Below are 57,671 nucleotides of genomic sequence, written 5' to 3'. Positions count from 1 at the left end.
CCCGCGATACCGGCGCCGGAGATCTGCTTGCCGCTGACCGACGGGCCGCGACCGGCCAGCGTCGACCACCACGGCTTCTTCGCGTCGGCGGACTCCGGACCGGAGGCGGCTGCGGTCGGTGCGGGGGCGGCAGCCGCGACGACCGGGATCTGCTCGGTCTCGGCACTGGTGGACGACGGACGGCCCGGCACGATGCGGGTGAGGGTGCTCACGGGCTGCGAGGTGGCCGGTTTCGCGGCGGCCATCGCTCCGCCCTTGGCGAGGACGAGTTCGGGCTCGTGCGGCACCACCAACGGCAGTCCGAGCCACGAGCGCAGCACCTCCTGCACGAGCGGGATGTGCGCGCCGCCGCCGAGCAGGACGACGGCCTCGGGGTTGCGACCGGCACGGGAGATCACCTGGTGCACGAACTGCGCCGACGACTCGACGCACTGCGCGATGAGCGGGTCGAAGGTCTCGCGTGACATGAGCACGACTCCTGCCGCGCCCGGCACGGCCACGGTCTCGCTCTGCGAGAGCTTCTCCTTGGCCTCGCGGCACTGGGCCGACAATTCGTCGTCGGTGGCGGGGTCGTCGGGGCGCCACACACCGTTGGTGTCGAGCTGGTGGTCGCGGATCACGTTGTCGAAGACGCGGCCGCCGATGCTGTCGGTGCGTTCGGCGAGCACCTCGCGGGAGACGAGGTCGACGACGGTGACGGTGAGCCCGGCGTCGCCGAGGTCGTAGAAGACCGCAGTGTTGCTACCGAGCTCGCCGGTGGCCTGCAGATAGGTGACGGCGGCCTCGGGTTCGGAGACGAGCTGGTAGCGGTCGATGTGTTCGACGGTCATCGCCGCGCGCAGGCGCTCGGCCTGGGCCTGGTCGCGGTAGACCAGCCCGACCCGCTCGATCGGATCGCCCGCGACACCGGTCTGGAAGAGCACCCCGAGGGTGCCTGCCGCCAGCCGCGCCGGATCGTCCTTGCCGGTTTCGACCACCTGGAACTGGAACCCCGCCGTCGGGGTCGTTCGATCCACCGGCCGCACCACCCGAACGGCGCTCTCCCCCACGGTTACACCGAGAATAGAACTCATCAGCCGCCTTCGACGTTGGATGCGCCAGCCGCTTCAGCTTCCCCCGGCGCCCGAAATCACCGACGATGGTACCGAACGTTACCGACGGGTCACGAGGGCCGTTCGGATGACGTACGGCGGGACCGAGCACCCCGCCGATGTCTCCTGAGCGCCTGGGAGGCGTCTCCCATAGGATCGCCGAATGCGGATTCTCTATGTGTGTACCGGAAACATCTGCCGATCACCCACCGCAGAGAGGCTGACCACCGCATACGCGGCCGAGGCCGGTCGCGACGACCTCTCGGCTCACAGCGCCGGCACCCGGGCGATGGTCGGCTACGGCATGGAACCCACCGCGGCACTCGTGTTGCAGCAGCTCGGAGGCGATCCGGACGGATTCGCCGCGCGCCGGATCACCCCGCAGATCGCGGAGGACTCCGACATGATCATCACGATGAGCGAGCGGCACCGCGCCAAGGTCATCCAGCTCGCACCGCGCAGGATGCGGGTGACGTTCACGCTGCGCGAGGCCGCCCGGCTGCAGAACGCCACCGGTGCGCGGACCGTCGCAGAACTGACGACGGCCCGGGCGCAGATGTCTGCACCCGGGCCGGAGGACATCGTCGACCCGATCGGCCGTGACGAGGAGACGTTCGTCACGGTCGGATCCGAGATCGCCGACCTGTTGCTACCTCTCCTCGCCGCTCTCCGAGCCTGAGTCGTTCACCGGGCGCCGCGGTGCGTGCACCACGGGTCGCGACAGCGGCTCGGCTGCGGAGTACGCCTGCGGCGCCTGGTAGGGCTCGCTGCCGTACCGCTCCGATGCGGGCTGCGGCGCCGGCGGGAACTGCTCCGCAGCGCGGTAGTGGTAGGCGTCGTTGCTCGGCGCCGGGTAGGCCTGCGTGGCCGGCGGCTCGACATGACGGTGACCGTTCTGCGGCCGCGCCGGTCCCTCGACGGGTGCCTGCGCCTGCGAAGCCTGTGCCTGCGGAGCCGGCTGAGCGGCCGGTGCAGTCGGGGCCGGTGCACCGACACGCTGCGTCGCCGGCGTGCTCGTCTGGGCGGCAGCCGGAGCGGCACCGTCCTTGTCGGAGCTGTAGTAGTACCGGTATTCGTAGGCACTGCCGCGACCCTTGGTCGGGGTCATGGACAGGATCGTGCCCAGCACGGGCGCGTTGACCGCACGCAGGTTGCCGATGGCCCGCGCGAACTGCTCGCGGGTGGTCTTGCCGTAGCGCGCGATGAGCAGCGCACCGTCGGCGATGTTCGTGAGGATCGCCGCATCGGTGACGGGCAGCAGCGGCGGCGCGTCGATGATGACGTAGTCGAAGCGCGACCGCAGGTCCTCGATGACCTCCCGCGCATGCGCGGAGCCGAGCAGCTCGGACGGGTTGGGCGGCAGACCGCCGGCCGCGAGCACCCACATGCCGTCGAAGCGGGTCGGCTGGAGCACGTCCTCAAGCGAGGCCGTGTGCGCGAGCACGTTCGACAGGCCGGCGTCGCCGAGCGAGCCGAGGTACTTCGTCACACGCGGACGGCGCAGGTCGGCTTCGACGAGCACGACGGAGTGGCCGGCCTCGGCGAGCACCAGAGCCAGGTTGACGGCCGTGGTGGTCTTGCCCTCACTGGGCAGCGAGCTGGTGACGACGATCGCGCGCGGCGGGTTGTCGACCTCGAGGAACTGCAGGTTGGTTCGCATCTCGCGGTAGGCCTCGGCGTCGCCGCTGTTGGCTTCCGCGAAGACGATCGCCGGCTCTTCGTGACGGGCCTTGTCGAGCGGGATCACGCCCACCACACCGGTGCCGGCGAGATCCTCGACGGCGTTGCGGTCCTTGATGGTGTTGTCGAGGCGGTCGCGCAGCACCGCGAGGGCGATACCGAGCAGCAGACCGACGGCCAGACCCAGCGCGACGTTCCGCGTGGTCTTCGGCGTCACCGGCGACGACGGCGTGGCCGCGTACTGCTCGACCACCACGCGGGCCGTGGGCGGGCCGCCGTCCTCGGGGGTCTCCAGTTCGCGTGCCATGACGACGAACTCGTCCGACAGCGCGTTGGCGAGGTCGCGGGCACGCTCGGGCGACTCGTCGGTGACGGCGGTGTCGATGAGCACCGTGTCGGGGGTCGACGAGGCGGTCACCTTGCCGGCGAGATCGACGGCCGACATCTCGCCGAGTCCGAGCTTGTCGAGGGTGCGCTGCGCGAGGGTGGTGCCCTCGAGCAGTTCGGTGTAGGAGGTGACTCGCTGCTGGGAGAACAGGTTGCCCTGGTAGATCTCCTGCACCGACGCGCCCGACGAGGTCGACACGAACAGGCGTGTCTTGGCTTCGTACTGGGGCGTGGTCAGCAGGGAGGCGCCGAGAGCGGCAAGAACCGCCACCACCGTCGTGACGGCGACGATCTTCCACCTCGCCTGCAGAATTCGCAGGTAATCATGTACTTCCATCAGGGCGTCTCCCTCGTTGCGGTAACACTGCGTGCGCACCCGGCGGGCGCGGTGTGGGGGTCGTCGTGGCGCTCGAGCACGCTGTCGAGCACCGGGCCGATCGCACGCACCGCGTCCGGATCGGCCAGTTCCGAGTGCGTGAACGGCACCGGATGTTCGACGACGAGACCGCGCACATACCGCTGCCAGGTAGCGGCGATATCTGGGTGCCGGTCGAGATCGGGTGCGGCGACCACCAGGTCGATGTCGCCGTCGTATTCGCCGAGGGTGTGCCGGCGCACCGCATCTTCGACGGCCTGCGCGGCGGCGTCGGTGCGGCGCCGGACCTCGGCGACGAGTTCTTCGGGCAGCCCGGCGATATCGGGTACGTTCTCTGCCGTCGGGTGGGGCTCGGCAGGCACAGTCTCGGGCGTGAGCGTGTCGAGCAGCACTACCGCACCGACCTGCTCTCCGTGCTCGCGTAGTTGCACGGCCATCTCGTGTGCGATGGTGCCGCCCACCGACCAGCCCAGCAGGTGGTAGGGACCATCGGCCCTCACCTTACGGATTTCGGCCACATACCGCGCGGCGAGTTCGCCGATGCTGTCCGGAATGTCGCCGAAGCCCGTTGCCTGGAGACCGTAGAGGGTGCGGCCGTCGAGATGCTGCGCGAAACCGGCGTACATCCACGCGAGTCCGCTGATGGGGTGCACGCAGAACAGCGGCGGCTTATCGTCACCGCGACCGGCAATCTCGACGATGCTGCCGAGCGGGTCGCGTTCGTCGTCGCTGCGCGGGTCGCGCTCGTCATTACTGCGGCCATGTTCGATGCGGTCGGCGAGCGACGCGAGATCCGGGCTGGTGAACAGCCATTCGACGGGAACGTCGGCGCCGAGGGCGTCGCGCAGTTCACCGGCGACGGTGACGGCTGCGATGGAACTGCCACCGAGATCGAAGAAGCTTCGGTCGGCGGAGATCTCGTCGACCGGCAACTCGAGGTGGCGGGCGAACACCGCGGCGACGGTCTGCGCGATGTGTCCCTGCGGCGCCACATACGGTTCGTCGACCGCGGCGTCGGGGGCGGGCAGCGCGGCGCGGTCGACCTTGCCGGACGCCATCAGCGGCAGTGCGTCGACGACGGTGATGCTCGCCGGTCGCAGGTGCCGCGGCAGGTCGGCGACGAGCGTGCGACGCAGCGCGGCCACGTCGGGTGCGGCACCGGTCTCGGGCTGGATGTAGGAGACGAGCACGGTGTCGCCGGTACGTCCCGGATGCGGGACGGTCACGGCCGCCGCGACTCCCGGGCGGCTCAGCAGAGCAGCGTCGACCTCGGCGGGTTCGACGCGGATGCCGTGGATCTTCACCTGGTCGTCGATGCGGGCCACGTAGTCCAGTACCCCGTTCGGCAGGATCCGAACCAGGTCGCCCGTGCGGTACAGCCGCGACCCGCCGTCGTCGAACGGATTCGCGACGAATCGGGTTGCGGTGAGTCCGGATTCGTAGCGGTAGCCGCGGGCGACGCTGTCGCCGGTCACGTAGAGCTCGCCGACGGTGCCGCGCGGCACGGGATGCAGGCGCGAATCGAGCACGTAGGCGGTGGCTCCCGCGACAGGCGTGCCGATGCTCGGTTTCTCGTCGCCGGTCAGCGGTGCGGAATACGAGACAGCAACGGTGAATTCGGTGGGTCCGTAGCCGTTGACGATCCGGTGCCGCGACCAGCGGCCCACCAGCGCACCGGGCAGGGTCTCACCGGCGGCGACGATCGTCGTCGGCTCGAGTGCCTCGGGGTCGAGGGTGCCGAGCACGGTGGGCGTGAGGTTGAGGTGCGTGACGCGCTCGTCGACGATCAGCTCCTGCAAGGGTTCCCCGGCGAAAGTGTGGTCGGGCGCGATCACGAGCGCACCGCCGTGCGCGTGGGCGGAGAGCAGTTCGAAGACCGCGGCGTCGAAGGTGTGCGAGGCGACCTGCAGCACGCGCGATTCCGGCCCGAGATCGAGCAGGCCGGTCTGCACGTCGAGCAGCGCCGCGAGTCCGCGGTGGGTGACGTCGACGCCCTTCGGGGTGCCCGTGGTGCCGGACGTGTAGATCGTGTAGGCGAGGTCGTCGGATGTCACTGCGGGACGTGGGGGTTCGACGGCGTCGAAGTCGATGCTGCGGTCGGCGGTGAGATCGAGCCACGTCACGTGTCCGAGTTCGCGGTAGCCGACGGTCAGGCCGATGCGGGCGCCGGAGTCGGCGAGGATCGCGGCGCTGCGTGCGTCGGGCTGGGTGAGGTCGACGGACACCCATGCCGCACCGAGTTTCGTGATCGCCCAGACGGCGAGCGGCCAGTACTCGCTGCGCGGCGCGGCGATCGCGACGAGGTCTCCGCGTCGCACGCCGTGGGAGGCGAGCACGGAGGCGATCTCGTCGGCGCGGGCGTCGAGTCCGCCGTACGTCCACGCGACGGTGCCGGAGCGCACCGCGATGCGTCCGCGATGCTGCTCGACGGAAGTCTCCAGGATCTCGAGCAGCGTGCGCGGCGCGGCGGCCGGAGCCGACAACGGTGCAGGCACCGGCACGGCGAGATCACCGACGGCGCGGTCGGGTTCGGCAAGCGCGGCGGCGAGCATCGCGACCAGATCGGTGAGCATCGCGTCGCCGGTGGTGTCGTCGAACAGATCCGTCGCGTAAACCAGGCGCAGGTCGAGTCCGGCCTCACGCTCGACGAGTTCGACGACCACGTCGAACTGCGCGGCCGGTTCCCCGGCGTCGGTCTCGGCGACCTGCACGTCCGGCAGCTGCGGCAGCACCTCGCCGGCCTCGACGCGGTGCGTGAGCAGCACCTGGAAGAGCGGGCTGTACGACGGGTCGCGCCGCGGTGCCAGGCGGGCGACGACCTCGTCGAACGGCACGTCGGCGTGCGCGAGCGCGCCGAGGTCGGTGGCCCGCACGTCGCGCAGCAGGTCGGTGAACGGCAGCGACGGGTCGACGGCGGTGCGCAGCACGACGGTGCCGACGAACATGCCGACGAGCCGGTCGAGGCGCGCATCGGTGCGACCCGCGATCGCGGTGCCGACGGCGATGTCGGAGCGTCCGCTGCGACGCGCGAGCATTGCGGCGAGCACCGCGTGGACGAGCATGAACACGGTGACGTCGTGGCTGCGCGCGACATCCCGGAGGCGTCGGTGGGTCTCGGCGTCGAGCTTGGAGACGATCTGCGCGCCACGGTGGGTCGGCTGCGCGGGGCGCGGCCGATCGGTGGGCAGCGGCAGTGGGCTGTCGGGCAGGTCCGCGAGTGTGGTTGCCCAGTAGTCGAGTTGGCGGGCGGCAAGCGAAGACGGGTCGGTGGCGTCGCCGAGCAGTTCGTGCTGCCAGCGCGCGTAGTCGCCGTAGGTGACGGGCAGCGACTCGAAGACCGGTGCCTCTCCCCCGCGACGCGCGGCGTAGGCGACGGCGAGATCGGTGAGCAGCGGACCGACGGACGCTCCGTCGAACGCGATGTGGTGCACGGCGGCGGCGAGCACCCAGCGGCCGGGTTCGACGTCGAACAACCGGATCCGCATCGGCGCCTGCGTCGTGATGTCGAAGGGCGTGGTGATCGTGGCGGTCACGGCCGCGGCGACGTCCTCCGGAGCGGAGTGTTCGAGCACCGGCGGGTCGACGGGCACCTGCACGTCGTCGGTGAAGGCGGTGCGCAGCACGCGATGGCGGTCGACGACATCGCTCACCGCGGCGGCGAGGGCGTCGACGTCGAGGTCGCCGCTCAGTGTCAGCACGACCGGCACGAGATAGCCGGCGGTGCCGGTCTCGGCGCGCGCGACGATGCCGAGGCGACGTTGCGCGGGGGCGATCGGTGCCGGGGTGTCGTCGTCGTAGTGCCGCAGCGCGACGCGCTGGTCGTCGCCGGATTCGATGCGGGCGGCGAGCGCGGCCAGGGTCGGGGCGGCGAGTACCTCGCGCACCGGCACGTCGGTGCCGAACGCCTCGCTCAGGCGCGCGGCGAAGACGACGGCCGACAGCGAGTCGCCGCCGGCGGTGAAGAACCCGCGGTGCGCGGCCGGGCGGGCGCCGAGCACGTCCTCGGCGACGGTGACGACGAGATCCTCGGCGTCGGTGAGCGGCCGGTCGAGGGCTGTGTCGTCGTCGAGTGCGGCGGCGTCGTGCAGTTCGAGTGCGGCGACGTCGAGCTTGCCATTGGGTGTGAGCGGCAGCTGGTCGAGCACGTGCACGCGGGTCGGCATGCGGTGCGGCGGCACGACCAGCGCGACTCGCGCGGTGATGTCGTCGGCCGACAGATCCGGTCCGGCCGCGAACGCGACGAGCGTGCCGCTCACCGCGACCACCGCGGCCTGCCGGATGCCGGGCTGGGCCAGCAGCGTCGCCTCGAGTTCGCCGGGTTCGATGCGCACGCCGCGCACCTTGAGCTGGCGGTCGGTGCGGCCGAGATAGCCGAGCGTGTCGTCGACGCGGCGGTGGACGCGATCGCCCGTGCGGTACATGCGGGCACCGCCGGGAGCGGCGACGAAGCGTTCGGCGGTGCGGGCCGGGTCGTCGAGATATCCGGCGGCGAGGCCCTCACCCGCGAGGTACAGCTCACCGACGGCTCCGGCGGGCACGGGACGCAGGCGCGCGTCGAGCACGTGGGCGACGGTGCCGGGCACGGGCTTGCCGATGCTCGGTCGGGTGCCGGGTTCGATGTCGACGAGGGTCGCGACGATCGTGGCCTCGGTCGGCCCGTAGGCGTCGAGCATCACGCGGCCGTCGGCCCAGCGCTCGGCGAGCGACGGCGACAGCGATTCGCCACCCGAGGCGACGACCTTCAGGTCGGGCAGTCCCTCGGGATCGAGGGTGCCGAGCACCGTGGGGGTGGACAGGTAATGGGTGATGCGCTGTTCGGCGAGGTAGCGGTGCAGGTCCTGCCCGGCGTAGACGTCCGGGGGTGCGACGACGAGCGTCGCGCCGGTGGTGTGCGCGAGCAGCAGTTCGAGCAGTGCCGCGTCGAACTCGGGTGAATATCCGTGCAGCACGCGGTCTCCGGGCTCGACCCGGTAACGCTCGGCCACTTCGGCGGCGAGCGGGGCGAGTCCGCGGTGCGTCACCGCGACCCGCTTCGGGGTGCCGGTGGACCCTGAGGTGGATACGACGTAGGCGGTTCCGGGCAGGCACGTCTCCCCCGCCTGCCGCGAATGCGTGAAGGCCGCACCGGTCTTGGTGATGGCCCACAGGGTGCGGATGTAGTCGACGCTGCGCGGTGCGTCGATGCGCACGATCTTCCCGTCCCGCGCGCCGTCGGCCCGTAGCTCCTCGGCGAGGGCGTCGGACTGCTCGTCGAGTTCGCGGTAGGTGAGCGATTCACCCTCGCCGCGCAGGGCTTCCCGGTCGGGATGGGCGGCGGCGGTGGCGCGCAACATCTCGGCGAGTGTGCGTGCCGGGGCCGGTTCGCCGCCGTCGAGGGCGGCGGCCGGGGTGTCGACGACCACTTCACCGATGGTCCTGTCGGGTGCGCTCGCCAGGCTGCCGAGCAACGCGACGAAGCGGCTGACGAGCAGTTCGGCGGTGCGGCCGGCGAAGCGGGAAGCATCGAACACGAGCGTGCCGGTGTAGCCGTCGGAGCGCGGGGCGAGCGTGAACTGCAGGTCGAACTTCGGTGTGTCGTCGAGGACTTCGCGCGCCTCGACGGTGAGCTCTCCCAGGCTGATCGGGTCGATGCCGAAGTCCTGCAACGCCAATGCGACCTGCGGTGCGCCGCTCTGTCGCTCCGACAGCAGCTGCTCGTAGGGCACGGCGACGTGATCGAAAGCGGCGACGTCGAAGTCGCGGACCTGACCGAGCAGTCCGGCGAACGACATGTCGGGGGCCACGCGGGCGCGTAGGACGAGGGTGTCGAGGAACGGGCCGACGAGGTCTTCGAGCTGCGCCCAGCGGCGTCCGCCCACCACGGCGGCGACGGCGATGTCGTCGCTGCCGCCGAGTCGCGCGAGCAGCACCGACAGCGCGGCGTGCAGCACCATGAACTCGGTGGCGCCGTGGGCGCGGGCGAGGTCGGCGAGCGCGTCGCGTACATCGGTGGGCACGGTGAAGTCGACGCTGCGCGCACCGGTGTCGGTTCCGGTGGCGTCGGCGGGCAGTTCGGTGACGGTGAGTCCGTCGAGAGCGCGTCGCCAGTGCTCGAGGTCGCGCTCGGGGATGCCTCGTTCGGCTTCCCACAGGGCGTAGTCGGCGTACTGCAGCGGCAGCGGTTCCCACTGCGGTGCCGCACCGTTCACTCGCGCGAGATAGGCAAGCGTGAGGTCGCGCAGCAACGGCCGCAGCGACGTGCCGTCGGCGATCGAATGGTCGACGTCGAGGTGCAGCACGTGCTGGCCGGGGCCGGTGCGTTCGAGTCGCACGCGCCACCGGTCGCTGCGCGGCGCTTCGTGAACCTGCTGGTACACGCCGTCGCCCTCGACGATGTAGTCGGTGCGCAGGATCTCGTGGCGCAGCGCGACGTCGCCGAGCGCGGCTTGCAGGGCACCGAGGTCGAGCGGTCCGCTCAGGTTGACCTCGCTGCGCAGCCGGTAGGCATCGGGCGCAAGGGAACTCAGCCCCCACAGGCGACGCTGGGCGCGACTGAGCGGGATCCGTTCCGGTCGCGGCGACACGGCGACGGGTCCGGCGTCGGTGTCGAAGCCACCGGCGTCGAGGGCGGCGGCGAGTGCGTCGACGGTGGGGTTCGCGAAGACGGTGCGCAGCGGTACGTCGGTGCCGGTCTCGTCGCGCAGGCGGCCGACGAGGACGGTGGCGAGCAGCGAGTTGCCGCCGACGGCGAAGAAGTCGTCGGTGCGTCCCACGGCGGTGCCGTCGCCGAGGACGTCGCCGATGATGCGGGCGACGAGCGCTTCGGTCTCCGTGCGCGGTTCGCTGCCTTCGCCGGCGGCGGGTTCGGGCAGGGCGGCGGCGTCGACCTTGCCGTGGGAGGTGAGCGGGATCGCAGCCAGCGGCACGATCGCGGAGGGCACGAGGTGCGCGGGCAGGACGGTGCGCAGCTGCGCTCGCAGGTCGGAACCGTCGAGGTTCTCGCCGGTGACATAGGAGATGAGGCGGCCGCTGCGCACGAGCGTCACGGCGCGGTCGACGCCGTCGAGTGCGGTGAGGGCGGTATCGATCTCGCCGGGCTCGATGCGCACACCGCGCAGCTTGATCTGGTTGTCGCTGCGGCCGACGAATTCGAGGGCACCGGCGCGGGTCCAGCGCACGAGGTCGCCGGTGCGGTAACGGCGTCCGTCAGGTCCGGCGACGAACCGCAAGGCGGTGCGCGCGGCGGCGCCGCGATAGCCCGACGCGAGTCGCGGACCCGAGACGTACAGTTCGCCGACCACGCCAGCGGGCACGGGACGCAGCCGCTCGTCGAGGACCTCGACGGTGACGCCGCGGACGGGGGTGCCGATGACGATGTCGTCGCCGGGTCGCAGCGGCTGCGAGTTGGTGACGAACATCGTGGCCTCGGCCGGGCCGTAGCTGTTGACGAGGGTGCGCCCGTCTCCCCAGCGATCGACGATCTCGCGGGTGAGCCGGTCGCCGCCGAGCACGAGCGTGCGCAGGGCCGGCAGGTCGCGCACCGGCACGGTCGCGAGCGTCGACGGCGTCATCACCGCGTGGGTGATCGCGGCGCTGTCGAGCAGGTCGCCGAGGGCAGCGCCGCCGTAGCTGTCGGCGTCGGCCACCACGAGCGTCGCGCCGGAGATGCCGGCGGTGAGCATCTCGAGCATCGCGGCGTCGAACGACGGTGCCGCGACGTGCAGGACGCGATCCCCCGGGAAGGCTGCGAGGTATTCGCCGATGTCCTCGGCGAACGCGCTCGCGGCGCGCTGGGTGACGGTGACGGCCTTGGGGTGTCCGGTGGTGCCGGAGGTGAAGACGAAGTAGGCGGGGGCGTCGGGTGCGGGATCGACGACGTCGGCGAGCGGCTCCTCGTCGTCGGAGGTCACCTCGAGCCACCGCACGGTCGCCGGAAGCGTCGGCGCTTCACCGACTCCCACGCGCACGTCGGCGAGCATCTCGGCCAGGCGCGCGGTGGGGGCGGTGGGGTCGACGAGCATGGGTGCGGCGCCGGCGCCGATGATGCCCCACACGGCGAGCACCGACTCGAGCGAGCGTGGGTAGGCACACGCGACCGGATCGCCCGGGCGCACCCCGGCGAGCTGGAGGCGCGCGGCGAGAGCGTCGGAATAGTAGAGCAGTTCGGGATACGACAGTTCGCGGTCGCCGTCGACGATCGCGAGTTCCTCACCACCGGCGGCCGCACCCTGCGCGAGCCACTGCCGCAGCGACCGGGGTGCACCCGGGGTAGCGCCGACGGCGGGCAGATCGGCGTCGGCATGCAGGTCGATCTCCCCGACCCGCACAGCCGGATCCGCAACGGCGGCGCTCAGGATCGTGCGCAGACGCTCGGCGTAGGCGGCGACGGTGTCGGCGTCGTACAGGTCTGTGCTGTAGAAGAATTCGAGGTCGATGCCGTCCTGCTGTTCGGTGACGGTGACCTGCACGTCGACGTTGACGTGTTCGGTGTCGACAGGCGCGGCGGTGACGTTCAGGCCGGGCAGCGCGAAGGTGGAGGCGACGGGTCGTGCCTGCGACAGCGCGACCTGGAACAGCGGGTGCCGCGCTTCGCTGCGGGCGGGCTGCAGCTTCTCGACGAGCGTCTCGAAGGGTGCGTCCGGGTTGCTGTAGGCGGCGAGGTCGCGCCGGTGCACCTGCGCGAGCAGGTCGGTGAAGGTGGCGTCGGGGTCGACGTCGGTGCGCAGCACGAGGGTGCCGGCGAACATGCCGACGACGTCGTCGAGCTGCGGGTCGCCGCGACCGGAGACGGCGGTGCCGATGGGGATGTCGCGACCGGCACCGTGCCGTGCGAGCAGGGCCGCGAGCGCGGCGTGCAGCACCATGAACACCGTCGCGCGACCCTCACGGGCCAGCGTGTGCAGTCCGCGGACGAGGTCGGCATCGAGCGAGACAGTGTGGGCGGCACCGTGTCCGGTGGGCTGCGCGGGGCGCGGCCGGTCGCCGGGCAGGGTCACCTCGTCGGGCAGGTCGGCGAGTTCGTTCAGCCAGTACGGGATCTGCTCGTCGGCGACGCTGCGCTGCCACCGCGCGTAGTCGGTGTACTGGACGGGCAGTTCCGGCAGCTCGGGGGTCGCGCCGGTGAGGCGGGCGTCGTAGGCGACGGCGATGTCGCGCAGCAGCGGCGTGAGCGACCAGCCGTCGGCGGCGATGTGGTGCAGGACGACGAGCAGCACGTGCCGGTCGGGTGCCGTCCGGTACAGCCGCATGCGGGCCGGGGGTTCGACGGTGAGGTCGAATCCGGTGGTGGCGTAGTCGCGGACGAACTCGTCGAGGGCGTCCTCCGGCACGGCCACCGGGTCGAGGTCGGGGCGCGCGGTGGGCAGCACGGTGTACTCGTCGGCGGCCGGGTAGACGGTGCGCAGTGTGCGGTGCCGTTCGAGCACGTCGGCCACGGCGGCGGCGAGGGCGTCGACGTCGAGGTTCCCGTCGAGCCGCACCGCGAAGGGCAGGTTGTAGCTCGGGGACGCCGGGTCGAAGCGGTTGATGAACCACAGGCGTTGCTGCGCCGCCGACAACGGAGCCGGTGCGTGGGGGTCGGCGACGAGAGACGCACGGCGCGAGCGATTCTCACCGTGCTCGTCGGCGAAGGCGGCGAGCGCTGCGACGGTGCGGTTCTCGAAGACGTCGCGCACGGTGACGTCGGTGTCGAGCACATCCGACAGGCGACCGGCGAGGCGCGTGGCGAGCAGCGAGTTGCCGCCGAGGTGGAAGAAGTCGTCGGCGGCGCCGAGGGTGCCGGGGGCGATGCCGAGCAGTTCGGCGCACACGTCTGCGACGAGTTCCTCGACCGGTCCGTGCGGTGCCGCTCCCCCACCGGCGGTGACGTCGGGGGTGGGCAGTGCGGCGCGGTCGAGTTTGCCGTTGGCGGTGAGCGGCAGCGTGTCGAGGACCACGGCGGCCGACGGCACGAGGTAGTCGGGCAGGCTGCGGCGCAGGTCGCGTAGGGCCGCGGTGGCGTCGCCACCGACGAGATAGGCGACGAGCCGGTCGTCGCGCAGCAGTACGACGGCCTGGCGCACGCCTTCGCTGCGCAGCAGGGCGGCTTCGATCTCGCCGGGTTCGATGCGGTAGCCGCGCAGTTCGATCTGCTGGTCGGCGCGACCGAGATAGTGCAGCGCACCGCCGGTGTCGCGGCGGCCGAGGTCGCCGGTGCGGTAGCGGCGGGTGCCACCGGGAGCGGCGACGAAGCGCGTCGCGGTCTGGCCGGGGCGTCCGCGGTAGCCGCGCGCGAGTTGGTCTCCGCGCACGTACAGTTCGCCGATCGCGCCGGGCAGTGCGGGTCGCAGCGACGAGTCGAGCACGTCCACGGCGAGACCGGGCAGCGGCGTTCCGATGCCGGTCGCGGTGGCGTCGCCGAAGGTCACGTGCACGGTGGTCTCGGTGATGCCGAACATGTTGACCGCCCGCACATGCGGATGACGTTCGGCCCACGGACGCACGCGTGCGGAGTCGAGGGCTTCGCCGCCGAAGATCAGCAGCCGCAGGTCCTCGAGCGGCGCGTGGTCGGTGGCGGCGAGCTGGTAGAAGGCCGTGGGGGTCTGATTGAGCACGGTCACCCGGTTGCTCGTGAGCACATCCACGAAGGCCGCCGGATCGCGCACGGTGAGATGGTCGACCACCACGACAGAAGCGCCGGTGGCCAACGGTGCCCACATCTCCCACACGGAGAAGTCGAAGGCCGGCGAGTGGAACAGTGTCCACACGTCGTCGGCGCGCAGCCCGAATTCGTCGACGGTCGCGGCGAGCAGCGACAGCACGTTGCGGTGCGTCACCTGCACGCCCTTGGGGGTTCCGGTGGAACCGGACGTGTAGACGATGTAGGCGCCGAGATCCGCGACGAGCGGGAAGTCGAACAGGGCACCGTCGTCGAGGCGGCCGGCCACCTCCGGGTCGTCGAGTCGCACCGTCGGCACGCGAACATCGGTGAAGTCGCTGTCGGTGACCACCAGCGTGGGTTGCGCGTCGTCGAACAGGGCCTGCAGGCGCGTCGCGGGATGCGTGACGTCGACGGGCAGGTAGATGCCACCGGCGCGGGAGACGGCGAGGATCGCGACGACGAGGTCGGGGGTGCGCGGCAGTGCGACGGCAACGACGTCCTCGGCGGTCACGCCGTGTTCGCGGAGGAGTTTGGCGAGCGCGCCCGAGCGCGACCACAGCGCGCCGTAGCTGAGGGAGTACCCGTCCCCCACCACGGCGACGGCCGCAGGATCGTCGGCCACGCGTTGCGCGACCAGCTCGGGCAGCGACTCTGCCGGAAGTTGTTGCGCGACGCCGACGGGGGTGAGGTCGGCGTCGCCCAACTCGATACCGCCGACCGACACTGCCGGGTCGGCGGTAACGGCATCGAGGATACGCACGAACCACGACTGCCACTGCACAATCGTGTGCGAATCCACAAGTTCGTCCGCGTACGTAAGGATCGTCTCCAAACCGGCGGGCACACCGGTCTCGGAACGGCGTTCGCGGACGGTCAGTTCGAGGTCGACGCGGGCCGTGCCCACCGGGATCTCGCGGATCGTCCTGGAGCTGCCGGGCAACGTGAACTCGTCGAGCGAGAACGACTCGTACGCCAGGATGACCTGGAACAACGGGTGGTGCGCGTCGGTGCCGGCACCCACCGCGTCGACGATGCGATCGAACGGCACGTCGGCGTGGGCGAAGGCGTCGAGATCGGCGCGGCGGGTGTCGGCGAGCAGATCGGCGAAGGTGCGGCGCGGATGCACCCGCAACCGCAGCGGCACGGTGCCGACGAACATGCCCACCACATCGTCGACCGCGGCGTCGCTGCGTCCGGAGACCGGCGTGCCGATCGTGACGTCGTCGGTGGCAGCGAGCGCCGACAGCAGCGTCGCGAAGGCCGCGTGCATCACCATGAACGGCGTGACGTCGTGGGCGCGGGCGAGCTTGTCGATCGCGGCGTGCAGTTCGGCGGGGATCGTGAAACTCGCGCGACCCGCGGTACCGGCGGTCGCCGCGGTGCGGGGACGGTCGGTGGGCAACGCGAGCAGCGGCGACGCGTCGTCGAGGGTCTGCTTCCAGAAGGCGAGCTGCCGGGCCGCGAGGCTGTCGGGATCGTTCTCGTCGCCGAGCACGGCCCGGTGCCAGCGCGCATAGTCGCGGTAGGTGACCGCCAGTGCCGGCAGGTCCAACGACTCCCCGTCGCGATGGGCACGGTAGGCGGCGACGGCGTCACGGCCGAGCGGCAGCAGCGACAGGCCGTCGGCAGCGATGTGGTCGATCACCACGGCGAGCACGTAGCCGGAGTCCGTCCGGTACAGCCGGGTGCGGGTCGGTGGGTCGACGGTGAGATCGAAACGCGCGCGAGCGAATTCGGTCAGCTCCGCATCGAGGTCGGTGCCGGCGTCGACGGGTTCGAGGTCGAGCGTCACCGACGGCAGCACGCGCTGGCGCGGGCCGGACGGGCTGTCGGGGAAAACCGTGCGCAGCGACTCGTGGCGGGCCAGCACGGTGGCGGCGGCCGTGCGCACGGCGTCGAGATCCGTGTCGGCGTCGAGGTCGAGCGCGAAGGCGATGTGGTCGCCGCCGTCGATGCCGTCGGCCACGTCGAACCGATTGAGCAGCCACATGCGCTGCTGCGCCGGTGCGAGCGGCGCGTCGCTGTCGTCATCGACGTGCACGAGCGGCAGATGCTCGCCGGTGGGTTCCTCGGCGAGCAGGTTCGCGAGTTCGGCGACGGTGGGGTGCTCGAAGATGTCGCGCACACCCACCCGGCGACCCGCGACTCCCCGCAGACGCGCGGCGAGCTGGGTCGCGAGCAGCGAGTTGCCGCCGACGGCGAAGAAGTCGTCGGATCCGGCGACGCTCGGCAGGTCGAGCAGGTCGGCGACGACACCGGCGACGAGTTCTTCGGTGGCGCTGCGATATCCGTCGGTGCGGGTCGCGGTGACCTCCGGTTCGGGCAGCGCGGCGCGGTCGATCTTGCCGGTGCTGGTGAGCGGGAACGCGTCGAGCACGGTGACGGTCGCGGGCACCATGTGCCGGGGCAGACGCTCGGCGGCCCATTCGCGGATCTCGTGCGGGTCGAGGCGGCCGTTGCGGCTGTGCACGTAGGTGGCGAGGGTGTCGCCGCGCACCACGGTCACGGCGGTGCCGATGCCCGGGTGGGCCTGCAGGGTCGCGTCGATCTCGCCGAGTTCGATGCGGAAGCCGCGGATCTTGACCTGATGGTCGCTGCGGCCGACGAATTCGAGAGCGCGGTCGTCGTCGTGTCCCGTCCAGCGGACGAGATCGCCTGTGCGGTAGAGGCGTCCGGTGTCGAACGGGTTGGCGACGAACCGGTCGGCGGTGAGCGCGGGTGCGTCGAGATATCCGCGGGCGACGCCCTGTCCCCCGAGATACAGCTCGCCGGTCACACCCTCGGGCACGGGCCGCAGGCGTTCGCTGAGCACCACCGCGGTGACGCCGACGAGGCCGGTGCCGATGGTGAGCCGGTCGCCGGGTGCGAAGGGTTCGCTCGACGTGGCAAGCACCGTCGTCTCGGTGGGTCCGTAGACGTTGAGCAGGGTGCGGCCGGGTGCCCAGCGTTCGGCGGTCTCGACGGGCCATGCCTCGCCGCCGATCGCGATGGTGCGCAGGGCGTCGAGTCCGGTGGGGTCGAGTTGGGTGGGCACCGAGGGCGTCGAGAACCAGTGGGTGATGCCTTCGGTGCGAAGCAGTTCTACGAGTTCGTCGCCACCGAACAGGTCGGCGGGTGCGACCACCAGCGTGCCGCCGGAGGTGAGCGCCAGGACGTATTCGAGCACCGCACCGTCGAAGGCGGGGGTTGCGAAGTGCAGCACCCGTGCGTCGGTTGCGGTGTCCGAGATGGTGGGCAGGTCGAAGCGTTCGACGAACGACTGTGCGAGCGGGCCGAGTCCGCGGTGCGAGACCACCACGCCCTTGGGCCGGCCGGTGGAGCCGGAGGTGTAGACGACGTAGGCGGTGTTGTCGACATGTAGCGGCCGCACGCGATCGGCGTCGGTGATCGGGCGGGTGTCGCCCTCGACGGTGAACGCGATCGGTTCGATCCCGTCGGGCAGCGCGACGTCGCCGTCGACGATCGCGTACCGCGCGCCGGATGCGCCGAGCAGCTGGGCGATGCGCGCGGCGGGCTGGTTGGGGTCGACGGGCACGAAGGCCGCGCCACTCAGCGCGACGGCTGCGGCTGCGAGCACCGAGCGCGTCGACCGCGGGAGCACGACGGCCACGCGGTCTTCCGTCCCGATGCCCCGCTCGATCAGCGTCCACGCGAGGGGCCGTGCCGCCGTGCGGATCTCGGCGGCTTGTCCACCGGGTTCGGTCACGCAGGTCGGCGAGCGGTCGATGATCTCGGCGAAGGTTGCCTCCGGGCCGGGTTCGGCCGGCTCGACGGAGAGGGTGCCGAGGTCGAGGTCGCCGACGGGCAGCGACGGATGCTGCGCGACCTGCTCGAGCACTCCGCTCAGGCGGGTCACCCATCGGGCGATGGTGCCGTCGTCGAACAGTTTCGTGTCGTAGACGAGGCGGCCGGTGAGCGATCCGTCGCGCAGTTCGCGCAGAGAGATCTCGAGGTCGAATCGTGCCTGCGACGAGGCGATCTCCTGCGGTCGCACGGTGAGGCCGGGCAGTTCGAGATCGGGCACGTCCACGTTGTCGTAGGCGAGCATCACGTGGAAGGGCGAGAAACCGAGGGCGTCGACGACGTAGTCGAACGGCACGGTGGCGTGCGCGAAGGCGTCGAGGTCGGTGTCGCGGGCCTGCGCGAGCAGCGACGTGAACGGCTGTGCCGGGTCGACATTCGTTCGCAGCGTGACGGTGCCGACGAACATGCCGACGAGTGCGTCGAGGTCGGGGTGGTCGCGACCGGCCGTTCCGGTGCCGATGGCGATGTCGTGCCCGGAGGTCCAGGCGGCGAGCCACACCGCGACGGCGGCGTGCACGGCCATGAAGGTGGTGGCGTCGTGCGCGGCGGTGACGGACCGCAGTGCCGCGACCTGCTCGGCCGGCACCGTGAAGTCCACGGCCGCAGCGGGACCGAAGCCACCGTTGCGGGGACGGTCGGTGGGCAGCGGTGCCGCGTCGGCGAGGCCGTCGAGTGTGCGTGTCCAGTAGTCGATCTCGCGACCCGCGCGGGTGTCGGGCGCCGCCGGATCGCCGAGGCGATCGAGGTGCCATTGCGCGTAGTGCCGGTAGTGCAGCGGCAGCGGCGCCCACGAGGGCACCTCCCCGGTCGTGCGGGCGAGGTAGGCGGTGGCGACGTCGGCGGTGAGCGGCACGAACGACGCACCGTCGAGCGCGATGTGGTGGGCGACGACGGCGAGCACGTGCTTGTCGTCGGCGAGTCGCAGCAGGCGGATGCGGAACGGGATCTGCGCGGTGAGATCGAACGGTTCGGCCGCCCACTCGGTGATGAGCGCTTCGACGTCGCCCTCGACCGTTTCGGGTTCGAGTGCGAGACCGGCGACGGCACGCTCGAGCGGCAGTACGTCCTGCACCGGGCCGTCGAGTTCGAGGCGGAACAGCGTGCGGAGGGTTTCGTGCCGGTCGAGGACGTCCACCACCGCGGCCTGCAGAGCCGGCAGGTCGAGGGCGCCGTCGAGGTGCAGCGCGAACGGCAGGTGGTAGGCGGCCGGGTCGCCGTGTGCGCGGGCGAGCAGGAACAGTCGGCGCTGCGCGGGAGCGAGCGGCGACGGTCCGGTGTCGGGGGTGGCGACGGGTCGCGATTCCGATTCGGGTCGTTTCGCCGCGGCGGCCGCCAGTCGGGCGACGGTCGGGTGGGCGAACACGTCGCGCAGCTGCACGTCGCGGCCCAGCGCGGCACCGAGACGGGCAGCGAGTTGCGCGGCACCGAGCGAGTGACCGCCGAGCGCGAAGAAGTCGTCGTCGGCTCCGATGTCGTCGATGCCGGTGAGTTCGGCGAACAACTCGGCGACGATTTTCTCGGTCGGGCCGTTGGGCGGCCGCGATCCGACGGCCACGGCACGCTCGGGTGCGGGCAGCGCGCGCCGATCGACCTTGCCACCCGGAGTGAGCGGCAACGCCTCGAGCACGGTGATCGACGACGGACGCAGATAGGTGGGCAGCTCGTCGGCGAGGCGGACGGTGAGATCGGCGGGGTCGACGTCGCCCACGACGTAGGCGGCGATGTGCTCGCCGTGGACGGTCACGGTCGCGGCCTGCACCTCGTCGAAGGAGACGAGCGCGGCTTCGATCTCGCCGAGTTCGATGCGGTAGCCGCGAATCTTCACCTGCTGGTCGGCGCGGCCGAGGAATTCGAGGTGACCGTCGGTGGTCCAGCGGGCGCGGTCGCCCGTGCGGTACATGCGCCCACCGAACGGTGAGGCGACGAAGCGTTCGGCGGTGAGAGCCGGTGCGCCGAGGTAGCCGCGCGCGACGCCCGGGCCCCCGAGATACAGCTCGCCGATCACGCCGGCGGGCACCGGATGCAGGCGGGCGTCGAGGACGACGGCGGTGGTGCCGTCGATCGGCCGGCCGATCGGAACGCCCGCGCCGGGCTGCAGCGGGTCGCTGAGCGTCGCGAGAATCGTGGTCTCGGTGGGTCCGTAGGCGTTGAGCATGGTGCGGCCGGTGGACCAGCGATCGGCCACGGCCTGCGGCAGTGCTTCGCCACCGGCGTCGAGAACCTGCAGGTCAGGCAGGCCGTCGTCGGGGGTGACGGCGAGGATCGCCGGTGCGGTGATCGCATGGGTGACGGCTTCGCTGCGCAGCAGGGTTGTCAGCGCCGGTCCGCCGACGGCGTCGGGCGGGCAGATCACCAGGGTGGCGCCGGCGTCGAAGGCGAGGAGCAGTTCCTGCAGCGATGCGTCGAATGACGGCGACGCGAGGTGCAGCACGCGCGACGTCTCGTCGGCGCGGTAGCGATCGCGCAGCGTCGACACGAGCGCCGACACACCGCGATGGCCCACCGCGACGGCCTTCGGGGTGCCGGTGGAACCGGACGTGTGGATGACCCACGCCGTGTTGTCGACGTGCAGCGGCCGCAGACGATGGTCGGCGGTGAAGGTCTCGCCGGAACCGTCGGTGAGCGGCGCGATGCGGGTGACGTGCTCGGGCAGCGCCGGGTGATCGTGGGCGACGGCGATCCGCACGTCGCGCAGCACCTGCTCGAGGCGACGGGCGGGAAGTTCGGGGTCGAGCGGGGTGTAGGCGGCGCCGGTCTTGGCGACGGCCCACAGTGCGACCACCGAATCGATCGAACGGGGCAGCAGCACCGCAACGCGCTCTTCGGGTCCGGCACCGGCCGCGACCAGCGCATGAGCGAGTGTGTCGGAGCGAGCGTCGAGTTCGCGGTAGGTGATGCTGTCGTATCCGTCCACGACGGCGACGGTGTCGCTCGCGGCGTGGCGGGTGAGGGCGTCGGGCAGCAGTTCGGGCTCGGGCGCGGTGCGTCCGCGCGCGGGAGCCAGGCCGTCGAGTTCGGCCGGGTCGGCGAGGGCGAGATCGCCCACCGCGACGCCCGCGTTCTGCACGAACTCCTTCAGGAATCCGCGGAAACGGCTGTGCAGCGATGAGAGGTGCTCGTCGCTGTAGAGATTGGGGTTGGCCTCGAAGTCGACGCGCATCGTGCGGCCGGCGACGCCCGGGTAGACGTTGACGGCGAGATCGTCGATCGGACCGCTGGACTGGTGGTGGTACTCCCCCGTCACGTCACCGAACGCGATCTCGGGATGGAACATCATCAGATTGACGGTGGGGCCGAACGGGCTCGCCGCCTCGTCGCGGGAGCGGCCGAGGCTGCGCAGATCCGCAAGCATGTCTTCGTACCGGTACCGCTGGTGACGCAGGGTGCTGCTCAGTTCCACCTGCACGTCGCGGATGAGCTCGACGGGTGTGGTTGCCGGATCCACGCACAGGCGCAACGGCACGACGTTGGCGAGAACACCTGCGGAGCGACGCAGGGCGGCGGTGGTGCGGGCGGAGACGGGCAGGCTGAGCACGACGTCGACCACGCCCGTCGTCCGGGCGAGGAACGCGCCGAACGCAGCGAGGACGATCGGCACGTCGGTGGAGTTCGCGTCGTGGGCGAGCGCCGACACCGCAGCAGCTGTGTCGGCGTCGAGTTCGGAGTTCGCCCGCCGCGCCGGCACCCCGAGAGGCGCTTCGTGGTCGACGAACGACACGGATTCGGGCAGGTCGGCGAGGCGCTCGAGCCAGTGCTGGCGGTCGGTGTCCTGACGCTTCGAGCCCACATAGGCGGCCTCGACATCGAGAATGTCGGCAATCGGCATCGCCTTGAGCGGCGGCGCGTCGGAGCCCGAGACCCACGCTGAATACAACTCGGCGGCGCGGTTGAGCATGTTGACCGCGCCCTGACCGTCGAGCGCGATGTGATGGACGTAGCTCGACAGGAAATAGCGGTCGTCCGCGATGCGCAGCACCGTGGTGGCGATGAGCCGGTCGCTCAGCAGGTCGAGGGGCTTCGTGTACTGCTCGGTCATCCAGCGATGAGCTGCAGCTTCCGGGTCCTTCTCGGACCGCAGGTCCAGATAACGCGGCGCGTCCTCGATATCGGGGACGACCTTCTGAAACGGCTTGCCGTCCTGTTCGACGAGCACGAGAGTGCCCGACTCGACCTCGCGCGCAGCCTGATTGCAGGCGTCCCGAACCAGGTCCGCGTCGAGCTCGCCACGGAACTCCACGTATTGCGCCGTGGTGAACGGTATGTCGGGATTCAGTTGCTGCGCGAACCACAGGCCCCGCTGACTCGGGGACAGCGGAAGTAGATGCACCACGCTCCCCTCGTCCTCCCGACACAATTCAGGACACGGGAAGTGCAGAACCCTCCCCTGTCATGCGATCGTGGACGGAGCCTCCCAACTCCACTGTCACGATCACCGTGCAGAAGTTTACTTACAGTCACTGTTACCCACCACTTGAACGGTCGGCCAGATCGAATCGGGTTATCGTCTCGAGCGGAAACCACGAAGGGGGCACAAGCGGCGTGAACGATGTTACCGGTGAGTCAGTTTCGCCCGAACCGCGTCGACGGAAGGTGCGCAGGCGCCTGTCGGACGAGGAGATCGCAGCTCAGCGCAGGAAGCGCCGGCGCGTGCAGATCGGCTGCGGCGTAGGCGCACTCGTTGTCGTCGGATTCATCGGCTGGCTGGGTTACGAAGGCTTGCAGGCGAAGTCGAACCTGGAGAAGGCACAGGACTTCGCGACGCAGGCGAAAGACGCACTGCTCGCAGGCGATACCGACAGGGCCCGCGTCGTCGCGGGCGACGCCGATCGCTACGCGCAGGATGCCCAGGGTTCGGTCGACTCGGTGCCGTGGCGTGTCGCCGGTGCCGTTCCATTCTTGGGGAGCCCGTTCGATTCCACTCGCCAGATGACCACCATTGTGAGCGGTCTCACAGAGCAAGTTCTCCTCCCCGCGGTCGATGCAGGTAGTGCCGTGTCCCCCGATCAGTTGATTTTGGACGGTGCACGAATCAATCTTGCTGCTCTCCGCGATGCCGCGCCCGTCCTCGAGACGACCTCTGCGGCGATCAGCGACCTCGACGAGCAGGCCCAGAACGTCGACAGCACGTGGTTGGGACTGCTCGATGACGCGCGGGTCGATCTGCAGGAGCAGGTGTCCGAGTTGTCCGGCCTATTGAACAACACCTCGCTCGCGGCACAAATCGCGCCGGCGATGCTTGGGGCAGACGGCCCACGTAGCTACTTCATCGGGTTCCAGACAAACGCAGAGGCACGTGGCACAGGCGGCCTTCTTGGCGGATTCGGGATCGTGCGTGCATCAGATGGCGATATTCGAATCGATGACTTGGGACAGAACCGAGAATTCGACTTTCTCGGCCGGAGCTATGAACCACTTGACTTAGGCCCTGATTTTTCCGCCCAGTATGGAGAAAGCGGCGCCACCACTCGCGCAGTGAACAGCAATGTAAGCTCACACTTTCCGTACGCTGCTCAAATTTGGCAATCCCTTTGGCAACAAGAGTCCGGCGAGCGCGTCGATGGCGCAATCGCCACCGATCCAGTAGCACTGAGTTATGTACTACGTGCATTAGGTCCGATCGTAATGCCTGACGGCGAGTACATCGATGCTGGTAACGTCGTCGAACTTACAGAATCTACTGCGTATATGAGATTCGCGAATGACAACGATGCCCGTAAGCAGTATCTACAAACCGTGGCCGCAAAAGTTGTTGAAAAAATGACATCAGGCATTTCAAATCCGACCGAGTTATTAAATGCCATTGGGCGTGCAGCCTCTGAGCGACGAATCGCCCTCTGGAGTGCCGACCCTGCTGTGCAAAACGAACTCGAAAAAACCCCACTCGGCCATGTCATTCCAACAGATGATGCCCCGTACGCGGGAATTGTCGTGAACAACCTGGGCGGAAACAAACTCGATTACTACCTAAGAAGGGAAATCAATTACACCGCCTCCCATTGTGACGAAGAATACCGAGACTCCACGATCACAGTACGTCTTACGAATGCAATTCCTCAAGAAGACTTCACGGAGTATGTAGCCGGGATGTTTGACAATCCCGTAAAAGCCCCTAAAGGTACCAATTTGACAGACCTCGCACTGGTCGCCACAAAAAACGCCAAGCTCCGCACGGTGACAATCGACGGCAAGCCCGGATTCGCTTTCATTGGAAATGAACTAGGTCACCCTGTGTTCCGGATACAAACTCCGATTGCGCCGGGCGAAACCGTCGAAGTTGCCTTCGATCTGGAAGAACCTACTAGTTCCGGCGCTCCGCGCGTACCTATCCAACCTTTAATTGATACACCACGCGTAAACATTGATGTTCCAGTCTGTGATTAATGAGCGCCCATCGTCCGCTCCGAAACATCAATTAAGAGTCCCTCTTGCGCTAAGTGCAAAGCCCAGTCGGACAGTGATTTCAGAAAACTAAAGCAACACCCCTAGATGAGGGGTCGCATTCGTAGCGGAGAGGAGCGACCAGGAGGCTCGGGCAGCGTATCGAGCGCTGGCGCTCGCAGGATCGGCGTTAGACTCAGCGACATTCGCGGGGCGGGAATGACCGTGAGTCCGCAGGCAAAACCCGCCGACACAAGAACTTCGAACACTGCGTCGTCGAGGATGTCGAAGCCGAGCCGGTCGTAGACGGAAGCGAGCACGTCGTAGAGCAACCGGGCACTGGTGCGCACGGTCCGGCCCGGCGAGTTCGCCGCCCGTGCCGGTGGTCGCGCCGGGCAGTTGACCGGTTCGCCAGTCGGCCACGTCGGCGATCTGCTCGACGGGCGTCGGCACATCCAGGTCCAGCGTGCCTTGATCGCCGTGCAGGAACTGTCGGGCTCGTTCGAGCAGAATGCCCAGCTCGACCTCGGTGTGCGCGGACCCGACATGAGCGAGGATCCCGTGCCGGCCCCGATGTTTGCGCACGACCTGCACCGCGACCGCTCCGGATGCGGTGCGCACCTTCCCCACGAATGCCACCGCCCGAACTTACCTGCTTAGTGTCCCGATCCGCTCCACCGCAGTCGTGACACTGTAGCTCACAGCGCCGCCACGTCACCTACCCGTCAGTAATGTCCAAACTCGGGCGATTGGCGAGATCGCACCAACCCGGCGACCTGGTCGTAGGACGGGACAACGCACGATTGTCACCATCGCCAACCGCCCGCTCGATCCCCGCTGTTTGGAAGCTTCCCGACCCTCGCCACAGCACCACCGTCATCGGCATGCACACATGCAAGATGGACTCATATGCATAGATCACAGATATGACTGGGATGCGGGGTTATTCCACAATCCACATTCACCTCTGAACCGGCACCACAAGAACATCACCGGTTCAATCCGGGATCCCTATTCCAACGGCGCGAACTTCGAGGGGTCAGCAACGCCGACCTCACCGAACCAGCCCCTCGACATTCGTCCTCGGCAAATCCGCGGACGGGAACCGTCTACACACTGCACCAAACTGATCGCGGGTGTGGCAGCGCCTCCCCTGAAACCGCACAGCTAAGTCCACTGCCAGACGCAACACCGTTCAGCGTCGGCCTACGGGCGTCCAACCCCTCTGTAGGCCCAACCCGCGTTCCGCCACGTTTGAGGATCCAGACAATTCCGCCCGTCGATGATTCGCTTGCGACGAACCACATCGTCCAAATCGGCAGGAAGCATCTTGCGAAATTCATCCCACTCAGTCAAAACAAGCACCGCATCCGCACCCTCGCAAGCTTCAATCGCTGATTCTGCATATCCCAAGGTCGGAAAAAGTGCACGAGAATTCTTCATAGCTTTAGGATCGTAGACGGTCACCGCGGCACCTTGGAGTTGCATCTGCCCCGCAATATTGAGGGCCGGCGAGTCGCGCACATCGTCTGACTCCGGTTTGAATGCAGCACCAAGCACTCCTACTCTTCCTCCTAGTAACGATCCCCCGCAAAATTCCTTTGCAGACTCCACCATCGCGACACGCCGCCGCATGTTGATCGCATCAACCTCCCGCAGGAACGTTAATGCTTGATCGGCCCCCAACTCCCCTGCCCTTGCCATAAATGCCCGAATATCTTTAGGCAAGCACCCTCCGCCGAACCCAATCCCAGCATTAAGAAACCGGCGACCGATCCGTGCATCAAAACCTATCGCATCCGCGAGGACCGAAACATCCGCCCCCGACGCCTCACAGACTTCGGCGATCGCATTAATAAATGAAATCTTCGTGGCAAGGAACGCGTTTGCCGATACCTTCACCAACTCCGCAGTTGCCAAATCTGTAACGAGGAACGGAAGACCATCCTTCAAAATGGGAGCATATACCTCCCTGGCAACCTTTTCGGCCTGACCCGAACGATTGCGGTCCACGCCCAGAACGATTCGATCAGGCCGCAACGTATCTTGCACCGCGAATCCTTCACGCAGGAACTCTGGGTTCCAAGCTATCTCCAAAGCCTCACCTGCCGGCGACAACTCACGCGCGCGCTGGCCGAGTCGGGACGCGGTACCTACAGGAACTGTCGACTTTCCAAAAATGGTCGCCGGTCTCGTGATTAAGGGCGCAATCGTCTCAATTACCGAATCTACATAACGGAGATCTGCAGCATACTCGCCCTTCTTCTGAGGCGTACCCACACCTATAAAGTGCACATCCCCAAACTCCGCTGCCTCGGCGTACGAATCCGTAAACGACAATCGCCCCGATTCGATATTTCGCTGAAGAATCTCCTCAAGACCCGGCTCATAAAATGGAACCGAACCGGACGCCAAACGTTCAAGCTTCTTCACATCAGTGTCTACACCAAGAACCTGATGCCCCAGCTCGGCCATACACGCCGCATGAGTGGCCCCAAGGTAGCCGGTGCCGATGACAGTAACTTTCACGTCATACTCCTTGAAAATCGTAGGTTCTGAAGCTACTGAACCCGTTTAGAACTGCACGGATTCTGGGACATTGAGCCGAAAACGGAATTAAAATTCTTGATACGAACTTCAATATATACCGCCAATCAAATACCACGAGAGCAACGCCAACACAAAAGAACCTAGGCACGGCAAGCCCCACACGAGGCAATGACGAACTTCAATCTCTTCGCGAGCAACGACGGCGAGAAAAATAGCGCTGAGTACGTCCCGCAACACCAGGCAGACAATGCCGAAATATATATTCCATGCAATAACCGCCGCTACACCCAAACCCGCGATTATCTCGAACCATTGAATCTTGTAGGCTTTTCGCGTCTGGCCTGTATGATTCAAATATGCATTCATGCTCCAGGTATACGCGCACGCAAAAGATGAGGCGACTATCATCGGCGCTATCGCCACCGATGTTCTCCACACTTCGCCCAAGAATAGCTTATAGAGAATAGCGGTAGCTACAAGCGAAATCCCCGAAATGAAACCGGCAATCACTATCAGCAGAAAAAGTTGGGACCGGAAGAGCGAATTGGTACGTGAGCCGGATGAAAGGTTGCCCTGGGCTAATCTGGAACGGAACAAATTCATTGATCCGTTTGCAGCGCCATCGAATCCGGCGCGCGCGAAAGCATACCCGATTGTGTAAACCCCCAGCGCCCCAGGACCCGCGATAATCGACAGAGCCAGCCGGTCACCTTGCCCCCGAAGCCAGCCGAATAGGCTGAGCAGTGCCGTTGATCGGAAATCGCTGAAAAACGAGACATCTTGGGTCCCACCAACGACAGCAGCCGTTTTCGGCGTACCAGGTCTGATCAGCAACCAGAAAACGACCTCGCACGCGAAGGCTTGCACAGGTACCGCAGCAACCGGCACCCCGATCACTACGAACCCTGCCGCCGCGATAAACGATACAAACGTCGCGCCCATACGAGAAATCGCGATACGCCGCCAATCCCCATCTCGCTGGCATTCCATTAAACGACGAAGCGATTTCGACGTGACCAATGGCACTAGGGCGAATATCAGGAGGGTAACCCGTCCCGCCTCCTCGCTCATGCTCTCACCCAGAATAAGCGCAGTCGCGATTATAAGCAGCAGAAGGCTCCCTAGGAAGCCACCAGTCGTCGACGCCCTTTTAATGAACTCTGTACCCCCCGAGCCTGCCTGCAGCGTTCGAAACGCAATTTGCCGTAAGGGAGCCTCAACGCAAGCTTGATAAAGAGTAAGAACCAACGTCAAGATCGCGATCACGCCTACAACCGTGGGAGATGTCAGGCCGGCGAGCGTCATCAGGACAACCGCCGATCCTCCACGCTGGACAAGGGTATCCCCAACCGCCCATACAAACGCCGGCACTCGTACCCTGGCCCCTACCGTCGTCATCGCTTGAGGGTTCAATTCGACTTGGAGAGAGGCGTAGACGCAGAAACGAATTGCAGGGCAGGAACTCGGGAATGGGCGGGTATCTGCACTCCACCGACCACTACGCAACCCGCGAACAGACGACTGTCGTCACCCAGCATCGGATAGCCGCCGGCACCGTCTCGTCCTAGCGTCACATTCTGAAAGAGCCAAACGCGAGCACCCACACGAACGCCAGCTCCCACTACGATCCCTAATGGATGCGGCAAATATATCGGACCCGAAAATTTAGCTCCAGATGCCACGTCACAGCTATGTAGGCAAATCAAAAGGGAACGAACTACCAAGTACTTCAGTCCCGTAGATGCCGCAGCAACCCGGAAGAGGTATGCCGCTCTCAAAGATGGATTTAGCAAACTTTTGAGACGCCAAAATCGAACAATCCGCTTTCCAGACAGCGAATAGTAATATTCAGCATCCGCGCGATGAGCGCTCGTCATTACTTGTTCTCACTGCCATGCAAGGAGACCGAATGCCGCCACATTTTGTCGAGTCCGGATTCGATATCAACTAGAGGTTTCCATCCAAGATGGGTCGATGCCAGGGACGAATCACCACCAGTCCTTACAACATCGCCTGCAACCGCGCCTACGCGTTCATAGCTAAGCTCTCCATCGGAAAGTCTGTAAACGATATCGAGAACCTCATTAACACTGATATTTGATCCGCCCGAAACGTTACAAACGAAACCGGGCATAACCCCTGAAAACGCCGCAGCAAGATTGGCTTCTACTACGTCGTCGACGTATGTGAAATCGCGCACCTGTTCACCTGTTCCGAAGATGCGAAGTTGTTCTCCAAGCAGAGCACTCCTCATAATTCTCTGAAAGAGCATATCGGGACGTTGACCAGGTCCGTAAACAGTGAAATACCTCAACGATACCGTCGGTACTCCAAAATTTGCCGCATAGAGTGAGCACAAATGTTCCGCCGCGAGTTTCGTAACGCCGTACGGACTCACCGGCCTAGGCAACATATCCTCGCGCGTCGGATACACCGGAGAATTACCATAGACCGACGAAGAGGAGGCATAAACAAATTTTTGTAGCGTGGGATGTTCGCGACTCCCTTCAAGGAGCCGTTGAGTCGCAATAACGTTTCGGTCCGTATAAACAGAGAAGTTCTCTCCCCAAGAAGCTCGCACGCCTGGTTGACCCGCCTGATGGAAAACATAATCCACGCCATCCAGCAAGCTTGCGATGTCTGTAGACACGAGATCTTCTTCGATCAACTGGAACTTCGAATGATCGATTCCGAGCAAATTCAAGCGCTTGAGCGAAGGATCATAATAGTCCGTGAACGAGTCGACGCCAACCACCGAAGCAATATCACTACGCATGATCAATTTCTTCACGAGCGAACTGCCGACGAATCCCGCTGCGCCCGTAACTAGTACTTTCACTCTGGCACTCCTAACACCTGAGATTACAACCCCGGAACAGGGATCGAGACAATGGATTTCAACTCGGACTGCAACGTGCCTTCTTCAGAATCCGACAAGGGCACTACGCGTCTGTCAGCCGAGGCACCCTTTTCCCTAGTTATCAGTGGCAATTTTGACATCAACTCACCGCCGTATACACGTAAAATCCGCAGCGCTGTATCCGATCGCGTGCTATATACCGGACCATAGTCTCTGAGAAGCTGGCGGTTATATAGACCCGAAACCCTCCGCTTCGTTCCGGAGATCGTTGTGTCTATCCGATAATAGATATCGACACTGTCAAGTTTCTCGATCGCCGTCTGGCCGGCCGTTCGGAGCCAGAGTTCTTTATCCTGCGCGCGTGCATAGTCCGTGTTATACGGGTTTCGGAGAAACCACTCGGTCTTACCAGATACTGTCGGATGCGCGATGCAGTTGCTTTCTAGAAATCCCTTTGGATCGGAAGGAATCGGGCGTTCCTTCAATAGGCCAAGCACCTGCGATTCCTGATCAATCGCGTAGGAGTGACTACACACTAGGTCAGGTGGGTCTTGGGCAGTTAGTCGAGTCATTTGATTGTGTAGGCGCATCGGTCGCATTATATCGTCTGCGTCCATTCTGACGAGATACTCAGTCTCGGCGAGATGTGCCACCTGATTTAGGGTTGCGGCGAGGCCTCGTCGTGATTTTGACCTATGGACGCTCACTCTTGCGTCGGCAATTTGTGTGGCTCGCAAAACGTCTTCGTCTGACGCTCCGTCACCAAACAGTAGCAATGCCCAGTCATCTAGCGACTGAGCGAAAACGGAGCGAATAGCTCGATCCAGATACTGGTCAAATTTAGTAAACGGAATGGCGACAGTAACTGCGGGGCTCATATAAGTCATTTCCCATTCACTGATATTACGGTAGGCACGCTCGGTCTTACTACGCTATCCTCCGGGATGTCACCAGTTACTACGCAGCCTGGTCCAATCTTTGATCTCGCGCCAATGTTGATATCCCCGACCGCGATTGCGTGCGCACCGAACTCAACACTGTTCCCAATCACTGGACAGCCGCCGCCCGGTTTTTTGTGCCCTATCGTGACACCGTGTCTAAGGATCACGTCCTCACCCAACCGGGCTTCGTTGTTTACAACGACGCCGAACCCGTGAAATAGTGACAATCCCGGTCCGATTCTGGTTTTTGGGCGTATCTCCAGCCCAAAAACTAATTCCGTGACTATTCGATATATGAGGACGAGCGGATACGAAGTTACCCGCGGCGACTGAATTGATCGCATTAGGAATTGCGTCAGGCGGAAGAGGAAGAGAACGATACGTGCTCGAAAATCGTTCGGGTTGGCGGCCCAATCCTGCTTGATGGCATGCTTAGTGAATCGCCATGTCACGTTGCCTTCGTAGTAAGCGTTTACGTCAGCCGAAACGCCGCTGAGCGAACGTATCGGATCGACTTGGAAACTACGCATGATGCTCCTCGATAGCTCGACGTGACCGTTACGAACGTTCGCTTGCGGTGACTGAGGCATATACATCTGCCAGCGTCGCCGCCGCTTGCGCCCAGGTGTTCGTGTATTCGGGCTGGGTCCACATCTGCGGCACACCTTCATCGGCACTGGCATGATCCTTAGCTGCGGCCACCAGTGATTCAAGGTCGGTCAGACCAAAGACGCGCGTCGACCGAGGCATGTGTTCGAATGAGCTTCCCGTAAGAGTGCAAAATACCGTACAGCCCGCCGACGCCGCCTCTATGTCAACCAGACTTTGTACCTCGACCCAGGACGCATTAATCAGAACACGACTACGCAGCATCAGGTTGTAGACCTCAGAGTGAGGCTGGTGTCCACGCCATTCCAAACTCGAACTCGAATCAACAAGGTGCTTGAATTCTGCACAATATCCGGGTGTCGCAGCATTCTCACCGCCGACAAATACGCACCGGATTCCAGCGGCGTTTGCGATTCGGGCAACTTCCAGTTGCCTTTTTCGAGGTTCGATCCGGCCGGCGATTAGGATCGGAATATCGCGCGTACTCCAGGCAGGCAAGGAGCCTGTTCCGCTCGCAGCGGGAATTCCGTTCGGAACAAGTATCCCATTTCGACCGTTCCAACCGGTATCGCAAATCAAGTTCTGACGCTCGATTGAGGATAAAAGTGTTACAGCATGGGCGTCATTAAGAGCTTTCCCGACAAGTTTCCATACCGACCGATAATCTTGGATATTTCGAAGCAAGTTATGGGCGACGGCAGCGCGGTTAAGGTGACCAGACTTAACATTCCTGACGGTAGTCGCGATGAGCTCGCGCCCTGCTTCGTCAAGCACGCGACCGACTAAAGTCCGAATGCCTTGGTTTGTCTCGGATTTCCGCATAGCCCTTGTATCACGGAGACTGTGGTGAATCGGTGAGACGATTACCGGATGGTGCTGCGCCTGAGCTTGGCGAAATGCGTCAAGCATTTCGAATGGTCGGGCTGTGTTGACAAGATGCACAATAGCGCCTTGTCGGAGATCCAGGCGTGGTCGCATCGGTACCGCGACGCAGTCGATCCCAAGTGCCGTTAGCTCGTTGATGTAGTTTTCGACCTGGTGGCTGTCACCGCCGTATTTTTCGTCCATATCGGAACGAAGTACAAAGTCGATTTTCATTTCGATCAGTCCCCTCAGCGCCAGATCCGGACAGGGAACTGAGCGTAGAAGCGCACCGCTGACCGTATGTGTTCTTTCGTGGCTCGGCCAAGTAGTCTCTTCGACGCACGGTGCCATCCGTGCATCACTTGGATGTGCTCATGAAGTACAACAGGTACGTTTTTTTTCGTTGCGAGAGCACACAACGCGACATCTTCATAGTAGAGGAAGTACTCCTCCGGCCACCGAATACCCGACTCGAACGTCTGTCTTGTCATGGCGACGAATGCACCGGTCACCCAATCGGGGTCCCCTTCTGGCCACTGGTATGATCTTGTTCTCTTGGATTTTGGTAGGAATCGGCTAGAGAAGATCCTAGGTAGAGTTGGCCAGGCTCGACCGTTGGCCTGGGGAGATCCGTCCTCCGAAATTAACCGTGGTGCTGCGACTGCCGGCTGCACTTCGAGTTCGGCTTGAAGTTTCTCCAGTATGTGGGGTTCCAACGTTATATCGGGGTTGCAGAACGCAATGTAAGGAGCCGAACCGTGCGTCGCACCAAGATTGTTGGCCTTGGACAATCCGACATTTTCGGAGGCAATGGCGGTGTTTGCTACGGATCTTGCTAGAGTTAGCGTCGCGTCCTGGGAACCGTTGTCAACTACAATAAGGTTGATCCACGCAGGAAAGTTTCGCGAAGTCCAGTTCGATTTAATGTCGCTCGCGTGGTTGTATGTAACAACGACTATGTCCCACAACGTTTCCTCGCTATTAGCGTTTAGCATGTCAATTCCTCACACTTGTCTCAAACTTCACGTTGTGATCGCTAGCGTTGTTGTGCCGTTTGATACCAGCTACATTCACGCCATCAGCGGTTTTGGACGATTTCTGAGACATGTACACCCAAGCTACGATGATTGGGAGACCTGAAAAGAGTCCGTAATTGAAGATCGCACCGGATTGGGCTGGCACTGTCGATAGCACAAGGAGCGTGCCCCAGTATCCATAGATAAGCCGCTCAAGTTCAGTATCAGCAGCGCGAAATTTGTCATCTGCCGCATTTGCCAAGCGGCCGAGTACGTAATGCAGAACGATCACGCCGAGTATGCCAAAGTTTAGATACAACTCGCCAGCTAGTCCAGGCAGTATGTATTTCTGGCTTGGATCGCCAAGTATTTCTTGTCCGGTAATTTCCATTGATGACCTCAGTTGAGGAAAGAGGTCGACGCCGATGAGAGTTAGGATCCCGTTCGGAACGGACATAACTCCGCTGAGGACGGTTTCGCCGAACATGTAACCATTTGTCTTTACGTTTTCGGCGGCGAAACCCAACATCGAAAATCGTCCCCACTGCCAATCAAGCACGGCGGGGATTGAGAACGCTTCGCTTGATCGGTAGCCCTCAGCGCGCGTACGGGAGATCGACACCATTGTTATGACCGCGGCCGCCACTAACGTAGTCAGGGCGAACTTAGCGTAGCGTCGTATTTGAGGCAGTAGTGCGAGGACTATAGGAAGGCCAAGAACGGCGATAATCGATCGTCCACCGGTCCAGTCTAATGACCATGCGATCAACGCGACAGCGACGAGGACGGTAGCAACTTTTGCTTTTGGAATATTTTGGAATGCCCCGAGAGCGAGCCATATCGCAAGAAAAGCAACTCCCCATGCGAACCAGTGCGAAAGGAACGCGTAACGCGCCATTCCGCCGTCCACTTGGACAATTCTCGAAGAGCCAGTTTCTTCAGCGAAAGCCTTCATGGCCAGGACGGAGACCGCTGAAATAGGAATTAGTACGATTGCGGCTCGTGAACAGAAGCGCAGCTGGCGCTGATCCAATCCCGGGTCAGGCTTGCGGCTACCAGTCAATTTGCCGATTGCTGCACTTTCTTCCGGGAGTCGCCGGCTCGCAACAAGACATGAGACAATCGTAATTGCGATTGTTGCTAGTAGCGCTTCGAGCGATCCGCTCGAGTAGTCTCCATTTGACGCGTCATGTAGATCATAGAAGCCGCGACTTTCTGACATCCCCGTCACATGCACGATGCCGGAGACAGGGACCACCACAGCAGTCATTGTCAGTAGAGCTACGCGGAAACTGAGGAGTCGACCCGTCCTTCCCTTGATCGCGAGGATGGTGCCGACGATCAGAACGAGACATCCAGTGAGGGTTAATACCGATATAGCTTGTGCCAAGCTACTCAAATGGGGGTCCCCTTTGACTCTTCAGTCGAGCTTCCGACTCGTGATTGGAATGCAATTGATGGCAATCTCATATAGAATGGATTTCCACTTCTAAGGTCGTCGCGGTACGCATTTTGGTCCTGTTTATGTCGTCCGCACTGTGCTGTGCACAGTGCGGACGACACCTTGCTATGACCGTTGCATAACGCGTTCGACCCTGGACGCGATCCACCCTTGCTGTGGCCTAGGGCGTCGGAACTCCTGGACATCAATGAGGGGGCGATGCTGTGCAGTTCGTGCTTGGGCTAGGCAGTCAGTGCGCCCAACTACACGCGACGGAGTGGCGTGTACGTGCACGTCACCCTTACAGGGTTCCGAATCAGACTGCAGAGGGCGTGAGCATGGCGAATTAGCGAAGCGAGATGGCAGCTGTCGAATGCGGATAAGGACAGTCATGTCCCGTAGGTCTGTCGTCATGTGAGATTCCTCCCCGAATCTACTGGCACCCCAGTTCACGTTCGCAGGGACCTCCCGAGCCTCAACGACGCTTCCTCCCCAGGAGCGCGATGCGGAGCGACTCTGGAACGGACACCCTCGTAGAGTCATATGTTCAAGCATTCTGCGCCCGATCGCATCCCGACTGGGGTGGTCCATATAGCTTTCATGAGTTCGCATTCGGCATGAGTGTGCTTGCTGCCTTGCGGTCGTGTCGACAATCCGCAGGTCAGAGGGGTTCAGCGACGAGCGCTCGGCGCCGGAAGGAGCGTCAAGCACCACGCGACAAGTTGCGAGAACGTGCTTAATCTCACACTTCCTGGCGACTCAAGTCCGACTCCGAAGCCGCGGTATGACCTGGGTAGTTTCGCCCCTGTGGCAAACTCGCGACTATTCGCGCCACGTAGGTAAGTTGCCGGCCTTTTGTGCTTCGCCAAGCGTCAAGGCCGCCTGATCCTTGGCGGACAACTCGTACTCGAGCGGGCGACCGTCGGCACCCGTTGCGGGCCAGTCGATCCCGATCTCCGGATCGAGGGGGTGTACCTCGTGCTCCCGGTCGGGGTTGTAGCCCGTCGAGCACAGGTAGACGACGGTCGAGTTGTCCTCGAGTGCAAGGAAACCGTGGCCGAGGCCCTCGGACAGGAAGATCGCGCGTCGGTCCTTCGTGTCGAGCAGCACCGAATCCCACTGCCCGAAGGTCGGCGACCCCACCCGCAGATCGACGACGACGTCGAGCACCGACCCCGACACGCACGTGACATACTTCGCCTGTCCGGGAGGGACATCGGCGTAGTGGATGCCGCGCAGCACCCCGGCGGCGGAGACCGAGCAGTTCGCCTGCGCCAACTCCAGGGGACGGCCGGCGGCGTCGGTGAAACTCTCCTGCTTGAACCATTCGAGGAACACGCCCCGGTCGTCGCCGAACTGTTTCGGCGTGACCTCCCACGCCCCGGCGATGGTCAGTTCCCGGTACTGCAACCTAGCGGTCCTTTCCTCGTTCGAGCAGATCCAGCAGGTAGCTGCCGTAGCCCGACTTCACCAGCGGCTCGGCCGCGGCGCGCAGTTGCTCGTCGTCGATGAACCCGAGACGCCACGCAACCTCCTCGGGTGCGCCGATCTTCAGGCCCTGACGTTGTTCGATGGTGCGCACGTAGTTCGACGCGTCGAGCAGCGAGTCGAAGGTGCCGGTGTCGAGCCAGGCGGTGCCGCGCGGCAATACCTCGACCTGCAGTTTCCCCGCTTCGAGATAGGTGCGGTTGACGTCGGTGATCTCCAGCTCGCCGCGCGCCGACGGCTTCAGCGAGCGGGCGATCTCGACGACGTCGTTGTCGTAGAAGTACAACCCCGGCACCGCGAAGTTCGACTTCGGGTCGTCGGGTTTCTCCTCGAGCGACAGGGCGCGACCGGTGGAGTCGAACTCGATCACCCCGTAGGCCGACGGGTCGGACACCCGGTATGCGAACACCGCGCCACCGTCGATGTGGGCGAAGCGCTTGAGCTGCGTGCCGAGGCCGGGACCGTAGAAGATGTTGTCGCCGAGGATCAATGCGACCGGCTCGGTTCCGATGTGGTCGGCGCCGAGCACGAAGGCCTCAGCCAGGCCATTTGGTTGTTCTTGAACTGCGTAGCTGATGTGGATACCGAATCGTGCGCCGTCACCCAATAATCGGTGGAATTGGTCGGCATCGTGCGGCGTCGTTATTACCAGTACATCCTCGATCCCCGCTGCAATGAGAGTGGATAAGGGATAGTAGATCATCGGCTTGTCGTAGACGGGCACGAGCTGCTTGCTCACGCCCTGGGTGATCGGATGCAGACGTGATCCTGTCCCACCCGCGAGGATGATTCCGCGCATTTTCAGCCCTTCCCCCTGGTCCCTTACCAGGAAAGTTCTCTTGTGTATCGGTATTGTTCAATTTCATGAAATTGCTCGTCACCGGTGGTGCCGGTTTCATCGGCGCGAACTTCGTCCATCAGACCGTGGCGGAACGACCCGACACTCAGGTCACCGTGCTCGACAAGCTCACTTACGCCGGCAACCGCGCCTCCCTCGGCCCGGTCGCCGACACGATCACCTTCGTCCAGGGCGATGTCGCCGACGCCGACCTCGTCGACCGGCTCGTCGCCGACACCGATCTGGTGGTGCACTTCGCCGCCGAATCCCACAACGACAACTCGCTGGCGAACCCCGCACCGTTCGTACAGACCAATCTCGTGGGCACCTTCACCCTGCTCGAGGCCGTCCGCAAGTACGACGTGCGCTATCACCACATCTCCACCGACGAGGTGTACGGCGACCTCGCCCTCGACGACCCCGCCCGCTTCACCGAGGCCACCGCCTACAACCCGTCGAGCCCCTACTCGTCGACCAAGGCCGGTTCGGATCTGCTGGTACGCGCCTGGGTGCGCTCGTTCGGCGTCCGCGCGACCATCTCCAACTGCTCGAACAACTACGGTCCGTATCAGCACGTGGAGAAGTTCATCCCCCGCCAGATCACCAACGTGCTCACCGGCGTGCGCCCCAAGCTCTACGGCACCGGCACCAACGTGCGCGACTGGATCCACGTCGACGACCACAACAGCGCCGTGTGGACGATCATCGAACACGGACAGCTCGGGGAGACCTATCTGATCGGAGCGGACGGGGAGACCGACAACCGCACCGTCGTCGAAACCGTCCTCGAGCTGTGCGGCAAGGACCGCAGCGAGTTCGATTTCGTCACCGACCGCCCCGGCCACGACCTGCGCTACGCCATCGACGCGACCCGCCTGCGCACCGAACTGGGCTGGCAGCCCCGCTACCGCGACTTCCGTGAAGGCCTGGCCGCGACCATCGACTGGTACCGCGCCAACGAGCAGTGGTGGACGCCACACAAGCAGGAAACCGAAGCAACGTACGCAATCCGAGAGCGCCGGTTTCCGTAGCACTACCTGCCTAGCAGCCTGTTGCTGCTCGCTGCCAATAGTCCTACCTCGTGCCGACATTGGCGGCGAGCAGCTCCGTACAGACGGTCGCATTTTGCTTGAGTTCGACTTCTTCCGCGAGGTAGACGGGACAGTCCGGATCGGCTTGGTGGCGGCGCTGCAATTCCCTCGGGCAATGGGAATTTGTTGATGACGACGCGCACAAGCGATCAGCCGGTCAGTGCACACTTTCATGTCAGTAGGCGCCATCGCTGGTCAGCACTGCCTTGACGGTCTTGCCGATGATCAACACATCCGAGACCATCGACCAGTTCTCCACATATGACAGATCCAGCCGCGCCGACTCGTCCCACGACAGATCCGACCGGCCCGACACCTGGCACGACTCGGTCACGACCGGCCGCACCAACAAGTGCTGCCACGTTCGACGACGAGCCGAACCCAACAGCTGATGCTGCCCAAGAACGGAATTGACATCCTCGCCTACGAGCGCATCGGGTACGCCGCGACTTACCTCCCCGATGGCAGTCATAACCCAACTACCCTCATGGTTGTCTCCTCCCCGAGACACACACTGCACCCATCAACAAGCAACGCCGGACCGACCCGCGAACCCTCCCCGGTCGCGAGACCTGCCCGTTGCGTGCCCATTCGGGCGGAGTTCCTCCAGTTGTACGCGTATCGCGTCGATGCGAGATCGCTCTTTGAGACTGTAACGTTACCCACGCGATATGACAGCTTGAACAGTCGTCCGCATCGGACGCTATGCCCTGCGCGCGGGGCGTGGATGTGACCTCTGTTGGTCCGACAGTTCGTCGTTGTAGCCGGTGCAATGTTCTCTGTTGTCTTGAACTTTCAGGTCTCTCCTCGATTCGCACACCCAGAGGGCGCCCCCTAGACTGTGCTTACCGACCACCGCGTCGCGTGGGATTTACAGTCGAAATATAAATGGTGAGATGTATCTCACTGCTGTTCAGGGGTTTGGTCGCGCATTCATGGGTATTTTGACGCGGTCGCGTGCTCGACAGGGGAGGCGAGGGTAGAACCGTGGAAGAAGAAGTCGAAGTGGGTAAAGCGTTTCAGACGGCCGTGGTGCCTGCAGCAGGGATGGGCACACGATTCCTGCCAGCCACGAAGACAGTGCCGAAGGAACTACTACCAGTGGTCGACACGCCGGGCATCGAGCTCGTCGCAACGGAAGCTGCCCACTCGGGAGCTCAACGACTTCTTATCGTGACTTCGCCCGGAAAAGACGGAGTCGTCGCGCATTTCGTCGACGACTTCGATCTCGAGGAACACCTCGCCGCGAAGGGCAAACTCAAGTTGCTCGAGAAAGTACGACGGGCGCCCAATCTTCTTACGGTTGAATCGGTTGTCCAGGAAAAGCCACTCGGCCTGGGTCATGCTGTCGGGTGCGCCGAAACAGCGCTGAGCCCTGATGAAGATGCGATCGCAGTCCTCCTTCCCGATGACCTTGTGCAACCGAGCGGCATCCTCGAAACGATGGCTCGCGTCCGCGCCAAGCGCGGCGGAAGCGTGCTGTGCGCCATCGACGTTCCCAAGAGCCAAGTGAGCTCGTACGGCGTCTTCGAGGTCGAGGAAGTACCCAACGCCGCGAATCCGGATGTTCTGCGAGTTCGCGGCATGGTTGAGAAGCCGGCGCTTGCCGACGCCCCGTCCACACTTGCCGCCGCTGGCCGGTACCTGTTGGACAGGGAGATATTTGATGCCCTGCGTCGGATCAAGCCGGGCGCAGGGGGTGAACTCCAACTGACCGACGCGATTGCGCTACTAATCGAAGAAGGTCACCCAGTCCACGTCGTCGTACATCGAGGCACCCGCCACGATCTAGGGAACCCGGGTGGCTACCTCCGCGCAGCCGTCGATGCGGCACTCGACAGCGAGGAATACGGCGATGGACTCCGGAAGTGGCTTCAAGAGCGGCTGGATCTGGATACCTCAGGCGCCAACTGAGCAAGATGCGGTCAAGTCCCAACGATGGGACTTAGGTCCCAACCTCGATGTGCCGCATGGCACCGGTTCTGGTTAAACTCTCAAGTGTGCTGCCTCCCCGCAACACGCCTCTTCCCCTCTCGGGGAATTGGCGGCAACTGAGACCCGCTGGCTCCTCCCCTTTGCCGGCGGGTCTCGCTACGTTTGGCGTCGGCGCAGCTACTTCTGCGATCCGCCCAGTACGTTCTCCGGAACGTAGACAGACTGATACGTCGGTGTCGAATCACGAGCTTGATTCACGGCCACGCCTGCGGCAAACAACGCAACTGCTGTCATCAACGCCACGATCGCGGTGATAAGCCACAAATTTGGGCCATTCCTCTCCTTGAACACGACCCGCTTCGAAGCTGGACGACCGGCCGACGATCGCAACCGGTCCTCACCGTCGACCCCGAGTCCGACAGACGCACGGGCGTGGCGGCGTAACGTACGGTCATCGACGCGCTGGAACTGGATCGTGTCGGCCGCATGGTCGACTAATGGACGCTCACTCATGGAACCCCAATCGGAGATGCACTGACACTGCATCTTCGCGGCGTCCGATTCTTCCGTTACGTCACTTTCTTGAATCACTCATGTTTTTCATCCGAACGGGGGACAATGTGCACCTCCCCAAGACGCGTCGTCCATGGTGGAGACCGTTGACGCCCGTCGGTCCCGATGCCAAGATGATCAACCACACCCGAACGGGTGTGCGAACAACTCAAAACAGATGGCCCGCCGCGACTGGCATCGCGACGGGCCGGATGTCCGACTAATGAGGAGTCGAACATGCGTCAGCATACTCATGTGCAGGTGACATCGTGAGCATCGAAGCAATCACCTGGGCGCTCGAACGCGCCGAAATTCCGTCCCCTACTCCTCCCGGCATGCCCTCGGCGTCGGCCCTGACAGTGGTACTCCTCGGTCTCGCCAATCACGCGTCCCGACATGGCGCGGATGCGTACCCATCCGTGCGGAAGCTCGCGGGGTACGCCCGCATCAGCGAGCGTCAGGTACAGCGTTGTCTGAAGGCGCTCGCCGCTCTCGGCCTCATCTCAAAAGGCGATCAAGCGCGAATTGCAGCGACGATCCCTCGCGAAGACCGTCGCCCAGTTCTCTACAACCTGTCGATGAAGCGGGGTGACATGCCGTCACCCCGCATCCCTGAACGAGGTGACAAGACGACGCGCCACGGGGTGACAGGAACGACCGAGCGGGATGACACCCCGGTCACCCGAACCGTTCTTGAACCAACAAATGAACCTGCTGCACTCCCCCACCCGACACATCACACCCGCGATGCAACTTGTGAGCAGCAGCCATCTCCCATCGACCGATTGGCCACGGCGTGCCGCCGGGCCGGCCTGTCTGCACGGTTCGACACCCTGACGACGGCGAAGCGCACCCTCGTCGAGCAATCGATCGACACTCACGGCGTAGATGCTCTCGTCCGTGCCGCGCTCGAACGTCATCGACCGTGGGACCCGGCTCGCTCCGCAGCGGCCTGGATCCCGATCTGGCAGTCGCTGCAACCGCCCCGCCCGAAACTCCCGCCACGATGCGATCGATGCGACGAATATGGCTGGTTGCCCGACGACGAACTCGGACGTGCAGTGCGATGCCCATGCCGCCAAGTGACGTCGCACGGGATTGCCACTTCACCCCAGGAGACGATGCTCTTGGCAGCATAAGCGCACTTGCCGCTGTCGGCAGTGCGCTGGCGCCGTAGTTGCACTCATAGCAACGCATTCCGATCCCTTGAGTGGTGCTGCGAGCGATACGACGACGTCGCGAATCGGACATCGCCGATTCCTTCTCTCGGTACCATGAGCCCGTATTTCGTGGAGACGAGCGGCGGCATGCCGCAGAGGATGTGAGGCAACTGGCACCCGAGAAGATCCAGCGTCATCCGATATCAGTGTGCGTGGTTGGGACCGGCGCGATCGGACAGACGGTGATCGACGCTCTGCACGCCGGCTCGGTGCCGGACGTAAGCCTCACGGCCGTGTTGAACTCACGAAGCAGCCCTGAGGAAGCCGCTGCTGCGTTCGACGCCGCTGACATCGTGGTCGAAGCTGCCACGGTCGACGCCGCTCGGACAGTGCTATCCGAAGTGGTGAAACGCGGTAAGGACATCATCGTCTGTTCGTGTGGCGTCTTCGCCGAGCGCAACTTCGAGGTGGAATCGTTCGGCTCCGGACCAGGCCGTGTACTGCTCCCGACGGGTGCGATCGGCGGCTTCGATGTTCTGGCCGCAGCGACACGAGCAGGAACAGTTGACGCCCGCCTGACCCACACGACGATCAAGCGACCCAGTGCTCTCGGGATCGAAGAACGTCTGGACGCAGAACGCACCGTTTTCAGGGGATCTGCCCGAGAGGCTGCGCTGGCCTTTCCGCGAACCTCTAACTCGTCGGTGGCTCTCGCTCTCGCGACGCTCGGGCTCGATCGGGTCGAGGTGGTGGTCATTGCCGACCCTGCCGCTGCGAGCACGCGCCACGTCGTCGCGTGGGAGTCGCCGCTCGGCCGGTACGAGCTGACATTCGAGAACACGATCGACCCGGCGTCGAGTGGACGGACGTCTTCGATCACTGCCTGGTCGGTGATCGAGGTTCTTGCTGCGCTACCGCTTGGGATCGGTCCCGGCGCGGTCGTGCTCGGGCCTCCCCATAGGTCGTAGCCGACGCCGGCCCCGACGTTTCGAGGAGAATTTAGTCGCTTTCGCGTGTTTGGACCAGAATTTCGGGACGAAAGTCCCACGCGTCCGGGCGGAATCGTAACCGCTTCTGTCACATTCGTGTTTCCTGATAGTTGCCCGGGTAGCGGAGGGTGAACGAGTCCTGTACACAGTGTGAAACAACACATTTCGCAGGTGAAGGTGTAACTCCCTACCGGGAGTGGCAATTCGGTTTCACCTGACCTACTCGCACCCTGGAGCAGCCTGTGACGACATCATCGCTTTCGGACCGACCGGCACGGGTACTTTTCCTCGGCACTCCCTCAAACGCTGTCGCACTCGACCGGTGGACAGAGTTGCAGGAGCGCCTCGACCTCGCAGGCATCGAGACCACCACCGCTTTCGAAGGCGAAGTGGACTATGCGATCCTCACCGAGGACATCCTCGACGGCTACTGCACCGCCGCCGAAGCGCTCATTCTTCAGAAGCTCCGTGCTCGAGGGATCACGTGCGCAAGCACATGCGCCGGCCCCGAGCAGATCCTCGCCGCGCTGGCGGAAACCTCGGCCGACGTTGCTTCTGTCGTGCCGATCTCGGCAGCCCGGGGAAGCACTTACCGGCACGCTGTATCCAGCGCAGTCTGAAACTCCAGAACGAGTCGTGCGCGCCAGTGGAGATTCACTGGCGCGCACGACTCGTTGATTACGGCTCGTTCTACGGCGACGGCATCCCACCGTTGACGTGGATCGTCGCACCCACCACATAGCTCGATTCCGGCGACGCCAGGAACACGTAGGCCGGCGCCAACTCGGTCGGCTGCCCCGCACGTCCGAGCGGTGTGTTCTGGCCGAACTCGGGCAGCTCTTCCTTCGGCTGACCATCCGAGGGCTGCAACGGCGTCCAGATCGGCCCGGGCGCAACCGCGTTCACACGGATGCCCTTCTCCGCCAGTTGGGTCGCCATGTTCTTCGTGAAGTTGTTGATCGCGGCCTTCGTCGACGAGTAGTCGATCAACGCCGGCGACGGCTGGTACGCCACGATCGACGTGGTGTTGATGATCGTCGAACCCGGCTGCAGATGCTTCAATGCCGCACGCGTGGTGCGGAACATCGCGAGGATGTTCACCTGGAAGGTCTGCTCGAGCTGATCGTCGGGCAGGTCGTCGAGTCCCTCGACCGCGATCTGCTTGCCGGCATTGTTGACCAGGATGTCCAACCCGCCGAGCTGTTCGACCGCCTGGTTCACGACCTCGGAGCAGAACGAGGCATCCGTCAGATCACCCGGGAGGGTGACTGCCTTACGGCCGCTCTCGCTGATGATGCGGGCGACGTTCTTCGCGTCGGGCTCCTCATCCGGCAGGTACGAGATCGCGACGTCGGCGCCCTCCCGCGCGAAGGCGATGGCCGTAGCAGCGCCGATGCCCGAGTCACCACCGGTGATCAGTGCCTTACGTCCTTCGAGCCGGCCCGTGCCTCGATACGAGAACTCGCCGATGTCGGCCTTGGGCACCATGTCGGCGTCGAGTCCCGGCTCGGGCTGATCCTGCTTGGGAGGTGAGATGGACGGGTAGCGAGTGGTCGGATCCTGAAACTTCAGTTGATCGGTCTTAGTGGTGTGTACGTCTTCCTCAGGCATGAAATACCGTCCTGTACATCGGTGGAGTCGTCGAACTGCGTAGATCTCGTTGACAGTCGGCTTCCCGCCGGACCCGCCTCGCAAACGCCCCCGGATGCCCGAAGACCGTCGAGGCAGCTATCACCGGCTCAACCGGCGTCCTCCCATCGCGTATCACCGTCTTCGGGAAACGGTGGCGGGACCTCGCGCTGGTCACGAGCCCGAATGATTCGCCCCAAGATCGCGGCCACGGCGATCGACACGACAACCCAACCGAGGAGCACGAACACAATCCACTGCACAAGTTGGACAACGGTCCAACTTCGTGTTTCGTAGCCTGACGGGCCGGATATCACCCGATGAATTCACCCTGCCGCTGGAGGCATAAGACCTACTCGGGCCAGAAGAAGTGTGCCCACAGACAGAAGAAGTGTGCCCACAGACAACAGAAGCCCCGCCGGAAGGCCATGCGAGTAACCTTCCGGCGGGGTTCGATGTCACCGTGCAGGGGACGGCGACAGCCTGAGACACTACCGCGAAGTTGATCTTGGGGCGAGGACTGTTTCGCCCGAAGATCAGTACGCGCCTTCGCTGGCGACGACCGCCTTCACGGTCTTCATGATGATCAGAACGTCGGAGACCATGGACCAGTTCTCGACGTACGACAGGTCCAGACGCACCGACTCGTCCCACGACAGATCCGAGCGACCGCTGACCTGCCAGAGGCCCGTGACACCGGGACGCACCAGCAGGCGACGCTTGACCCGGCCGTCGTAGCTCTCCACCTCACGGCGCAGCGGCGGACGCGGACCCACCACGCTCATCTCGCCGCGCACGACGTTGATGAACTGCGGCAACTCGTCGAGGCTGAACCGACGCAGGACCCGGCCCACACGGGTGACGCGCGGGTCCTCCTTCATCTTGAAGAGCAGGCCGGCGCCCTCGTTCTGATCGAGCAATTGGTCGACCAGCTTGTCGGCGTTCTGCACCATCGAGCGGAACTTGATCATTCCGAACGGAGTTCCGTCGAGGCCGATGCGCTCGGACCTGTAGAAGATCGGGCCGCCGTCCTCGAGCTTGATGAGCAGCGCGACGACAGCGAAGACCGGAGCAAGGCACAGCAGCGCGGCGAGCGAGAACGCGAGGTCGAACAGACGCTTCCCGCTGCGCTTCGCACCGTGATAGCTCGGCTTCTCCACATGGATCAGCGGCAAGCCGGCCACCGGGCGCATCTCGATGCGCGGACCCGCGACGTCGACGACGCCGGTCGCCACCACCAGATCGGCGCGCTCGGGTTCGAGCTGCCACAGCAAGTCGCGGATGCCCTCGTGGCCGAGCGTCTCAGTGGCGGTCACCGCCACGGTGTCGGCACCCGAAGCACGCAACGCTTCGACGACGGTGTTCTCGTCACCGTGGATCGGGATCTGCCGACCGTCCACATCGATGCTCTCGCCCGGCACACCGGAATACCGCGGCACGCACACACCCACCACGCGATAACCCTCACCGCTACGACGCTGGAACGTGCTGGCCATGTGACGAACTGCGCGAGCACCGCCCACCACCAGCACCGACGTCGTGAACTCGCCCTTCCGGCGCCGACGTGCGACGGCCCTCCGCCAGACCCACCGAAAGAACAGCAGACCCGCCAGACCGACGGGCAGAGCGATGGCCAGATAACCGCGGGCGAGCTCCATCCGGAAGATGAGCGCCACGATGGCTACGAGGCCGAAAAGATTGAGCGTCGCCGAAACGACGCGCTGATATTCCTCGAAGCCGGCGCCGATCACCCGCCTGGACCGTGTACGGAACAGAGAAAGAAATGCGATCCACGCGGCGCCGAATGCGACGGAGACGAGCGTGTAACTCAATGTTCCGACGCCGTCCATGGTGACGAGCGAGTCCTGACCGAACCGCACCACATGCGCGAGCGCAATGGCGAGCACGACGACCAGAGCGTCGGTGACGAACAGAGTGTTGACGTAGGACTTCTGCCAGCCCCACCTGGTGGACATCCGATTACCGGCCGGAGCGCCGGTACCGGCATCGACACGTGAAATGCTGTGCACAGCATCGTAGTTCGCGGGACGAACTGTGGTCATGACGGAAGAACCCTCATAGTGTGCCTCCTCCCCGAGACGCTTCGACGCTCGAGCACCTCCCTGCACTCGGACGCCGACAACCCCGTATATCGAAGCCGCGTCCTCCGTAGCGGCCCCGATACGTTATGCGATTGAGATCGTCTCACAGAACTGTTGCGTGCGCGCGACAACAAAAAGGAAGTTATCGAGAAACTTATCCGTTGGTAGCGTGCTCGGGGTCGAGATCGAGGCGCCGGAGCGTCTGGGCGTTGAGCGCGACGACGATCGTCGACGCCGACATGAGCACCGCAGCCACGGCCGGGGAGATCGCGACACCGGCGAAAGCGAGCACACCGGCTGCCAGCGGAACGGCGACGACGTTGTATCCGGTTGCCCAGAGCAGGTTCTGCCACATCTTGCGATAGCTCGCGTGCGAGAGTTCGACGATCGACAGCACCGCTCGCGGATCGTTCGCCGCGAGGACGACACCGGCCGACTCGATCGCGACGTCCGTGCCCGCTCCGATCGCGATGCCGACGTCGGCTCGCGCGAGGGCAGGCGCGTCGTTGACGCCGTCGCCGACCATCGCGACGGTGTGCCCGCGCTTCTGCAATTCGGCGACCTTTGCATCCTTGTTCTCCGGCAGCACTTCGGCGAACACTTCGTCGATGCCCAGATCGGCAGCTACGGCGTCGGCCACCTGCTGGGCATCACCGGTGATCATCGCGACCGTCACGCCGCGCGCATGCAGCGCGTCGACGGCCTGGCGGGATTCGTCGCGCACGGTGTCCTCGAGTGCCACTGCCCCGAGTACCCGCCCGTCGGAGGCGACGTGCAGCACCGATGCGCCACGTCGTACCCATCCGTCGGTGACAGCGGCGACGTCGTCGGGCACCGACAGTTGCAGGGAGCTCAGCATGGACGGTCCGCCGATCGTCACCTCCACTCCGTCAACCAGTCCACGCACGCCTCGGCCGGGCAACGAGCGGAAGTCCGTCACCGCCATTCGCTCGGCGGACGGCACGCGGGCATGGGCGGCAGCGACGATGGCTCGCGCGACCGGGTGCTCGCTGTCGGCTTCGACCGCTGCTGCCAGGGCGAGCAGATGATCCTCGTCCGTTCCCGCCGTCGCGACAACACCGGTGACCTCGTGCCTGCCCTGCGTGAGGGTGCCGGTCTTGTCGAACAACACCGCGTCGACGGTGCGCATGCGTTCGAGCGCCAACCGATCCTTGACGAGCACACCCGCCCGAGCCGCACGTTCGGTCGAGATGGCGATCACCAGCGGGATCGCCAAACCTAACGCGTGAGGGCAGGCGATGACCAGGACGGTCACGGTACGCACCACGGCCTCGTCGAGATTGCCGAGCAACGTCCACACGAGGAAAGTGAGAGCACCGGCGATCGCGGCGAAGTAGAAGAGGAATGCCGCGGCGCGATCCGCCAAGGCCTGCGCGCGGGACGAGGACGCCTGGGCATCGGCGACCATGCGCTGGATACCCGCCAACGCGGTGTCCTCCCCCACCGCCGTGATCCGCACCCGCAGCGCGCTGTCGGTGGCGACGGTGCCCGCGACCACCGTGTCGCCGACGTCGCGGGTGACCGTCTTCGATTCACCGGTGACCATCGACTCGTCCACCTCGGCCGTCCCGTCGATGACCGTGCCGTCGGCGGGCACACGTGCGCCCGCGCGCACGAGCACCACATCGTCGAGAGCCACATCGTGCAGCGGCACCTCGACCACACCGTCGTCGGTGACCTTTTCGGCGGTGTCGGGCAGCATCGCGGCCAGCGCTTCGAGTGCTCCGGAGGCCGAACCCAGCGCCCGCATCTCGAGCCAGTGGCCGAGCAGCATGATGACGATCAGCAGCGCCAGTTCCCACCAGAAGTCCAGGTCGAAACCGCCGACCTCGAGAGTCGTGGCCCACGACGCGACGAAGGCGACCGTGATCGCCATGGCGATGAGCAGCATCATCCCCGGTCGGCGGGAACGTAGTTCGGCCCAGCCGCCGGTCAGGAACGGCACGCCGCCATAGAAGAAGATGACGGTGCCCAGCACCGGTGGGATCCACTCGACGCCCGGAACATCCGGGAGGTGATAACCGAAGAGCTCGGCGACCATGTGGCTGAAGACCACGACCGGCACCGACAGGATCAGGCTGACCCAGAACCGTCGCCGGAACATCTCGCCATGCGTGCCGTGCCCCGCGTGACGATCGTGGCCGGCGTGCTCGTGGGTGTGTTCGTGCACCTGCTGGGACATCGACAGCTCCTGACTCGGCCGGCGGGACGAACCCGCGACGCGGATCGGCTACAGAGTGGTCAACAACTGACGCATCGTGTCGATTTCCTTCTGCTGGGTGTCGGCGATGGTGCGGGCCAGCTCGACGGTATCGGGGTACTGCCCGTCCTCGATCTCGTCCTGCGCCATCTCGATCGCCCCCTCGTGGTGGACGATCATCTGCTCCAGATACAGGCGGGCCGCGTCGACACCCTGCGCGTCGGACAGTGCCTGCATGTCCTGCTCGCTCATCATCCCGTCCATGTGTGGCATGTCGCCCATGTGCGGCATGCCGGGCATGTCGAGTCTGTCCATCCGGGGAGTGTCCTCCCTGTGCATGGGCGGCATGCCCCATTCCTCGAGCCATGCCTCGAACTGCTCGATCTCGGGTTGTTGCTCGGCCTTGATCTGCTCGGCCAGCGCCCTCACCGGCTCCGGGATGCCGTCCTTTGCCAGCAGCATGTCGCTCATCTCGATGGCCTGCGTATGGTGCGGGATCATCATGCGCGAGAACATCACATCGTCCTGGTCGAACCGCGCGGAGTTCGCCTCGGCGGATGTCGGGGCCGAAGTGGCGGTCGCCGTGGTTGCTTCGTTACCACTGGAATCACTGCACGCAGACGTCGTGAATGCCACTGCCAGCGCGATCGCACCGGCGGCCAGAGCCTTCTTGTTCATGGCATCCACCCTCGCGTGTGCGCTCCCGGGTTCCGGTGGAGATCTCATGAAGATTTGCTCAAGAAGTGCGGGCACATCGTCAGCACCACGGCGGGTGGTGATGATGGATGCCATGCCTTCCTCTGTTCGCCCGACGGGACCATCCGGCGGATCCGCACCCGCCCCGAGCTCGACCGGCCGGATGCGAGCCATGGTCGTCGAGGACGAGGAGTCGTTGGCAAAGCTCGTGGGTTCGTATCTCGAACGCGACGGCTTCGACGTGACGATCACCGGCGACGGATCCGAGGCCGTGACCCTCGCGCGGCAGGTCGACCCCGACATCCTGGTGCTCGACCTCGGCCTCCCCGGACTCGACGGTGTCGAGGTGTGCCGGCAGCTGCGCACCTTCTCCGACGCGTACGTCGTGATGCTCACCGCGCGCACCGAGGAAGTCGACACCCTGATCGGTCTGTCCGTCGGAGCCGACGACTACCTCACGAAACCGTTCAGCCCGCGCGAACTGATGGCCCGCATCCAGGCCATGCTGCGTCGTCCCCGGACCACTGCACGGATCTCAGCCTCTACGGGCCGGCAGGACCGCGTGTTCGGCGATCTCTCCATCGACGTCGACGGACGGGAGGTCGCCGTGCGCGGCACACCGGTCGCGCTCACCCGCACCGAGTTCGACATCCTCGCTGCCCTGGCGCAGGACCCAGGAGTCGTGTTCACCCGGGCGCAGCTCATCGCGGCCGTGTGGGGACAGAACTGGGTCGGCGACGACCACCTCGTGGACGTGCACATCGGCCATCTGCGCCGCAAGCTCGGCGACGATGCGAACCAGGGACGTTTCGTGCGCACCGTCCGCGGCGTCGGCTACCGGATGGGTACAGGACGATGACGTCCCGCTCCCCCACCGCGACGAGTTTCGGCACCCGCCTGTTCCTCGCGCTCGTCGCCGTCGTCGTCGGATGTGCCGTCAGCGCATGGCTGGTCGCGTCCGCTCTCGCTCCCGGGATCTTCCACGACCATCTAGGACAAGCGGGCATCGATCACGATTCGAGCCAGGCCGCCCACGTCGAAGAAGCCTTCACCTGGGCCATCGTCCTCGCGTGGGGTCTGGCGGTCGCGATCGCGGTGCTGTTGGCCTCGGCGGTCAGTTGGTACATCGCGCGACGGATCCAGCGTTCGCTCGACACGGTGACCACCTCCACCGCACAGATCGCCGGAGGTCGCTACGACACCCGCGTCCCCAGCCCCGAGCTCGGCCACGAATTCGACGAACTGGCAACCAGTTTCAACGAGCTGGCACGACGCCTCGAAGCCACCGAAATCACAAGGCGCAGAATGCTCGCCGACCTCGGGCACGAAATGCGCACACCCATCGCCACACTCGACTCCTATCTGGAAGCACTCGAGGACGGCGTCCGCACTCTCGACGACGACACCCGGCAGATTCTGCGAGCCGCCACCCACCGGCTGAACCGCCTGGCACAGGACATCACCGCGGTCTCCCGGGCGGAAGAGCACCTCACCCGCATCCATCGGGTGCCCACGACCACCGGCACCCTCGTCGCCACGGCAGTCGACGCGGTGCGCGAGCAGTACGACGGCAAAGGCGTGACGTTGCAGGCCGAGGTCGTCGAATCTGCGCCGGTGACGGTCGATCCCGACCGGCTCGGACAGGTGCTGGCGAACCTGCTGGACAACGCCCTACGGCACACACCGGCAGGAGGAAACGTCACCGTCGCCACGCGCATCCTGGGCCGCGGCCGAACGGAGATCACCGTGACCGACACGGGCGCCGGTATCGCGCCCGACCACCTCGACCACCTCTTCGACCGGTTCTACCGCGCGGACACCGCCCGCGACCGGAATCACGGCGGCAGCGGCATCGGCCTGACGATCGCGCGGGCACTCGTCGAAGCCCACGACGGTCGCATCCACGCGCACAGTGACGGACCGGGCTGCGGAGCCCGGTTCACTCTGGAACTGCCGACGGCGAGTCAGGCGTAATTGGACAGGACGAACTCGGTCAGCCCCTTCCGGACCGCTTCGACCGCGTGCTTCTGCCCGCGCTTCAGCACGAAGCCGGGAACCGGAACCTTCGGTTCGAGCGACATGGTGACGTGCACCCGGGTGCCGCGCGCGATCTGTTCGAGGGCGTACTCACCGTCCTGGCTGCGCTGCATCGCGCTGTCGACGAGCGTCCACGACGTCGAACTCTCCGTCCACGAATGCTCGATGGTCTGGGTGTCGGAGAAGCCGAGCAGCGACAGGGTCATGCGGATCCGGAGCGGCCGGCCGTCGTCATCCCGGGTGAGCACCTCGACGCTCTTGTGCGCCGACGACCACTCGGGAATGCGCTCGACATCCTTCAGGGCGCGCATCACCTGCTCGGGTGTGGCCTCGATGTCGAATCGATCGGAGACGCTGGCCGCCATGTCGGGTCCTCCTCGTCGGAAACGCGGTACATCCACCAGATGACCCCGGATGCCCCACGCCGAAACCCCGCCGACGGTGCCGGCGGGGTTCGGGCCGCGCTGTCGATCAGCTGTCGACGCGCACCTCGTCGCCGGTGATGAGGAAGGTCATCAGGTCGGTGCCGACGGTCAGCGGGCCGTCGTAGTTCTCCCGGGTGCGTTCGACGAGCGTCTCCTCGGAGATCCCGGGGACGCGGCCGGGGATGCCGTTGACGATGTGGCTGTACACGGCCATCTTCGGCTGGGTCTGCTCGAAGATGTCGCCTGCCTGCTGCGGGTTCGTATGGTGCGCGTACACGCTGGGCAGCGCAGACGGATCCTCGAAGTCGGCGACCTCGTGCACCAGCACGTCGACGCCTTCACCGAACTTCAGGACGTTCTCGGTGGGAACGGTGTCGCCACTGATGAGCACCGACTTGCCCGCATAGTCGACGCGATAGCCGACCGCCGGCTGGATGGCACCGACCGGATCGTGCTCCACGGTGAACATAGTGACGGTGACGCCGTCCTGATCGAAGACGACGCCGTCTTCCGCGAACTCGTGCGATTCGATCGGCGTGGTCGCGGGATCCACTTCCTTGTCTGCGACGCGCACGTCGATGTCGTTGCGGTAGGTGCTCTGCATTCCGTCGCCGATGTTCCGGACGCCGACGGGTCCGTAGAGCTGGAAGGCGCCCTCGCGGCCACCGAGCGCCGGGACGTAGCTGCTCATCCAGAGGTCGGACAGACCGTTGATGTGGTCGGAATGGAAGTGGGTGAGGAAGACGGCATCGACCTGACCGACCGGCACGCCGGCCTGCGTCAGGCGCACCGTGGCTCCGCGTCCCGCATCGAAGACGAGGTTCAGTCCGTTGGCCTGGACCAGCGTGGACATGCCGTAGCGCTCAGTGCTCGGCACCGGGCTGCCCGTGCCGAGCAGCGTCACACGCATCTCGCCCTCGGCGGGAGCTTCGGAGGCCGGGTGAGCGGAGTCCGTGGGCGAACCATCCGACGCGGTCGTTTCCTGGGCTGCGGGTGTCTCCTGAGCTGCAGATTCACCGGAGCTGCAGCCTGTGAGTGCGAGCGCGAGAACACCCGACACCACTACTGCCGCCGTGCGGATCCGGCCGAATTCGAATGAGCGTCGTGACACCGAAGGTTCCTTCCAAGGGAACGAGAGATTTTGTACGCACTGCGTACATAGTGAACGCTGTGCGTACATACTGTGCGGGTCATCACAGCGGAAAGTCAAATCACGATTGGGTGTCGGAGATCGAGAACGGCCCCGGAGTCGAAACCCCGAGGCCGTTCCGATCGAGCTGCGGTCAGTTCTGCATGAGGACCTGCTGGCTCTTCACCAGCGGATACGACGCCAGTTCGCTCCCGTCGAGATCCTCTTTGTGCATGTCCACACCGGTGATCTGACTGTTCTCGTAGGTGCGGTAGTAGTAGATGCCCCTGTGGGTGTTGCAGCACGACGAGTAGATGGTGATCTCGTACTTGTCCTCGAGCCGAACACATCCCCGCTGCTGTTCCACGGAACCGAGGATGTGGAAGAACTGGCTGATCGCCTCGGACTCCGAGTCGCCCGATACCGAATTCACCTTGGTGAAGGCGGCCTTGACGAAACGCGACATCGAGGACAGGTCTCCCGGCAACCCCACCGCACCGAGGCCGCGACTGTAGGTATCGAAGGGGATCTCCTTCGAGAAGCGCGGCTCGGGTGGATCGACCGACAGACTCATGTAGTTGTTGATGTTGAACAACTGGATGTCGAAGGTCGGGTTGTTCGTCAGGACCTGGATCGGGTTGTCGTGGACCTTCAAGCCCTCGGCGACGGATTCGACGGTGATGGACTCGTCCCGGTCGGAAATGATCCAGTGCAGCGGGGACGGCGGGAACTCCTCACTGAACGCGATATCGACGATGCGCACGTCCGCAAGCGCGTCCCGCACCTGCGCGACGGTCTCGAACTGTCCGAGCACCCAGGGGATGAACTCGAACGACGCGACGTTCGTCCCGTCCTCCGAAACGGGCTTGTAGTCGGCATTGTCGGGGAAATTCAGCCCCGCCATGCTCAAGCCCTTCTCGTTGGTCGCGTCGTAGTAGAGCGGATAACCCTCAGCTACCGTCGCCATGCCGATCATGGCGTGATGCGTCTTCAGTGGCGGCACCTTACGGAACTCGAACGGGAAGTTCCGCGGCGTGACCGTCACCGCTTCCCGGTAGGAGTATTCGAGGTCGAGATTCCGGCCGAAATAGTGGTCCTTGGCGGTGTAGTTGGCGGCTGTGCACATGCGGCTACCTCCGGACTGTTTCGTCCCACGGTATCGGCATATGCGTGGACGCATGGCGGTTCGGACGGTCCCATACGAGAACGGCCCCGGAGTCGAACTCCGAGGCCGTTCTCTTCGCGCTTGCTCAGTAGGCGCCGTCGCTGGCGAGCACTGCCTTGACGGTCTTACCGATGATCAACACATCCGAGACCATCGACCAGTTCTCCACATACGACAGATCCAGCCGCACCGACTCGTCCCACGACAGATCCGACCGGCCACTGACCTGCCAGAGCCCGGTCACACCCGGACGCACCAGCAGACGACGCTTGACCCGACCGTCGTAGGCCTCCACCTCACGCCGCAACGGCGGACGCGGACCCACCACACTCATCTCCCCGCGAATGACGTTGAGGAACTGCGGCAACTCGTCGATGCTGAACCGGCGCATGATCTTGCCGATACGGGTGACGCGGGGGTCGTCCTTCATCTTGAACAACGGACCCGCACCCTCGTTCTGCGCCAACAGGGTGTCGACCATCGTGTCGGCGTTGGCGACCATCGACCGGAACTTGATCATCCCGAACGGCGTGCCATCGATACCGATGCGCTCGGCCTTGTAGAAGACCGGACCCCGATCCTCGAGCTTGATCAACAGCGCGACCACCGCGAACACCGGCGCCAACGCCACCAGCGCCGCGCCGGCGAAGACCAGATCGAAGATCCGCTTCCCCGACCGCTTCGCCCCGTGATAGCTCGGCTTCTCCACATGGATCAACGGCAGACCGGCCACCGGGCGCATCTCGATCCGCGGACCGGCTACATCGACCACACCCGTGGCGACCACCAGGTCGGTGTCGAGCGGCTCGAGCTGCCAGACCAGATCGTGCAAACCATCGCTGCCCAGGGTTTCGGTGGCGGTGACCACCACCGTGTCCGCCCCCGAGAGTTTGAGTGCCTCGACGACCGAGTGTTCGTCGCCGTAGATGGTGATCTCCCGGCCGTCGACATCGATCACATCCCCGGCCGCACCCGAATAACGCGGCACGCAGACACCGACGACGCGGTAACCCTCCCCGTCCTTACGGGAGAAGGTGCTCGCCATGTGCCGCACCGCCCGCGCACCACCGACCACCAGCACCGACGTCTGGAACTCACCCCGAGCACGCTTACGCGCGATCACCTTCCGCCACAACCACCGCGACAGCAACAGACCGGCAAGACCCACCGGCAACGCGATGGCAAGAAAGCCGCGCGCGATCTGCTGGTTGGCGATGAGCGCGATGATGGCGATGGTGCCGAACATGGCGAGCGTCGCCGAAATGACTCGCTGATACTCGTCGTAGCCGGCACCGATCACGCGACGCGACCGCGTGCGGAACAGGCTCAGAGCGCCCAACCACGCGACGATGATGGTCGCGGACGTCAACGAGTACTCGAGTGCTGCGCCCTCCCCGGCCAGCAAGAGTTCCTCGGATCCGAACCGCACCCACTGCGCCAGCAACACGGACAGCACCACGGCAATCGCGTCCGTGACGTAGAGCCGCTTGACGTAGACGTCCTGCCACTTCCACCGATTGACGCCGGTGCCGGGCGACGCGTCCGCGGGGGCACGGTTCTGTGCACCCCGCGGAGCGTCGAACGGGTCGACCCCTCGATCATCGACCGTCGTCATCCCGCAGTCCTCCCCATAAGTGGTGTCTCCTCCCCGAGACAAAACTTTCCCGACGAGTCCAGCCCCGGCGTTGGAACCGGACTCGAGCGAGCGTTACCCGAACTATCTCTGAGAAATAGCTGAGCGTTACGTGTGAACTGAAGTCTTGTCGCAGATCAGCCGGGAAATCCAGAGCCATCGTCCGAGACGGTCGTGGGGTTGTGTCCTGTGTTCGGTTGAATCTCTTGGGCTTCGAGCGCATTTACCTGCATGTTGCCCCGAACGCCAGAAAAACCGAAAGTGACGACAATCACTTTTACGTAACGCTCTCGTCCAGGGTTCAGAGGCCGACGAACCCGGCCGCCAGAGCCACAGCAGCGAATACTGTTACTGCGAGTTCACGAAACACCAAGAGTCCGCACGTAGTTGGCGGAGAGATGATGCGACTCGCACGGGAGGTGGGCTCACCAACCGAAGACACCGCGTCAACCTGTGGGGGTCAGACGCCCCCGGGCGCGAGCACGATGTCGAACCGGGCCTTCGCCCAGGAGCGGTCCCCCAGATCGCGTCCGTCCGGCGTCGGCGTGCCCGGCGACTGCTGCGCAAACTCCTTGACGAGCGAGTCCTTCACGCCGAAAACGCTGTCGCCGAAGAATCCATCCCTGACGGGCGTCGTTCAGAGTCCCTTCAGGAAACTGAAGAAGCCCGGCGTGTGCACCTCGCGCAGGCGGGTGAGCTTGCGGTAGGAGATCAGCCAGACACCGTCGACCTTGCGGTATTCCTCGTGGTAGTGACCCCACCCGTGCAGCGACTCCTCGACGCCGTCGTTGTCCCACCACAGCTGGTCCTCCATCGCCCAGATGCCGCGGGCTGTGGTGGCGGATTCGAGGACGATCTCCGGGCAGTGACCGTAGTGCGCCGAGGTGATCGACACAGACCCGTCGAGGAAGTTGCTGATGGCGCGGGTGAGTGCCTCGCGACCCACCACGCGACCGGCCTCTTCACCGGTGCGGGGCTGCTTGTCGCTGGGGAGTCCGCCCCACGTCTCGCTCACCACGTCCTCGGTGTGCAGAGTCGGGTACAGCTCCCACTGCTTGGTGTCCATCACCCGCAGCCGAGCTGCGAAGACCTGCTGGATCTCGTGGATGGCGAGAAGCTGTTCGGCCGCAGTCAGATCACTGATCGGGCGGGCCGTGGTCTCGGTCATGGCGATCCTTCCGGAGCAGGCGGTCACCGGCCTGTCTACCGGCCGTCGGACGCAATCTCCTGCAACGTCCCGCTGATCGGAACAACAGCCGGCCCGCCGAAGGGGGCGGACCCCATCCGTCTTGCCCGGATGTCCCGTTCAACGGAAACATCGGTGCGCGATCACATCACGGGCTGGGACTGTTCGATACGCCACACCTGCACAGCGCAGGTCGCTCCGTTACGCGGAGCACCCCCTCCCACACAGTCCCGGCTCACAGCAGCCGATCCCAGGAAGAGTCACCGTCATGGGTCAGGTATTGGACAGGATCATGCAGCACGCGGACGAGATCCGCGCCGAGGGTGTCGAGGGCGACAAGCTCATGCGCCTCACCGACACCACCGCGAAGCGCCTGCGTGACTCCGGCATCATCCGCACCTTCCAGCCGAAAGAGTACGGCGGTTTCGAAGGCCACCCGCGTGAGGCGGCCGAGACCATCATGGCGCTCGGTGCACTCGACGGCGCGACGGGCTGGGTCGCCGGCATCGTCGGCGTTCATCCGTGGGAGCTCGCCTTCTTCGACCCCAAGGCCCAGGAGGAGATCTGGGGCGAGGACAACGACATGTGGATGGCCTCGCCGTACGCACCGATGGGTGTCGCGGTGCCCGTCGACGGCGGATACATCCTCAACGGCCGCTGGTCGTTCTCGTCCGGCACCGACCACTGCGGCTGGATCATGATCGGCGCCGCCGTCGGCGACAAGGACGGCAACCGTACCGGCAAGGTGCTGCACGTCGTGCTTCCCCGCTCCGATTACGA

33 protein-coding genes and 2 pseudogenes (2 of these 35 cut by a window edge) are annotated in these 57,671 nt (G+C 64.8%); 11 read left to right on the top strand and 24 right to left on the bottom strand.

The window, feature by feature from the left end; genetic code table 11:
* Positions 1-977, bottom strand: partial view of an Hsp70 family protein gene (locus B9C99_RS11915; protein WP_172414932.1) — the 5' portion only. The gene continues 346 nt to the left of window position 1, outside the view; only the first 977 of its 1,323 coding nucleotides appear in the window; the start codon lies at positions 975-977; its stop codon lies beyond the left edge, outside the window.
* A 277-nt stretch (positions 978-1,254) separates the two neighbouring features.
* On the opposite strand from B9C99_RS11915, the gene B9C99_RS11910 reads away from it, so the two are divergent.
* Positions 1,255-1,770 carry a low molecular weight phosphatase family protein gene (locus B9C99_RS11910; protein ID WP_026061853.1) on the top strand — a complete coding sequence of 172 codons (516 nt, stop codon included), beginning with the start codon at positions 1,255-1,257 and terminating at the stop codon, positions 1,768-1,770.
* Here the strand turns inward: B9C99_RS11910 and B9C99_RS11905 are convergent.
* Both B9C99_RS11905 and B9C99_RS11900 read right to left on the bottom strand, forming a co-directional pair.
* Positions 1,741-3,495: a polysaccharide biosynthesis tyrosine autokinase gene (locus B9C99_RS11905; protein WP_088897995.1), complete on the bottom strand. Its 1,755-nt coding sequence runs from the start codon at positions 3,493-3,495 to the stop codon at positions 1,741-1,743. The two genes, B9C99_RS11910 and B9C99_RS11905, sit on opposite strands and share 30 nt — an antisense overlap.
* On the bottom strand, positions 3,495-22,286 hold the full coding sequence (locus B9C99_RS11900) for a non-ribosomal peptide synthetase (RefSeq protein ID WP_253250053.1): 18,792 nt from the start codon (positions 22,284-22,286) through the stop codon (positions 3,495-3,497). The genes B9C99_RS11905 and B9C99_RS11900 overlap by 1 nt, the downstream gene beginning before the upstream one ends.
* Positions 22,287-22,495: 209 nt before the next feature.
* Between B9C99_RS11900 and B9C99_RS11895 the strand changes: the two genes are divergently transcribed.
* Positions 22,496-24,337 (top strand): DUF4012 domain-containing protein, encoded by a 1,842-nt coding sequence (locus tag B9C99_RS11895; protein ID WP_253250052.1) that lies wholly within the window; start codon positions 22,496-22,498, stop codon positions 24,335-24,337.
* 339 nt (positions 24,338-24,676) lie between these two features.
* A complete protein-coding gene (locus tag B9C99_RS11885; protein WP_088897970.1) occupies positions 24,677-24,994 on the top strand; it encodes a hypothetical protein in 318 nt (105 codons plus the stop codon).
* A 546-nt stretch (positions 24,995-25,540) separates the two neighbouring features.
* Here B9C99_RS11885 and B9C99_RS11880 read toward each other — a convergent pair.
* From B9C99_RS11880 to rfbA, 9 genes are all read right to left on the bottom strand, one after another.
* On the bottom strand, positions 25,541-26,863 hold the full coding sequence (locus B9C99_RS11880; RefSeq protein ID WP_088897969.1) for a UDP-glucose/GDP-mannose dehydrogenase family protein: 1,323 nt from the start codon (positions 26,861-26,863) through the stop codon (positions 25,541-25,543).
* A 108-nt stretch (positions 26,864-26,971) separates the two neighbouring features.
* Positions 26,972-28,189, bottom strand: coding sequence for an oligosaccharide flippase family protein (locus B9C99_RS25585; protein WP_172414928.1), 1,218 nt, complete (start codon positions 28,187-28,189; stop codon positions 26,972-26,974).
* A 571-nt stretch (positions 28,190-28,760) separates the two neighbouring features.
* On the bottom strand, positions 28,761-29,723 hold the full coding sequence (locus B9C99_RS11875; RefSeq protein WP_088897968.1) for an NAD-dependent epimerase/dehydratase family protein: 963 nt from the start codon (positions 29,721-29,723) through the stop codon (positions 28,761-28,763).
* 23 nt (positions 29,724-29,746) lie between these two features.
* On the bottom strand, positions 29,747-30,622 hold the full coding sequence (locus B9C99_RS26360; protein WP_216359300.1) for a glycosyltransferase family A protein: 876 nt from the start codon (positions 30,620-30,622) through the stop codon (positions 29,747-29,749).
* A gap of 621 nt (positions 30,623-31,243) precedes the next feature.
* Positions 31,244-32,392, bottom strand: a complete 1,149-nt coding sequence (locus B9C99_RS25860) for a glycosyltransferase (RefSeq protein ID WP_172414926.1) — start codon at positions 32,390-32,392, stop codon at positions 31,244-31,246.
* A gap of 14 nt (positions 32,393-32,406) precedes the next feature.
* Positions 32,407-33,153 carry a glycosyltransferase family 2 protein gene (locus B9C99_RS26355; protein ID WP_088897965.1) on the bottom strand — a complete coding sequence of 249 codons (747 nt, stop codon included), beginning with the start codon at positions 33,151-33,153 and terminating at the stop codon, positions 32,407-32,409.
* Between the two features lies 1 nt (position 33,154).
* Complete coding sequence (locus tag B9C99_RS25580; RefSeq protein WP_143543556.1) at positions 33,155-34,444, bottom strand: hypothetical protein; 1,290 nt, start codon at positions 34,442-34,444, stop codon at positions 33,155-33,157.
* A gap of 993 nt (positions 34,445-35,437) precedes the next feature.
* Entirely contained in the window at positions 35,438-36,025 is a 588-nt protein-coding gene (gene rfbC / locus B9C99_RS11855; protein ID WP_088897964.1) for a dTDP-4-dehydrorhamnose 3,5-epimerase, read from the bottom strand.
* Position 36,026: 1 nt separating this feature from the next.
* The gene (gene rfbA / locus B9C99_RS11850; RefSeq protein WP_088897963.1) at positions 36,027-36,902 is read right to left on the bottom strand and encodes a glucose-1-phosphate thymidylyltransferase RfbA; all 876 of its coding nucleotides are present in this window, start codon (positions 36,900-36,902) and stop codon (positions 36,027-36,029) included.
* 65 nt (positions 36,903-36,967) lie between these two features.
* Here rfbA and rfbB point away from each other — a divergent pair, with 65 nt between their 5' ends.
* The gene (rfbB, locus tag B9C99_RS11845) at positions 36,968-37,972 is read left to right on the top strand and encodes a dTDP-glucose 4,6-dehydratase (protein ID WP_088897962.1); all 1,005 of its coding nucleotides are present in this window, start codon (positions 36,968-36,970) and stop codon (positions 37,970-37,972) included.
* A gap of 235 nt (positions 37,973-38,207) precedes the next feature.
* Here the strand turns inward: rfbB and B9C99_RS25575 are convergent.
* Positions 38,208-38,390: pseudogene (locus tag B9C99_RS25575) on the bottom strand (sugar transferase); the annotation flags it as partial.
* Between the two features lie 629 nt (positions 38,391-39,019).
* Between B9C99_RS25575 and B9C99_RS11835 the strand changes: the two are divergent.
* Positions 39,020-39,946: a UTP--glucose-1-phosphate uridylyltransferase gene (locus B9C99_RS11835; protein WP_088897960.1), complete on the top strand. Its 927-nt coding sequence runs from the start codon at positions 39,020-39,022 to the stop codon at positions 39,944-39,946.
* A gap of 198 nt (positions 39,947-40,144) precedes the next feature.
* Here the strand turns inward: B9C99_RS11835 and B9C99_RS25570 are convergent, their stop codons facing one another.
* Complete coding sequence (locus tag B9C99_RS25570) at positions 40,145-40,558, bottom strand: hypothetical protein (RefSeq protein ID WP_143543555.1); 414 nt, start codon at positions 40,556-40,558, stop codon at positions 40,145-40,147.
* Between the two features lie 230 nt (positions 40,559-40,788).
* Between B9C99_RS25570 and B9C99_RS25855 the strand changes: the two genes are divergently transcribed.
* From B9C99_RS25855 to B9C99_RS11820, 3 genes are all read left to right on the top strand, one after another.
* Positions 40,789-41,658, top strand: coding sequence for a helix-turn-helix domain-containing protein (locus B9C99_RS25855; RefSeq protein ID WP_172414925.1), 870 nt, complete (start codon positions 40,789-40,791; stop codon positions 41,656-41,658).
* Positions 41,659-41,840: 182 nt separating this feature from the next.
* Complete coding sequence (locus tag B9C99_RS11825) at positions 41,841-42,647, top strand: aspartate dehydrogenase domain-containing protein (RefSeq protein WP_253250051.1); 807 nt, start codon at positions 41,841-41,843, stop codon at positions 42,645-42,647.
* Between the two features lie 263 nt (positions 42,648-42,910).
* Positions 42,911-43,288, top strand: a complete 378-nt coding sequence (locus tag B9C99_RS11820; protein WP_253250050.1) for a hypothetical protein — start codon at positions 42,911-42,913, stop codon at positions 43,286-43,288.
* A 70-nt stretch (positions 43,289-43,358) separates the two neighbouring features.
* Here the strand turns inward: B9C99_RS11820 and B9C99_RS11815 are convergent, their stop codons facing one another.
* The 4 genes from B9C99_RS11815 to B9C99_RS11800 form a co-directional block, all read right to left on the bottom strand.
* The gene (locus tag B9C99_RS11815) at positions 43,359-44,279 is read right to left on the bottom strand and encodes an SDR family oxidoreductase (protein ID WP_064257532.1); all 921 of its coding nucleotides are present in this window, start codon (positions 44,277-44,279) and stop codon (positions 43,359-43,361) included.
* 554 nt (positions 44,280-44,833) lie between these two features.
* Positions 44,834-46,273, bottom strand: coding sequence for a sugar transferase (locus B9C99_RS11810; RefSeq protein WP_088897956.1), 1,440 nt, complete (start codon positions 46,271-46,273; stop codon positions 44,834-44,836).
* Between the two features lie 280 nt (positions 46,274-46,553).
* On the bottom strand, positions 46,554-48,602 hold the full coding sequence (locus B9C99_RS11805) for a heavy metal translocating P-type ATPase (RefSeq protein ID WP_088897955.1): 2,049 nt from the start codon (positions 48,600-48,602) through the stop codon (positions 46,554-46,556).
* A 48-nt stretch (positions 48,603-48,650) separates the two neighbouring features.
* Positions 48,651-49,298 (bottom strand): DUF305 domain-containing protein, encoded by a 648-nt coding sequence (locus tag B9C99_RS11800; RefSeq protein WP_172414931.1) that lies wholly within the window; start codon positions 49,296-49,298, stop codon positions 48,651-48,653.
* A gap of 190 nt (positions 49,299-49,488) precedes the next feature.
* Here B9C99_RS11800 and B9C99_RS11795 point away from each other — a divergent pair, with 190 nt between their 5' ends.
* Both B9C99_RS11795 and B9C99_RS11790 read left to right on the top strand, forming a co-directional pair.
* Positions 49,489-50,175, top strand: a complete 687-nt coding sequence (locus B9C99_RS11795; protein WP_088897953.1) for a response regulator transcription factor — start codon at positions 49,489-49,491, stop codon at positions 50,173-50,175.
* Entirely contained in the window at positions 50,172-51,290 is a 1,119-nt protein-coding gene (locus tag B9C99_RS11790; RefSeq protein WP_088897952.1) for an ATP-binding protein, read from the top strand. Before B9C99_RS11795 ends, B9C99_RS11790 begins: the two co-directional genes overlap by 4 nt.
* On the opposite strand, the gene B9C99_RS11785 is transcribed toward B9C99_RS11790, so the two are convergent.
* From B9C99_RS11785 to B9C99_RS11765, 6 genes and pseudogenes are all read right to left on the bottom strand, one after another.
* Positions 51,281-51,718: an SRPBCC family protein gene (locus B9C99_RS11785; protein WP_088897951.1), complete on the bottom strand. Its 438-nt coding sequence runs from the start codon at positions 51,716-51,718 to the stop codon at positions 51,281-51,283. The two genes, B9C99_RS11790 and B9C99_RS11785, sit on opposite strands and share 10 nt — an antisense overlap.
* 106 nt (positions 51,719-51,824) lie before the next feature.
* A complete protein-coding gene (locus B9C99_RS11780; RefSeq protein WP_225623633.1) occupies positions 51,825-52,889 on the bottom strand; it encodes an MBL fold metallo-hydrolase in 1,065 nt (354 codons plus the stop codon).
* A 172-nt stretch (positions 52,890-53,061) separates the two neighbouring features.
* Entirely contained in the window at positions 53,062-54,033 is a 972-nt protein-coding gene (gene bsh / locus B9C99_RS11775) for a choloylglycine hydrolase (RefSeq protein WP_016694855.1), read from the bottom strand.
* Between the two features lie 124 nt (positions 54,034-54,157).
* Positions 54,158-55,687 carry a sugar transferase gene (locus B9C99_RS11770; protein WP_088897949.1) on the bottom strand — a complete coding sequence of 510 codons (1,530 nt, stop codon included), beginning with the start codon at positions 55,685-55,687 and terminating at the stop codon, positions 54,158-54,160.
* 478 nt (positions 55,688-56,165) lie between these two features.
* A pseudogene (locus B9C99_RS25565) lies at positions 56,166-56,315 on the bottom strand (hydroxyquinol 1,2-dioxygenase); the annotation flags it as partial.
* A gap of 27 nt (positions 56,316-56,342) precedes the next feature.
* Entirely contained in the window at positions 56,343-56,873 is a 531-nt protein-coding gene (locus tag B9C99_RS11765) for a nuclear transport factor 2 family protein (RefSeq protein ID WP_088897948.1), read from the bottom strand.
* Between the two features lie 286 nt (positions 56,874-57,159).
* Between B9C99_RS11765 and B9C99_RS11760 the strand changes: the two genes are divergently transcribed.
* Positions 57,160-57,671 carry the 5' end (the start) of an acyl-CoA dehydrogenase family protein gene (locus B9C99_RS11760; protein WP_088897947.1) on the top strand. It continues 661 nt past the right edge of the window, so the window shows 512 of its 1,173 coding nt (coding positions 1-512); it begins with the start codon at positions 57,160-57,162; the stop codon falls past the right edge of the window.

Origin of the sequence: Rhodococcus sp. BUPNP1, from assembly GCF_002215235.1 — a bacterium.
GTDB lineage: Bacteria > Actinomycetota > Actinomycetes > Mycobacteriales > Mycobacteriaceae > Rhodococcus.
Note: the sequence above shows the minus strand (reverse complement) of the source record. Positions and strands in the feature narration are given on the sequence as shown.

Excerpts from the sequence above, each read along its gene's own strand:
- B9C99_RS11910 (WP_026061853.1), top strand. The coding sequence starts at position 1,255 with ATGCGGATTCTCTATGTGTGTACCGGAAACATCTGCCGATCACCCACC.
- B9C99_RS11905 (WP_088897995.1), bottom strand. The coding sequence starts at position 3,495 with ATGGAAGTACATGATTACCTGCGAATTCTGCAGGCGAGGTGGAAGATC.
- B9C99_RS25585 (WP_172414928.1), bottom strand. The coding sequence starts at position 28,189 with ATGACGCTCGCCGGCCTGACATCTCCCACGGTTGTAGGCGTGATCGCG.
- B9C99_RS26360 (WP_216359300.1), bottom strand. The coding sequence starts at position 30,622 with ATGAGCCCCGCAGTTACTGTCGCCATTCCGTTTACTAAATTTGACCAG.
- B9C99_RS25860 (WP_172414926.1), bottom strand. The coding sequence starts at position 32,392 with ATGAAAATCGACTTTGTACTTCGTTCCGATATGGACGAAAAATACGGC.
- B9C99_RS26355 (WP_088897965.1), bottom strand. The coding sequence starts at position 33,153 with ATGCTAAACGCTAATAGCGAGGAAACGTTGTGGGACATAGTCGTTGTT.
- B9C99_RS25580 (WP_143543556.1), bottom strand. The coding sequence starts at position 34,444 with ATGACTGCTGTGGTGGTCCCTGTCTCCGGCATCGTGCATGTGACGGGG.
- rfbA (WP_088897963.1), bottom strand. The coding sequence starts at position 36,902 with ATGCGCGGAATCATCCTCGCGGGTGGGACAGGATCACGTCTGCATCCG.
- rfbB (WP_088897962.1), top strand. The coding sequence starts at position 36,968 with ATGAAATTGCTCGTCACCGGTGGTGCCGGTTTCATCGGCGCGAACTTC.
- B9C99_RS11815 (WP_064257532.1), bottom strand. The coding sequence starts at position 44,279 with ATGCCTGAGGAAGACGTACACACCACTAAGACCGATCAACTGAAGTTT.
- B9C99_RS11810 (WP_088897956.1), bottom strand. The coding sequence starts at position 46,273 with ATGTCCACCAGGTGGGGCTGGCAGAAGTCCTACGTCAACACTCTGTTC.
- B9C99_RS11805 (WP_088897955.1), bottom strand. The coding sequence starts at position 48,602 with ATGTCCCAGCAGGTGCACGAACACACCCACGAGCACGCCGGCCACGAT.
- B9C99_RS11800 (WP_172414931.1), bottom strand. The coding sequence starts at position 49,298 with ATGAACAAGAAGGCTCTGGCCGCCGGTGCGATCGCGCTGGCAGTGGCA.
- B9C99_RS11795 (WP_088897953.1), top strand. The coding sequence starts at position 49,489 with ATGGTCGTCGAGGACGAGGAGTCGTTGGCAAAGCTCGTGGGTTCGTAT.
- B9C99_RS11790 (WP_088897952.1), top strand. The coding sequence starts at position 50,172 with ATGACGTCCCGCTCCCCCACCGCGACGAGTTTCGGCACCCGCCTGTTC.
- B9C99_RS11785 (WP_088897951.1), bottom strand. The coding sequence starts at position 51,718 with ATGGCGGCCAGCGTCTCCGATCGATTCGACATCGAGGCCACACCCGAG.
- bsh (WP_016694855.1), bottom strand. The coding sequence starts at position 54,033 with ATGTGCACAGCCGCCAACTACACCGCCAAGGACCACTATTTCGGCCGG.
- B9C99_RS11770 (WP_088897949.1), bottom strand. The coding sequence starts at position 55,687 with ATGACGACGGTCGATGATCGAGGGGTCGACCCGTTCGACGCTCCGCGG.
- B9C99_RS11765 (WP_088897948.1), bottom strand. The coding sequence starts at position 56,873 with ATGACCGAGACCACGGCCCGCCCGATCAGTGATCTGACTGCGGCCGAA.